This is a genomic window from Fictibacillus sp. NPDC058756 (genome assembly GCF_042746035.1).
In the GTDB taxonomy this organism is placed as follows: domain Bacteria; phylum Bacillota; class Bacilli; order Bacillales; family Fictibacillaceae; genus Fictibacillus.
Genome location: NZ_JBHYPU010000006.1, coordinates 1 through 57,561, shown reverse-complemented (window position 1 = coordinate 57,561; position 57,561 = coordinate 1). Strand labels below are relative to the sequence as shown.

At 40.5% G+C, this 57,561-nt stretch carries 58 protein-coding genes, 1 tRNA gene and 1 rRNA gene; 1 reads left to right on the top strand and 59 read right to left on the bottom strand.

Going from position 1 to position 57,561, the window contains the following annotated elements:
- From ACFW35_RS19680 to metG, 48 genes are all read right to left on the bottom strand, one after another.
- Positions 1–77 (bottom strand): 16S ribosomal RNA (locus ACFW35_RS19680); the annotation flags it as partial.
- A 465-nt stretch (positions 78–542) separates the two neighbouring features.
- Positions 543–2,036 carry a lysine--tRNA ligase gene (gene lysS / locus ACFW35_RS19675; RefSeq protein WP_379848288.1) on the bottom strand — a complete coding sequence of 498 codons (1,494 nt, stop codon included), beginning with the start codon at positions 2,034–2,036 and terminating at the stop codon, positions 543–545.
- Positions 2,037–2,052: 16 nt separating this feature from the next.
- Positions 2,053–2,466, bottom strand: a complete 414-nt coding sequence (locus tag ACFW35_RS19670; protein WP_379848286.1) for a GreA/GreB family elongation factor — start codon at positions 2,464–2,466, stop codon at positions 2,053–2,055.
- Between the two features lie 109 nt (positions 2,467–2,575).
- The gene (gene dusB / locus ACFW35_RS19665) at positions 2,576–3,565 is read right to left on the bottom strand and encodes a tRNA dihydrouridine synthase DusB (RefSeq protein WP_379848284.1); all 990 of its coding nucleotides are present in this window, start codon (positions 3,563–3,565) and stop codon (positions 2,576–2,578) included.
- 44 nt (positions 3,566–3,609) lie between these two features.
- A complete protein-coding gene (locus tag ACFW35_RS19660) occupies positions 3,610–3,807 on the bottom strand; it encodes a helix-turn-helix domain-containing protein (RefSeq protein WP_066238222.1) in 198 nt (65 codons plus the stop codon).
- A complete protein-coding gene (gene folK / locus ACFW35_RS19655; RefSeq protein ID WP_379848282.1) occupies positions 3,759–4,292 on the bottom strand; it encodes a 2-amino-4-hydroxy-6-hydroxymethyldihydropteridine diphosphokinase in 534 nt (177 codons plus the stop codon). Before folK ends, ACFW35_RS19660 begins: the two co-directional genes overlap by 49 nt.
- Positions 4,293–4,655 carry a dihydroneopterin aldolase gene (gene folB / locus ACFW35_RS19650; protein WP_379848280.1) on the bottom strand — a complete coding sequence of 121 codons (363 nt, stop codon included), beginning with the start codon at positions 4,653–4,655 and terminating at the stop codon, positions 4,293–4,295. It lies immediately after the preceding gene.
- The gene (folP, locus tag ACFW35_RS19645; RefSeq protein WP_379848278.1) at positions 4,648–5,502 is read right to left on the bottom strand and encodes a dihydropteroate synthase; all 855 of its coding nucleotides are present in this window, start codon (positions 5,500–5,502) and stop codon (positions 4,648–4,650) included. Before folP ends, folB begins: the two co-directional genes overlap by 8 nt.
- A gap of 25 nt (positions 5,503–5,527) precedes the next feature.
- Positions 5,528–6,373, bottom strand: coding sequence for an aminodeoxychorismate lyase (gene pabC / locus ACFW35_RS19640; RefSeq protein WP_379848276.1), 846 nt, complete (start codon positions 6,371–6,373; stop codon positions 5,528–5,530).
- Positions 6,358–6,951, bottom strand: coding sequence for an aminodeoxychorismate/anthranilate synthase component II (gene pabA / locus ACFW35_RS19635; protein ID WP_379848274.1), 594 nt, complete (start codon positions 6,949–6,951; stop codon positions 6,358–6,360). The genes pabC and pabA overlap by 16 nt, the downstream gene beginning before the upstream one ends.
- Before the next feature lie 29 nt (positions 6,952–6,980).
- Positions 6,981–8,405, bottom strand: a complete 1,425-nt coding sequence (locus ACFW35_RS19630; RefSeq protein WP_379848292.1) for an anthranilate synthase component I family protein — start codon at positions 8,403–8,405, stop codon at positions 6,981–6,983.
- 434 nt (positions 8,406–8,839) lie between these two features.
- Positions 8,840–9,766: a cysteine synthase A gene (gene cysK, locus ACFW35_RS19625; protein ID WP_379848272.1), complete on the bottom strand. Its 927-nt coding sequence runs from the start codon at positions 9,764–9,766 to the stop codon at positions 8,840–8,842.
- Positions 9,767–9,922: 156 nt separating this feature from the next.
- A complete protein-coding gene (gene hslO / locus ACFW35_RS19620; RefSeq protein ID WP_379848270.1) occupies positions 9,923–10,807 on the bottom strand; it encodes an Hsp33 family molecular chaperone HslO in 885 nt (294 codons plus the stop codon).
- Between the two features lie 14 nt (positions 10,808–10,821).
- Positions 10,822–11,592, bottom strand: a complete 771-nt coding sequence (locus tag ACFW35_RS19615; RefSeq protein ID WP_379848268.1) for a type III pantothenate kinase — start codon at positions 11,590–11,592, stop codon at positions 10,822–10,824.
- A gap of 620 nt (positions 11,593–12,212) precedes the next feature.
- Positions 12,213–14,120 (bottom strand): ATP-dependent zinc metalloprotease FtsH, encoded by a 1,908-nt coding sequence (ftsH, locus tag ACFW35_RS19610; RefSeq protein WP_379848266.1) that lies wholly within the window; start codon positions 14,118–14,120, stop codon positions 12,213–12,215.
- Between the two features lie 49 nt (positions 14,121–14,169).
- On the bottom strand, positions 14,170–14,709 hold the full coding sequence (gene hpt, locus ACFW35_RS19605; protein WP_066285441.1) for a hypoxanthine phosphoribosyltransferase: 540 nt from the start codon (positions 14,707–14,709) through the stop codon (positions 14,170–14,172).
- Positions 14,710–14,724: 15 nt separating this feature from the next.
- Positions 14,725–16,137, bottom strand: coding sequence for a tRNA lysidine(34) synthetase TilS (tilS, locus tag ACFW35_RS19600; protein ID WP_379848264.1), 1,413 nt, complete (start codon positions 16,135–16,137; stop codon positions 14,725–14,727).
- Between the two features lie 49 nt (positions 16,138–16,186).
- Entirely contained in the window at positions 16,187–17,170 is a 984-nt protein-coding gene (locus tag ACFW35_RS19595) for a serine/threonine protein kinase (protein WP_379848262.1), read from the bottom strand.
- Positions 17,133–17,885, bottom strand: a complete 753-nt coding sequence (locus tag ACFW35_RS19590) for a vWA domain-containing protein (protein WP_379848260.1) — start codon at positions 17,883–17,885, stop codon at positions 17,133–17,135. The genes ACFW35_RS19595 and ACFW35_RS19590 overlap by 38 nt, the downstream gene beginning before the upstream one ends.
- Before the next feature lie 474 nt (positions 17,886–18,359).
- On the bottom strand, positions 18,360–20,855 hold the full coding sequence (gene spoIIE / locus ACFW35_RS19585; protein ID WP_379848258.1) for a stage II sporulation protein E: 2,496 nt from the start codon (positions 20,853–20,855) through the stop codon (positions 18,360–18,362).
- Positions 20,856–21,191: 336 nt separating this feature from the next.
- Positions 21,192–21,268: transfer RNA gene (locus tag ACFW35_RS19580), tRNA-Met, on the bottom strand.
- Between the two features lie 376 nt (positions 21,269–21,644).
- Positions 21,645–22,085, bottom strand: coding sequence for a S1 domain-containing RNA-binding protein (locus tag ACFW35_RS19575; protein WP_066285431.1), 441 nt, complete (start codon positions 22,083–22,085; stop codon positions 21,645–21,647).
- 91 nt (positions 22,086–22,176) lie between these two features.
- The gene (locus ACFW35_RS19570; protein ID WP_066285430.1) at positions 22,177–22,536 is read right to left on the bottom strand and encodes an FtsB family cell division protein; all 360 of its coding nucleotides are present in this window, start codon (positions 22,534–22,536) and stop codon (positions 22,177–22,179) included.
- A gap of 20 nt (positions 22,537–22,556) precedes the next feature.
- Complete coding sequence (gene yabQ / locus ACFW35_RS19565) at positions 22,557–23,156, bottom strand: spore cortex biosynthesis protein YabQ (RefSeq protein ID WP_379838035.1); 600 nt, start codon at positions 23,154–23,156, stop codon at positions 22,557–22,559.
- Positions 23,153–23,464: a sporulation protein YabP gene (gene yabP / locus ACFW35_RS19560; protein ID WP_066285426.1), complete on the bottom strand. Its 312-nt coding sequence runs from the start codon at positions 23,462–23,464 to the stop codon at positions 23,153–23,155. Before yabP ends, yabQ begins: the two co-directional genes overlap by 4 nt.
- Positions 23,465–23,849: 385 nt before the next feature.
- Positions 23,850–24,116 (bottom strand): RNA-binding S4 domain-containing protein, encoded by a 267-nt coding sequence (locus ACFW35_RS19555; RefSeq protein WP_077365610.1) that lies wholly within the window; start codon positions 24,114–24,116, stop codon positions 23,850–23,852.
- 2 nt (positions 24,117–24,118) lie between these two features.
- On the bottom strand, positions 24,119–24,391 hold the full coding sequence (locus ACFW35_RS19550; protein ID WP_066285421.1) for an HU family DNA-binding protein: 273 nt from the start codon (positions 24,389–24,391) through the stop codon (positions 24,119–24,121).
- Between the two features lie 126 nt (positions 24,392–24,517).
- Positions 24,518–25,960 (bottom strand): nucleoside triphosphate pyrophosphohydrolase, encoded by a 1,443-nt coding sequence (gene mazG / locus ACFW35_RS19545; RefSeq protein ID WP_379848256.1) that lies wholly within the window; start codon positions 25,958–25,960, stop codon positions 24,518–24,520.
- Entirely contained in the window at positions 25,957–27,543 is a 1,587-nt protein-coding gene (locus tag ACFW35_RS19540; protein ID WP_379848254.1) for a putative polysaccharide biosynthesis protein, read from the bottom strand. Before ACFW35_RS19540 ends, mazG begins: the two co-directional genes overlap by 4 nt.
- Before the next feature lie 525 nt (positions 27,544–28,068).
- Entirely contained in the window at positions 28,069–28,605 is a 537-nt protein-coding gene (spoVT, locus tag ACFW35_RS19535) for a stage V sporulation protein T (protein WP_379838042.1), read from the bottom strand.
- A gap of 145 nt (positions 28,606–28,750) precedes the next feature.
- Positions 28,751–32,290, bottom strand: coding sequence for a transcription-repair coupling factor (gene mfd / locus ACFW35_RS19530; RefSeq protein ID WP_379848252.1), 3,540 nt, complete (start codon positions 32,288–32,290; stop codon positions 28,751–28,753).
- 101 nt (positions 32,291–32,391) lie between these two features.
- A complete protein-coding gene (locus ACFW35_RS19525; protein WP_066285412.1) occupies positions 32,392–32,622 on the bottom strand; it encodes an anti-sigma-F factor Fin family protein in 231 nt (76 codons plus the stop codon).
- 64 nt (positions 32,623–32,686) lie between these two features.
- Complete coding sequence (pth, locus tag ACFW35_RS19520; protein ID WP_379848250.1) at positions 32,687–33,247, bottom strand: aminoacyl-tRNA hydrolase; 561 nt, start codon at positions 33,245–33,247, stop codon at positions 32,687–32,689.
- 105 nt (positions 33,248–33,352) lie between these two features.
- Positions 33,353–34,015, bottom strand: a complete 663-nt coding sequence (locus tag ACFW35_RS19515) for a 50S ribosomal protein L25/general stress protein Ctc (RefSeq protein WP_379848248.1) — start codon at positions 34,013–34,015, stop codon at positions 33,353–33,355.
- Between the two features lie 378 nt (positions 34,016–34,393).
- Positions 34,394–35,344 (bottom strand): ribose-phosphate diphosphokinase, encoded by a 951-nt coding sequence (locus ACFW35_RS19510; RefSeq protein WP_379838050.1) that lies wholly within the window; start codon positions 35,342–35,344, stop codon positions 34,394–34,396.
- Positions 35,345–35,375: 31 nt separating this feature from the next.
- Positions 35,376–36,755, bottom strand: a complete 1,380-nt coding sequence (gene glmU, locus ACFW35_RS19505; protein WP_379848246.1) for a bifunctional UDP-N-acetylglucosamine diphosphorylase/glucosamine-1-phosphate N-acetyltransferase GlmU — start codon at positions 36,753–36,755, stop codon at positions 35,376–35,378.
- 228 nt (positions 36,756–36,983) lie between these two features.
- Positions 36,984–37,274 carry a septation regulator SpoVG gene (spoVG, locus tag ACFW35_RS19500; RefSeq protein ID WP_066238133.1) on the bottom strand — a complete coding sequence of 97 codons (291 nt, stop codon included), beginning with the start codon at positions 37,272–37,274 and terminating at the stop codon, positions 36,984–36,986.
- Between the two features lie 376 nt (positions 37,275–37,650).
- Positions 37,651–38,028: a RidA family protein gene (locus tag ACFW35_RS19495; RefSeq protein ID WP_379848290.1), complete on the bottom strand. Its 378-nt coding sequence runs from the start codon at positions 38,026–38,028 to the stop codon at positions 37,651–37,653.
- Entirely contained in the window at positions 38,025–38,855 is an 831-nt protein-coding gene (purR, locus tag ACFW35_RS19490; RefSeq protein ID WP_379848244.1) for a pur operon repressor, read from the bottom strand. Before purR ends, ACFW35_RS19495 begins: the two co-directional genes overlap by 4 nt.
- Positions 38,856–38,915: 60 nt before the next feature.
- Positions 38,916–39,779, bottom strand: a complete 864-nt coding sequence (gene ispE, locus ACFW35_RS19485) for a 4-(cytidine 5'-diphospho)-2-C-methyl-D-erythritol kinase (protein ID WP_379848242.1) — start codon at positions 39,777–39,779, stop codon at positions 38,916–38,918.
- A gap of 145 nt (positions 39,780–39,924) precedes the next feature.
- Positions 39,925–40,098, bottom strand: coding sequence for a small, acid-soluble spore protein, alpha/beta type (locus ACFW35_RS19480; RefSeq protein ID WP_077365586.1), 174 nt, complete (start codon positions 40,096–40,098; stop codon positions 39,925–39,927).
- Positions 40,099–40,226: 128 nt separating this feature from the next.
- Complete coding sequence (gene veg / locus ACFW35_RS19475) at positions 40,227–40,487, bottom strand: biofilm formation stimulator Veg (protein WP_066238125.1); 261 nt, start codon at positions 40,485–40,487, stop codon at positions 40,227–40,229.
- A gap of 459 nt (positions 40,488–40,946) precedes the next feature.
- Positions 40,947–41,813: a sporulation peptidase YabG gene (yabG, locus tag ACFW35_RS19470; RefSeq protein ID WP_379848239.1), complete on the bottom strand. Its 867-nt coding sequence runs from the start codon at positions 41,811–41,813 to the stop codon at positions 40,947–40,949.
- Positions 41,814–41,900: 87 nt separating this feature from the next.
- Positions 41,901–42,776 (bottom strand): 16S rRNA (adenine(1518)-N(6)/adenine(1519)-N(6))-dimethyltransferase RsmA, encoded by an 876-nt coding sequence (rsmA, locus tag ACFW35_RS19465; RefSeq protein WP_379848237.1) that lies wholly within the window; start codon positions 42,774–42,776, stop codon positions 41,901–41,903.
- A 6-nt stretch (positions 42,777–42,782) separates the two neighbouring features.
- Complete coding sequence (gene rnmV / locus ACFW35_RS19460) at positions 42,783–43,349, bottom strand: ribonuclease M5 (RefSeq protein ID WP_379848235.1); 567 nt, start codon at positions 43,347–43,349, stop codon at positions 42,783–42,785.
- A 189-nt stretch (positions 43,350–43,538) separates the two neighbouring features.
- Positions 43,539–44,741 (bottom strand): ubiquitin-like domain-containing protein, encoded by a 1,203-nt coding sequence (locus tag ACFW35_RS19455; protein WP_379848233.1) that lies wholly within the window; start codon positions 44,739–44,741, stop codon positions 43,539–43,541.
- A 215-nt stretch (positions 44,742–44,956) separates the two neighbouring features.
- Complete coding sequence (locus ACFW35_RS19450) at positions 44,957–45,724, bottom strand: TatD family hydrolase (RefSeq protein ID WP_379848231.1); 768 nt, start codon at positions 45,722–45,724, stop codon at positions 44,957–44,959.
- A gap of 177 nt (positions 45,725–45,901) precedes the next feature.
- Complete coding sequence (gene metG / locus ACFW35_RS19445) at positions 45,902–47,872, bottom strand: methionine--tRNA ligase (RefSeq protein ID WP_379848229.1); 1,971 nt, start codon at positions 47,870–47,872, stop codon at positions 45,902–45,904.
- An 895-nt stretch (positions 47,873–48,767) separates the two neighbouring features.
- Here metG and ACFW35_RS19440 point away from each other — a divergent pair.
- Positions 48,768–49,052 carry an AbrB/MazE/SpoVT family DNA-binding domain-containing protein gene (locus ACFW35_RS19440; protein ID WP_066285380.1) on the top strand — a complete coding sequence of 95 codons (285 nt, stop codon included), beginning with the start codon at positions 48,768–48,770 and terminating at the stop codon, positions 49,050–49,052.
- Positions 49,053–49,108: 56 nt separating this feature from the next.
- Here the strand turns inward: ACFW35_RS19440 and rsmI are convergent, their stop codons facing one another.
- The 11 genes from rsmI to ACFW35_RS19385 form a co-directional block, all read right to left on the bottom strand.
- Positions 49,109–49,993: a 16S rRNA (cytidine(1402)-2'-O)-methyltransferase gene (rsmI, locus tag ACFW35_RS19435; RefSeq protein ID WP_379848227.1), complete on the bottom strand. Its 885-nt coding sequence runs from the start codon at positions 49,991–49,993 to the stop codon at positions 49,109–49,111.
- Complete coding sequence (locus ACFW35_RS19430) at positions 49,968–50,258, bottom strand: GIY-YIG nuclease family protein (protein WP_379848225.1); 291 nt, start codon at positions 50,256–50,258, stop codon at positions 49,968–49,970. Before ACFW35_RS19430 ends, rsmI begins: the two co-directional genes overlap by 26 nt.
- A complete protein-coding gene (locus ACFW35_RS19425; RefSeq protein ID WP_379848223.1) occupies positions 50,242–50,991 on the bottom strand; it encodes a tRNA1(Val) (adenine(37)-N6)-methyltransferase in 750 nt (249 codons plus the stop codon). Before ACFW35_RS19425 ends, ACFW35_RS19430 begins: the two co-directional genes overlap by 17 nt.
- A 345-nt stretch (positions 50,992–51,336) precedes the next feature.
- On the bottom strand, positions 51,337–51,690 hold the full coding sequence (gene yabA / locus ACFW35_RS19420) for a DNA replication initiation control protein YabA (RefSeq protein WP_379848221.1): 354 nt from the start codon (positions 51,688–51,690) through the stop codon (positions 51,337–51,339).
- A 14-nt stretch (positions 51,691–51,704) separates the two neighbouring features.
- A complete protein-coding gene (locus ACFW35_RS19415) occupies positions 51,705–52,538 on the bottom strand; it encodes a PSP1 domain-containing protein (protein ID WP_066285372.1) in 834 nt (277 codons plus the stop codon).
- A gap of 4 nt (positions 52,539–52,542) precedes the next feature.
- Positions 52,543–53,529: a DNA polymerase III subunit delta' gene (gene holB / locus ACFW35_RS19410; protein ID WP_379848219.1), complete on the bottom strand. Its 987-nt coding sequence runs from the start codon at positions 53,527–53,529 to the stop codon at positions 52,543–52,545.
- A 15-nt stretch (positions 53,530–53,544) separates the two neighbouring features.
- Positions 53,545–53,985, bottom strand: a complete 441-nt coding sequence (locus tag ACFW35_RS19405) for a YaaR family protein (RefSeq protein ID WP_066285370.1) — start codon at positions 53,983–53,985, stop codon at positions 53,545–53,547.
- A 31-nt stretch (positions 53,986–54,016) separates the two neighbouring features.
- On the bottom strand, positions 54,017–54,346 hold the full coding sequence (locus ACFW35_RS19400; protein WP_077365562.1) for a cyclic-di-AMP receptor: 330 nt from the start codon (positions 54,344–54,346) through the stop codon (positions 54,017–54,019).
- Between the two features lie 15 nt (positions 54,347–54,361).
- Positions 54,362–55,006, bottom strand: coding sequence for a dTMP kinase (tmk, locus tag ACFW35_RS19395; RefSeq protein WP_379848217.1), 645 nt, complete (start codon positions 55,004–55,006; stop codon positions 54,362–54,364).
- Positions 55,003–56,442 carry an aminotransferase class I/II-fold pyridoxal phosphate-dependent enzyme gene (locus ACFW35_RS19390; RefSeq protein ID WP_379848215.1) on the bottom strand — a complete coding sequence of 480 codons (1,440 nt, stop codon included), beginning with the start codon at positions 56,440–56,442 and terminating at the stop codon, positions 55,003–55,005. Before ACFW35_RS19390 ends, tmk begins: the two co-directional genes overlap by 4 nt.
- Positions 56,443–56,562: 120 nt before the next feature.
- Positions 56,563–56,757, bottom strand: a complete 195-nt coding sequence (locus tag ACFW35_RS19385; protein WP_066285362.1) for a sigma factor G inhibitor Gin — start codon at positions 56,755–56,757, stop codon at positions 56,563–56,565.
- Positions 56,758–57,561: the final 804 nt, after the last annotated feature.

Genomic DNA, 57,561 nt, shown 5'->3' with positions numbered 1-57,561 from the left:
CTCTTCATTCGCTCGACTTGCATGTATTAGGCACGCCGCCAGCGTTCATCCTGAGCCAGGATCAAACTCTCCATAAAAGTGTTTGACTTGCTCTCATTTTAAAACTGACGGAATTAATTCTTAATTCCTTACCTTTGCTTTTGTTCAGTTTTCAAAGAACTTTTTTAAACCTTTTTTAACGCCGCTCGTTTTGGCGACTTTATTAGGTTATCATGCCGCAACCCTTGTTGTCAACAGCTTTTTCGAAAAACTTTAAATCGTTTTTGATAAGCAATCAACACGTTAGTATTCCTTGCGACGAAGAATAATATACCACCATTTTCGCTCTTGTACAATAGTTTTTCTTAAAATAGTTAAACATTTTTTCTTCAAACAATACCGTCTTAAAGCTAATTACAATATGAGCTAAACGATTAACCTTCAAACACAAGATATTGTGAAATGGCAATTTTTCTGCCAGCACCTCAATTATCTTTCTCAAAACAAAAACAATTCATTCCTGTATAAATAAAAAAACCAGCACAGGGCTGGTTTTAAAATAACTATTTCTCTGAATGGCGCATTTGCGGGAATAACAATACGTCACGGATAGATGGTGAGTTAGTTAATAACATAACCAGGCGGTCAATACCAATTCCCAGTCCGCCAGTTGGAGGCATACCATATTCAAGTGCCTCTACAAAATCTTCATCCATCATGTGTGCTTCATCGTTGCCTTCAGCACGTTCTTTTAATTGTTCTTCAAAACGTTCGCGCTGATCAATCGGATCGTTAAGCTCCGAGAACGCATTCGCATGTTCGCGCCCTACGATAAATAGTTCGAAACGGTCAGTAAAGCGCTGATCCTCTGGATTCTTTTTAGCGAGCGGAGAAATCGCAACTGGATGTCCGTATACAAATGTTGGCTGAATAAGCTTTTCTTCGACAAAATGCTCAAAGAATTCATTTACAACATGTCCATAAGACATATTATCTTTTACTGGCACGTTATGCTTTTTAGCTAGTTCGCGAGCTTCTTCATCTGACATTTCCGGCCAGAAATCCACACCCGCTGCTTCTTTAATAGCATCGACCATATGAACTCTCTTCCAGCGAGGCTTAAGGTCTACTTCATAATCACCATACTTTACAGTGGTTGATCCGAGCACATCTTCCGCAATATGTGCGATCAGGTTTTCAGTAAGTTCCATAATATCAAGGTAATCAGCATAAGCTTCATACAGTTCAATCATCGTAAATTCCGGGTTGTGGCGAGTAGATACACCTTCATTACGGAATACACGGCCGATTTCATAAACTTTTTCAAGACCGCCTACGATCAGACGCTTTAAGTGAAGCTCGATCGCAATACGCATGTAAAGCTCCATATCCAATGCATTGTGATGTGTAATAAACGGGCGGGCAGATGCTCCCCCAGGAATAGAATGCATCGTTGGTGTTTCAACTTCCAAATAGCCATGGTCATCTAAGTAACGGCGCATAGAACGAATAATCTTTGAACGGGAGATAAAAGTATCTTTTACTTCTGGGTTCATGATTAGATCGACATAACGCTGACGGTAGCGCTGTTCAACATCTTTTAATCCATGGAACTTGTCTGGAAGAGGACGCAAGGATTTAGTTAAAAGCTGAAAGTCTTTTGCTTTAATAGAAAGTTCCCCGACTTTTGTTTTGAATACTAATCCGGTAACTCCTACCCAGTCACCGATATCTATAGTATTGAACAAATCATATTGATCTTCGCCGACTGCATCCTGTCTTACGTAAATCTGAATTTTACCTGTTAAGTCCTGAATATGAGCAAAACCAGCTTTACCTTTTCCGCGCTTGGTCATGATACGTCCAGCAAGAGTAACTTCAATCTCCTGGCTGTCCAGTTCTTCTTTTTCAACTTCTCCATATTCAGTTACAAGATCAGCAGCTGTGTGGGTACGGCTAAACTTTGTACCAAACGGATCTAATCCTTTTTCTGTTAGAGAAGCTAACTTTTCGCGCCGCACACGCAGCAAATCATTTAATTCTACTTCTTGACTCATGGGAACACTCCTACCTTTAGCAGTTTTGGATATCTATTATGTTATAAGTTAAATTTTCTCCCGCCGGCACTTGAATACAAATTAATGTATTTACCGTTTTACCGATGGCGGCTTTTGCAATTGGGGAATAAATAGAAATCATATTATCACGGGGATCCGCTTCATAAGGATGAACAATCGTATAAGTGTATCTCTCTTTATAGACGGTTTCCTCTATTGTAATGGTAGAACCGGCTTCTACAAAATCTCCCGCTTCTCTTACAACTGGCCAAGTAACAGAAGATGATAATACACTCTCTATCTCTTCCATCCGGCTCATTATGAAATCTTTCTCAGGTGAATTCCGGAATTCCTTTTTGCGTTTTTTCAAGTATTGAAGTTCTTTCTCAAGCTTCCTGGTGCCTTCTTGTGTGAGTTTTAGCATATTCATATGCTATTCCCCCTCGGTTTTTATTAAAAAGAAAACACCGGCTGCTGTTTTGACCTTTTAAGCAAACAACAGCCAGTCATCTGATGATCTGGCTGTATGTCACTATGAATCAGCTGATTTTTTGCTGTATCTCTTCCACCTGTTCTACGTAATTAAACAATAATTTGCCCATGTCATCACGTGTCGTCATTTGGTTAACTTCATTTCGAACAGATCCTGTCTTCGGTAATCCTTTAAGGTACCAAGCTGCATGTTTTCTCATTTCTCGAACAGCAACATCTTCGCCTTTAAGCTCGATCAAACGATCCATGTGGAGCATGCAGATATTCATTTTTTCACGAGCATTCGGTTCAGGAAGAATCTCTCCTGTTTCCAGGTACTGAACGGTACGGTACAGCATCCAAGGATTTCCGAGAGCCGCTCTGCCGATCATTACACCGTCAACGCAATATTTCTCAAGACATTCTTTTGCTTCTTGAGGAGTTGAGATATCACCATTTCCGATTACAGGAATTGAAACATTTTGTTTTACTTCTTTGATGATGTCCCAGTTTGCTGTTCCTTCATACATTTGAACACGTGTACGGCCGTGTACCGCTACTGCTGCACCGCCAGCACGTTCAACTGCCTGTGCGTTTTTCACGGCATAAATGTGATCTTCATCCCATCCGACACGCATCTTTACTGTTACCGGCTTCTGAACAGCATCTACTGTTGCTGCTACCATCTCATAGATCTTGTCTGGATCAAGCAGCCACTTTGCTCCTGCATCACATTTTGTAATTTTAGGGACCGGGCAACCCATATTGATATCAATTATATCTGCGTTGGTATGTTTATCAACATATTTAGCTGCAGCTACTAATGATTCACGTTCTCCCCCAAAAATCTGAAGGCTTAGAGGCTTTTCACGTTCATCTACATATAGCATCTTCAGCGACCTTTCATTTTCATAAAGAATTCCTTTGTCACTCACCATCTCTGCACACACAAGCCCTGCTCCAAATTCTTTTGCGATCAAACGGAATGCAGGGTTGCACACACCAGCCATAGGGGCAAGGACAACAGGATTTTTCAGCGTTATGTCACCGATTTTCAACGTACATATCACCTCGTTTCAATCAATTAATAAAATCTATCTGCTTACTGTAACTCTTCAACGTTAATGCTGAATTGATTCGCTATTTTATGGAGCAAATCTACTTTGGGCTTTCGGCTGCCCCTTTCCACCTCGCCAAGAACCGATACTGAAATACCGATATCTTTAGCAAGCTGCTCTTGCGTATAACCCTTTAACTTTCTGAACGCACGGATGCGTCTTCCCAGTCGATCTTCTTCCATATGCGTACACCTTCTTTATCTCTTTGTTCGCAAAGGACTTGATGTAAAGAAATTGTTTTATCCGGATAAACGTTATCAGGAGCAATTTCGCTAAGAGGTATCAGAACAAATGCCCTTTCAAGCATACGTGGATGCGGAATTTCTAAGTCTTCCGTCTGTATACTTACACTATTATACAATAAAATGTCAAGGTCTATTGTTCGAGGTCCCCATTTTTGAACTCTTTTTCTATCCAGATTGTTCTCCACCTCTTGCATTTTACTCAATAATGCCAGTGGAGAAAGGCTGGTTTTGAGTTTTATGGCTAAATTCAAAAATAGAGGCTGATCAGTAAAACCTACAGGATCTGTTTCATAAATAGAAGATACACTCTCTATTATTATTTCTGGATATCCGTTAAGAAGCTCTATCGATTTTGTAAGCAGCCCTTCTCTGTCACCCATGTTTGATCCGACAGATAAGTAAGCGGTATTCAATTGCTTCATTTAACTGCGGCCTCTTGTGATCTCGACCGCAACTGAGTCATAATGTCCGGGAATAGGAGGGTCTGGTTTTATAACTTTTACTGTTGTTTCATCAACTGAAGTAAACTTTCCGAGCAAAGAGGCAGCAATACTTTCAGCTAAAGACTCTAAAAGTTTTACCGGATCGCCCTCAATAATTTCTTTTACAGCATCATAAACTTCTTTATAGTTGACTGTTTGATCTAGTTCATCAGTAAGTCCCGCTTTTGAAAGATCAAGCGACAGCGTTACATCTACGTTAAACCTCTGGCCGAGCTTTTGTTCCTCAGCAAAAACGCCGTGATAGCCATAAAATTTCATGCCGGTCACATACATTTTATCCACGGCTCTCAGCACCTTTCCCAAGCATTATATCCATCATTTTAGCCATTCTGCTTATTTCTTTAACATCATGCACACGTACGATTGAACAGCCTCGTTCAATTCCTAGGCAGACTGTAGCCCCTGTCCCTTCCATACGTTCATCAACTGGAAGATCCAGTGCTTTTCCGATCATCGATTTTCGGGAAGTACCTAGTAATACTGGATAGCCAATGTTTGTTATTTCATTTAGTCTTCTCATTGTTTCAAGATTTTGCTGAAAGGATTTAACGAACCCGATTCCAGGATCCAGGATAATGTTTTCCGGTTTAACTCCTGCCTTAACAGCTATTGCTATACTGAGTTCCAAGTCAGCAATCACATCGGCCATGAACTCCTGGTAATTGGTGTCGAACCGGTTATGCATTAAGATTACAGGTACATTTGTTTCGGCCATAACACGCGGCATATCAGGATCCAGTTTAGCCCCCCATACATCATTAATGATATGAGCACCAGCTTGAACAGCTTGTCTTGCCGTTTCTGCTTTATACGTATCGATTGAAATCGGCACATTAACTTCCTTTTTCAATGCTTCAATGACAGGGATCACCCGTTCCAGTTCTTCTTCGAGCGTTACTTTTGCAGCACCAGGTCTAGTGGATTCACCGCCAACATCGATAATGTCAGCTCCGTCCCTCACCATCTCTTTTGCGTGGAGGATGGCTTGCTCAATCCGGTTATGACGTCCGCCATCTGAGAAAGAATCTGGAGTTATGTTCAAAATCCCCATCACATATGTTTTTTTCGAAAAATCGAGTACGTATTCTCCGCACATCAGCTTAGGCTGGTTCATGATCATTTCATGCATAGACTATCTACCCTTTCTTAAAACCTTAAATCGTTCGGCGTCTATTATTCGTATCTTCCGTGTACTTCGTTTTTAGTTTTTGAAAAAGTTGCCCTTCCGCACCAGGAAAGTTTTGTTCGAATCGGTTAACCGGGACAAGTTCCTGAATCGAATTTGTTAGAAAGACTTCATCTGCATCATGAAGTTCATTTATTTTATAATTCCCCGTTTCAAAAGGAATGTTCATTTTCTCTGAAGCATTTAAAACCCATTTTCTTGTAATTCCGTTTAGAATACCCGTTGACAATCCCGGAGTGAACAATGTTCCATCTTTAAACCAAAAAAGGTTGGAGACTGTGCCTTCGCTGATAAACCCTTCTTTTGTTAGAAACACACCTTCTTGTCCTGCTGGATCCTTAAGCTCTCTTTTGCCAAGTATACTGTTTAAGTAGTGATGTGATTTTAACCTTTGTTTGCCCTCTGGAGTGTTGCGGACGGTCTTGAGTATGACCAGTTCTTTCGCTGAAGCTATAGATTGCGGAAGCGGCTTCGTAAAAAGAATAACCGCAGGATTTTCATACGGATCGGTTTGCAAACCTATATCTCCAATACCAGCTGAGACGTTTAAACGAAAATACGCATCTTCCAGTTTGTTTTTTTGCAGAAGGGTTTGAACCATTTCTATTAAATGATCTGTATTTATTACTGCATCAATATTTAACTCTTTTAGTGCTTCTTGAAGCCGTTCCATATGATCGTCAATCAAATAAGGGAAGCCGTTATACGTTCTGAACGTTTCAAACGCTCCAAGACCATACATGAATCCGTGGTCATAAGGTGAAATTACAGCCTCTTCATTTGTTAGAACTTTTCCATTTATATAGATGTACATACGTTTTTGCCTTTATAAAAATCAATGAAGTTTCTTAAAAGTTTCTTTCCATCCTCCGTTAAAATGGATTCAGGATGATATTGCACCCCTTCGATCGGGAGTTCTTTATGGCGGATTCCCATAATTTCGCCTTCTTCTGTCCAAGAGGAAATCTCAAAGCAATCGGGCAGCGTTTCTCTTTTTACAATTAGCGAGTGATAGCGCGTTGCAGGAAATTCCTGTTCTAAGCCTTCATATACTGTTTTTCCATCATGGAGAACAGGAGAAACTTTGCCATGCATCAATCTGTCGGAACGAACTACATCTCCGCCAAAAACCTGCGCAATCGCCTGGTGTCCTAGACACACGCCGAATACAGGAATCTTCCCAGCAAAATGTCGTATCGCTTCCAGACTGATACCCGCTTCATTTGGAGAGCATGGTCCAGGTGATATCATCAGAAATTCTGGATTTAACTGTTCGATCTCTTTAATTGTGATTTCATCATTTCGTTTTACGACTAGCTCCTCACCCATCTCACCTAAGTATTGAACGAGGTTATACGTAAAAGAATCATAGTTATCAATCATTAAAATCATCTCGTCTCTTCTCCTCTCATGTGCTGTTTTTATACCAATATTGACCCGAGCTCACTTTGCTCTTTGGCACGCCACAGCGCCTCTGCTTTTTTCAAACTCTCTTTATATTCACTTTCTGGTATCGAGTCAATAACAATACCTGCACCTGCTTGAACATGCGCAGTTCCATTTTGACATACCATCGTGCGTATTGCGATATTCATTTCTGTATCGCCGTTAAACCCGATCCATCCGATGCTTCCTGTATAAACACCTCTTCTAACGGGTTCAAGCTCCTCGATGATCTCCATCGTCCTTACCTTCGGAGCTCCTGTTATCGTCCCGCCTGGAAACGTAGCTTTTATACAATCAAAAGCATCACATTCTGGTCTTAATTTCCCAACTACATTTGAAACGATATGCATGACATGTGAATACCTTTCAATAACCATAAACTCGTCCACTTTAACTGTTCCGTATGCTGAAACCTTGCCAAGATCGTTTCTTTCCAGATCAACGAGCATCACATGTTCTGCACGTTCTTTTTCATTTTCGATGAGCGTATTTGCTAGCTCCAAGTCTTCCTCTTCCGTTCTTCCGCGTGGGCGTGTACCCGCGATAGGCCGAGTGCTTACACAGTCGCCTTTTTTCTTTACTAACAACTCAGGGGAAGCACTGACAAGCTGAAAGTCAGGAGTTTCTAAATATCCCATATAAGGTGAAGGGTTAATCCTTCTTAATTCTTCGTATATATGAAAAGGCTCGGTCTGCAGTGCTTTTGACTGGCGAACAGACAGATTTACTTGAAATACATCTCCGTCCGAGATATAGGACTGAACCTTTTGGACAGCTTCAACAAAAACATCTTCTGTCATAGATACGTGCTTAAAATCCTCATCGTTTGAAAAGCTCTGATCATAAACTTTTGTAGGCTGCGGGGAAATAGGTGTATGCCACATTTCCTTAAACGCACGCAGCTTGTCCAAACTATATGAATCGTCTTTTTCTTCACTTAACACGAGAATCCAAAGCTTGTTCTTCTCATGATCATAGACGTATACATCTTTAAATAATAAGAAATATAAATCAGGCAATTCTAGGTCATCATCTGAACGTGCAGGAAGTTTCTCGAATTCACGAGTCAGGTCATAACTTAAATATCCGATTGCCCCTCCTGTAAAGTCCGGCAGACCTTCAACTGGTTCGATCTCAAAATGCTTAAACCATTGCTGAAACTCTTTGTAAACAGGTCCTTTTTTTACAGTGATCCCGTCGTCTGTTTTTACCGTTAAAACATTTTCTTTTCCAGAAACCTCAGCGAATGGAGAAAGTCCGATAATGCTGTACCTTCCTGTTCTTCCGCTCTCCAATAAAACATGACGTGGTTCGGTTGCTGACAAAGTTTTATATTTAAAAAACCACTCTTCTTTAGAAAGCGGAATATTAGTATGCAGCACATGCCATTTCTTGTTCATCCCCATAAGGTCACTCTCCCAAAAATCTTCTGCTTACATTGTACATGAGGCGTTTCACTTTGGCACACCTTTCTGTCAATTTCCTGCATTTTCAAATGAGTTTATGAATGATTTTTTGCTTTGGCAGTGTTGATTTCCGCTTCCGGATGCTCGCTTTCCGCGGGGCGTGCGGTGAGCCTCTTTGCGCTTCGCGCCTTTAAGAGTCTCACCTGTCCGCTTCAGGGAAGTATCCTTGCTCCTGCGTCTACAAGTCAATGCTACAGATGTGACCTTCCTCGTCGCATGCCTGCGAGAAGCTTCTCAAGTGGTAGGCACGCACCTTGCGCTCCAATCAACTTCAACGAAGTATCTTCGCAAAAAAAATAAGCAACAATCATTTAGTAAAGAAACAACGACCTTTACATAAAAAAAGCCCCCATAAGGGAGCGGTAATTTTAGTCTTCGAATTGGTAAAGCGGTGTACTTAAGTACCTTTCACCGTTGCTTGGTATAACAGCGAGTACCTTTTTTCCTTTTCCGAGCTTTTTGGCTACTTTTAATGCAGCTGCAATTGCTGCACCTGAAGAGATGCCTCCTAATAGACCTTCTTCACGTGCTGCTCTTCTTGCCCACTCAAATGCTTCATCATTTGAGATCGTCAAGACTTCATCATAAATATCTGTTTTTAAAATATCGGGAACAAAACCTGCACCTATTCCCTGTATCTTATGGGGTCCTGGTTTGCCGCCTGAGAGAACTGGAGAGTCAGTCGGCTCTACAGCATAAATTTTAGCTTCAGGATATTTTTCTTTAATAACCTCGCCTGCACCCGTAATTGTTCCGCCCGTACCAATGCCTGACACGAAAGCGTCTAAACCCTCAGGAAATTGTGCAATAATTTCTTTTCCGGTCGTATTTCTGTGAACTTTTGGGTTTGCTTCATTTTTAAACTGCTGCGGCATGAAATAGCCTTTTTCTTTTGATAGTTCCTCTGCCTTCCGGATTGCTCCGCCCATTCCTTCAGGTCCAGGAGTCAATATAAGTTCTGCTCCGTATGCTCTTAACAAATTCCGTCTTTCCATACTCATTGTTTCAGGCATAACAAGAACTGTTTTGTATCCTTTTGCAGCTGCAACCATCGCTAATCCAATCCCGGTATTTCCGCTTGTAGGCTCAACGATCGTGTCGCCTGCTTTTAACTTGCCGCTCTCTTCAGCATCTTCGATCATTGCTAATGCAATACGATCTTTTACACTGCTTCCTGGGTTCATAAATTCTAATTTCAAATATACATCTGCCATATCTTCTGTTGCTAATCGATTCAATTTCACAACAGGGGTTTGACCGATCAAATCTGTAATCGACTGCGCCACACGTGCCATTCACCATCACTCCTAAAACCGAGTATTTTTATTGGATTAATTGTATCAACTATGGAAATCAAGTGTCAATTTAAAAGCCTGTGAAATCCGTCCTATTACAATGTACGCAAAAAAATAATTTTCATGTGTAAATCAAAACCCGGAAAGATTCCGGGTTTAGGATTTTGCTTGTTCAAGCAAAGTTTGAAGTTCTTCTTTTGTGAATACATAGGTAGCATTGCAAAACTGGCAATTTGTCTCCGCTTGCCCGTCTTCTTCAATAATATCTTTAATTTCTTGTTCTCCAAGACTTACAATTGCTTGGCCGAAACGTTCGTGTGAACACGTACATCGGAAACGAACCGGTGACTTTTCTAAGATTTGAACCTGATCCTCTCCTAAAAGCTCAAATAAAATCTCTTCAGGAGTTAATCCTTTTTCAATTAGGCGCGAGATTGGAGGAATGGCTTTAATGCGTTCTTCGAGCAAATCAACTATAGTGTCTGCAGCATTTGGCATCACCTGAATGATAAAACCACCCGCAGCTTTAATAGAATTATCCGGATTTACAAGCACGCCTACACCTACTGCAGAAGGCACTTGTTCAGAAGAAGCAAAATAATACGTAAAGTCTTCACCTAGTTCACCTGAAACCATTGGAACTTGTCCTGTGAATTTTTCACGCATTCCGATATCTTTTAATACAGACAGATATCCGTTCTTTCCAACTGCGCGTGCTACATCAAGTTTCCCTTTGCTGTTCAGATCAAAATGAGTTTGAGGATTCGTAACATAACCGCGTGTTTCACCCTTGGTGTTGCTGTCAACGATGATTACGCCAATCGGACCTCCGCCTTCAATTTTAACTGTAATTTTATTGTCTTCGCCTTTTAGCATCATACCCATCATGGTAGAAGCAGTCATTGCTCTTCCAAGTGCAGCTGATGCGGTCGGCCACGTATTATGTCTTTGCTGCGCTTCGCTTACCATCTCTGTTGTTGAAATAGCATATGCACGAATTTGCCCGTCGAATGCAAGGGCTTTAATTAAATAGTCATTCATTATAACTCATCCTTTTAGCCGTTCTTGTTTTTATCGTAAATAAGCAATAGACCTTTTAATGTTAAGAAAGGATCTACATGGTCAATAACACTGCTTTCGGCTGCGATTAGATTCGCAAGACCGCCTGTTGCGATTACAGTTGGCTCAATCGGTGATTGTTCCTTCATTCTTTTTACAATACCCTCTACTTGTCCTACATATCCATAAAGTATGCCGGCTTGCATAGCATTAACTGTATTTTTCCCAATCACACCTTCAGGCTTTGCGATTTCGATACGCGGAAGCTTAGCTGCTTTCGTGTAAAGCGCTTCTGTAGAAATATTGATACCCGGGGCAATTGCACCGCCCATATATTGTTTATTTTCATTAATGTAACAATAGGTTGTAGCCGTTCCAAAGTCGACAATGATCAATGGTGAATCGTATTCATGAATCGCAGCAACTGCATTCACGATACGGTCAGCTCCAACTTCTCTTGGATTTTCATACTTTATATTCAGCCCGGTTTTAATACCAGGACCAACAATCAGAGGACGCTGAGTGAAATATTTTAAGCACATGCGCTCTAATGCAAACATGATCGGCGGAACAACAGACGATATGATGATTCCCTCGATTTGTTCTTTATTGATGTTCACGTGCCTGAACAGATCGAGTATAAGCATGCCGTATTCGTCTTCTGTTTTTTCACGTGATGTATGAATTCTCCAATGGTGCTTCAGTTCATCGTTCTCATATAGTCCTAAAACAATATTCGTATTTCCGACATCAAACACAAAAATCATGAATTTGTCCCCGCTTCTTATCTTAAGTTTCTATAATAGTTATAACATAAAACGTATAGGTGTAAAGTAACGTGGTTTATTGGAGTATTTGTAGAGTATTCATTGGTGCTCTTGAAAGTCGTTGATTTCCACTCCAGGTTGCGCGCTTTCCACGGGGCGAACGGTGAGCCTCCTGCCGCTTTACGCCAATAGGAGTCTCCACCTGACCGCTCGTCCCGTAGGAGTCGGCAACCTTCCGTTACAATCAACTTTTCAATGAAGAAAAAGAGAAACATCAACAGCAATAACCCCTTAAAACATCCTTCTAAGCGAAGTTACTAAGCTAAATAGCTTCAGTGATAACGAAAAATCTTTGATAAATAGACTCTCCTCTTAATGGTTGGTGTTTCAATTCTTTCCCTCCACTGACAAGTTGATTGGAGTGAAAGGTGCGAGACTCCTGCGGGACAAGCGGTCAGGTGAGACACTTTAAGGCGCGTAGCGGCAAAGGGGCTCACCGCCTGCCCCGCGGAAAGCGAGTACCTGTAACGGAAATCAACTGCTTTCAAGACCCACCACTATGAAATCAAACAGACTTACAAAAAAAGGATACCTCAAGATCTGAGGCATCCTTTTTGTAATTAATCTTGTTTTGGTTCTTCTTCATCCTTCTTGTTAAGCGTAACCTTAACATCATCGGATGGTTTAGAAATTGTCTTTTTGTCAGGAAGCTGACCTGTTTTAACAAGTTCTTTGATTTGTTCTTCATCAAGCGTTTCAACAGTAAGCAATGTCTGAGCAATGATTTCTAGCTTAGAATTGTGCTCTGTAAGAATCTGACGGCAGCGCTCATAAGATTCTTTAATGATGCGCTGTACTTCTAAATCAATCTCATGCGCAATTGCATCACTGTAGTTTTGCTCATTATTGAAGTCTCTGCCTAAGAATACTTGGCCTCCCTGAGAAGAACCAAACTGCATTGGTCCAAGACGTTCACTCATACCAAACTCCGTTACCATGCGGCGAGCGATGCCCGTTGCACGCTGGAAGTCATTGTGAGCACCTGTACTTACTTCATTGAATGTGATTTCTTCGGCAACACGGCCTCCAAGCAATCCAACGATCTTATCTTCTAATTCTGGTTTTGTCATGAAATAACGGTCTTCTTTAGGAAGCATAACCGTATATCCTCCGGCTTGGCCACGAGGAACAACTGTTACTTTATGAACGGTATCTGCACCTTCAAGAACAAGACCAATTACTGTATGACCAGCTTCATGGTAAGCCACGATGTTCTTTTCTTTTTCAGAAATTACACGGCTCTTCTTGGCAGGACCTGCGATTACACGGTCAATCGCTTCATCTACATCGTCCATATCGATCTTTTTCTTGTCAGAACGAGCAGCAACTAATGCCGCTTCATTTAATAAGTTTTCAAGATCCGCACCAGAGAAACCTGGAGTACGCATCGCGATCGTTTTTAAATTAACATCTTCTGCAAGCGGCTTATTGCGCGCATGCACTTGAAGAACTTCTTCACGGCCTTTTACATCAGGGCGGTTAACCGGAATCTGGCGGTCAAAACGTCCCGGACGAAGAAGTGCCGGGTCAAGAATATCAGCACGGTTTGTAGCTGCGATGATAATGATTCCTTCATTCGCACCGAAACCATCCATCTCAACAAGCAATTGGTTCAGGGTCTGTTCACGTTCATCGTGACCTCCGCCAAGACCAGCACCACGCTGGCGCCCTACAGCATCAATCTCATCAATGAAAATGATACAAGGAGCGTTTTTCTTTGCGTTCTCAAACAAATCACGGACACGTGAAGCACCGACACCGACGAACATTTCAACGAAATCAGAACCTGAGATCGAGAAGAACGGAACGCCTGCTTCACCCGCTACAGCACGTGCAAGAAGTGTTTTACCAGTACCCGGAGGTCCGACTAAAAGAACACCCTTAGGAATACGCGCACCAAGTGCCGAGTATTTGCGAGGATCTTTCAAGAATTCAACAACTTCTACAAGTTCTTGCTTCTCTTCATCCGCTCCAGCTACATCTTTAAACGTAACTTTTTTCTTTTCTTCGTTATAAAGTTTTGCCTTGCTCTTCCCAAAGTTCATTACACGGCTTCCGCCACCCTGGGCTTGATTAAGCAAGAAGAAGAATAAAATAAAGATAATGACAAACGGGATAATTGATGTAAAGAACGTTACCCAGCCGCTCGTCTGTTCCTGCTGTTTGAATTCAACATTTGCACTGTCTGCAAGCTGTTCAATTTCAGCAAGTGTATTGCCGGTTAACGGAGCATTCGTCTGGAATACTTCTCCTTCTTTCGCTCCCTCCAGCTTTCCTCGGACAACATATACGCCACCCTCTGGCTGGTAAACAATGCTTTCTACTTTACCGTCTTCAATGTACTTTGTCAGTTGGTCATAACGGATTTCTTTTACTTCATTGTTGTTGCCGTTGAAAAAGCTGACAACTCCAACTACAACTAAAAAGATTAATAAATAAAATATAGTATTACGGAAGATGCGATTCATTCCTTACCTCCTTAGGCGAACAATCAAATCTTATGCGGTTCTGTTATTCTTACTTTTCGTAGATCTCTGGCTTTAATACGCCAATGTAAGGCAAGTTGCGGTACTTCTCGATATAATCCAAGCCGTAGCCGACAACAAAAGCATCAGGAACGATAAAGCCAGCTAAATCTGGTGTAATATCTACTTTTCGTCCTGTTGGCTTATCTAACAATGTTACAATCTTAACCGTTTTGGCCTTGCGTGCTTTGAACAAGTTAACCAAATAGCTAAGAGTCAATCCGCTGTCAATAATATCTTCTACAATGATTACGTCTCGACCTTCTAAGGAAGTATCTAAATCTTTAACGATTTTCACTTGACCGGAAGAAACGGTAGAAGCTCCATAGCTGGAAACAGCCATTAAATCGATCTCAAGGTGGATATCCATTCGTTTAATCAGGTCTGCCATAAAAGGTAATGCACCCTTTAAAACTCCAATTACTAATGGAAAACTGTCCTTATATTCCTCTGAAAGCTCTTTTCCAAGTTCTTTAATTTTCCCTTGAATGGCTTCTTCAGATATAAGTGTTTCTAAAATTTCATCATGCATAGTTCAACAAGCCTCCTAGACGTCATGGCGATTTTTTTGAAAGCGTAAGATAACCCATTGTTCAGAATGATTTAAAGATTTGCGTCCTGTGTGTTTCAGTCCGGGAAGCCAAATTATATCGCCGTTTGCATTAACAACGACAGGCCAAACTTTCCGTTCTTCCGGTGCCACTTTAGCATCAATAAATATATCTTTTAATTTCCGCGTACCGACGCCGGCAATCGCCATCCGGTCACCTGGTCTGCGGTTTCGAACTCGTAAAGGGAGACTTACATCATTCGGTGAAAACACAAAAACATCTTTTCCTCTAATTGAAGCTGGTTCACAATCCGTTATTTCAGCAGTTAATATTCCAATCGGCACTTCTGCTATGCCAGGCAGATCCATTGAAAACTCATATGATGGTTCTTCATTTTTTACCGGCTCAAAACTTAACGTACATCTGTCATAAGTTCGGCTGACAAAAAGGCCTGACGGAAAATGCAAAAATCCGGATGGATGCTCACTTCCGAGCAAACTAAGAAAGTTTTCCTTATGTACAGAGGAAAGAGATGAAGGATTTAATTTATACAGATAGTTCAATATTAGTGTAATCCCTCTTTTTTGTAAAGGAATAGGCATCTTGTTAAATGCGGATACAGATAACTCTATTTTCCCCTCTGTTTTGACTATTAAAACCTTTTCTAACTCTATTTCAGCCTGATGTAATATATACGCTTCATCATCTGTAATGGTTTCACTTAAATACTGAAACCTTTCATGAACATTTGGATTTTCCTCTTTTAAAAAAGGCAGTACTTTTTTTCTGAACCTATTTCGCATATATTTTTCGCTTTCGTTCGACGGATCATAAACAGGATAAAGATCTTCTACTTTACAATAATGCTCGATTTCGGCTTTCGTTATTCCTAAAAACGGCCGAATAATTTCACCATTTGCAAAAGGACGTTTAACAGGTATTCCTGCAAGACTGTATCCTTCGCTTCCTCTTGTCATCCTCATCAGCATCGTTTCTACTTGATCATCACCATGGTGAGCGAGTGCAAGAACATTTGCTCCGTGCTTCTTCATCACCCGCTCAAAAAAATTGTACCTGCATGTTCTGGCTGCTGTCTGTAATGAGAGATGGTTCTCTTTTTGATAGTCTGCCACATCTGCTTCTCCGCCTTCAAACGGGATATTTCTTTCTGCACAAAACTTTTCGGTAATCGCCAGTTCACGAGCAGACTCTTCTCCCCTAAGCTTATGATTAAAGGATGCCGCAACTACTTCAATGCTGTACATGGCTGACCGTTTCCATAAAAAATGAAGCAATGCCAATGAATCAGGTCCTCCGGAAACGCCGACAACAACTGTTTTCGCAGATGAAAGAAGCTGGTGCTTTTTTATGAAATTTTCAACATGCTGCAACCTAACCCGCTCCTTCATACTGATTTCTCCATAAAATCATATCAAAGAATGATGCTGACTTACACTCTTACATCGTCTGGCCGAGCATATAAAATAAATAAACGACAAATACAAAAGTAAATACTAAAAAAGTTTCGACAAAAAAACTTTTTTGTTTCTTCTTTTGTGACTGCCTTGTCTGCTTTTGTACAGCTGACTTATGAACAGCAGGCTTTTTATTTTGCTGAACCGTGCGTTTATCTTTTTCATTTAATAAAAGCACAAGTTCATTTCTCATTTCTTCAGCATATCTATATTTTCCGTTCCATGCCTTCTCAAGAATATCTTCATATGGTCTAAGGATGGGACTGTTTTTTCTTATATCCTGCATCTGTCTGTCAGGATCACTTTTTTTCGTAAAACGTGATGGATAAGCCAGATTGACCATAACCATTCCAGCTGAAAATAGATCATAAGAAGGTTCCGCTTTTCGTGATCCCTTTCCCCAATACCCCCGGTCAAAGAACTCTGTGTACTCTTTTATTGACCGGTCCATGACGGTTGTGCCGCCCACATCAATCCACCTGATCCTGTATGGGGGACCTGTAACAAGCAGGTTGTCTGGCTTTAAATCACCAAAAGCCCAGCCCGCCTGATGAAGAGTGTGCAAATCCGTTAAGAGCTGAACGAGCAGAATTCCCGCCCATTCGGAAGATTTCGGCCTCATAAAATCAAAAAGCGTCTCACCTTTTAAATATTCCATCACATAAAACGGGTATGTTCCGCTTCTAGTCTGCCAATCATCCACATCGATTAAAGAAGGTCCAAGGACTTTCCCCTGGACCTTAGAAAAACGCTTCAGCACATTAACTTCTGATGTAATCGACATCTGGTCATGTCCGATCTTTAAAGCAACCGTGCCTTTAATAGAATCTGCAAGATACACTGCGCCTGTCGCACCATAACCTAAACGACGGCGTATACGATAAATGAAATCATTCCATTTTCCGCGAATTTCTTCTCCTGCAGCTAAGTTACATATCGGACTCTTCGATATATCCTGAGGCATCATCGGACAAGAAGCTCCTTTTCGAGGATCGTTTACGAGTAAACGCAGCAATCCCTTCTTTTATTGCCGGTCCTGTCGGCGTAATTCCACCAAGTGAAATCTTTGAAAAAATTTTGCCGATTGAATCTAACTTAGAAGACCAGCTTAACAATTCTTCCACTTCTTTCTTTTTGCCAGGAAAAGCAAAGATCGAAAACTCATTTTCACCGATTCTCGAATTTAACGAGATAGATAGATCGAGCAATGATTCCTGAACTGTCAGCATCTTATCTTCCATTGAGCCGGATGCATCTATTAATACCAATACTTCGAGGTTCATAGTTTCTCCCATTTCGTCAACAACTTCCATTACCTCTCCGCGTTTATCCGGAGGAAGGTCATCCATCGTAGACTTGCTTCCTAGGATTTGCTGCAGCTCTGCGTTAACGACACCTTTAATCGTTTGGGCCATCGCTTTTTGCGTTACCATCTTCACGGTTTGTGCAAGCTGCTTCGTATAAACGACCTGACTGATTCCGCCTCCAGCCATCGCTATGTCTTCTACCTCTTTTAATCCCTGTCTGTGATACTCAGGAGCATTTTCATTCAATACGCCGATTACATTTACTGCAATGCCTTGTTCATGAGCAAGTGCCGCCATCGCTACTGGATCTTCACCTTGATTTGAACACCCGTCTGTAATCAGCAGAATCTGTCTTAACGTTCCTTTTTTACGCATATCTCTAACACCTCTCAAGTACGATTTTTAACGTATTACCATCATCGTCAAAAAGGTCTTGGAATATACGTTTAGAAGGACTTTATGCACATAAAAAAGAGGAATGACTCAAAACGATAAACGTTTAAAGCCAAGCCTCTTTTGATTAGCTATTAAGTAAATATTGTTGCTTAAGAAGATGTTGATTTCCGTTCCAGGATGCTCGCTTTCCGCGGGGCGGGCAGTGAGCCTCCTGCCGCTCTGCGCCATTAGGAGTCACCTGTCCCGCTTCATGGAAGTATCCTTGCTCCTGCGTCTACAAGTAAATGCTACCGATGTGAGCTTCCTCGTCGCATGCCTAGCGAGAAGCTTCTCATGTGGAAGGCACGCACCTTGCACTCCAATCAACCTGCGCGGAGGGTAATTTATGAAAATCTGCCGGTTCTTCTGAAAGTAAGTATACTTATTTTTGGGACAGCCTCTCATTCTTTTAAACTATTGAGCTTTCTTTCTGTTTAAGTTTACTTTCGGGTAATGAGGGACCGTTGCCCATTTTGGAATATTTTTTTCGATCTTCGTTACCGCTACTGTCATATCGTCCTCGATACCGTTATTTCCTGAACGGATAACCTCCTCCATAATAAGATCTGCGATTTCCTGAGGATCGTCTGTATCGATTTCTCTTATTTTGCGCTTTAACCATGCATCAATATTTTCAATGTGGCGAGGTGCTTCATAGATCCCGTCACTCATCATAATCAGAATATCTCCTGCTTTTAATTGCTCGTCCACGACATCCACGTCAAAATCCTGAATGATACCCATCGGCAGGTTGCTTGCTTCCACTGTTTTTACTTGGTCACCGCGTTTAATAAAACTTGGAGTCGAACCAATTTTCAAGAACTTAGCAGATGCGTCCTGAAGATCGATCATGGCCAGATCAAGCGTTGAGAAGATCTCGTCTGTTGTTCTTAGTGATAAAACGGAATTTACTGATTTTATCGCTACTTCTTCTTCAATGCCTGACTGCAGAATTTTCTGCAGCAGCTGAAGGGTTTCGTTGCTTTCTATGAATGCACGTTCTCCGTTGCCCATTCCGTCAGCTATAGCTACAGCAAATTTGCCGGCACCAATTTCAATCGTCGAGTGGCTGTCTCCAGAAAGCCACGCTCCCCCTTTTGCCGCTGAAGCAATCCCTGTTTCAACCACATATTCTCTTGCTGAATGGAACGATAGATGACAGAAGCCTGTTGCATAATTGGCACATTCCTCATGCGTGACAAGAATCGTCTCTTCTAAAATATCCGATAATATAGGGGCAATAAGTTTCTCTGCAATTCCGGAATTGTTGCAATAAGGGATCGTCATCTCGATATCAACGTTTGACGCTTCCAAGCTATAAATATCAACATGCCCGACATCAATCCCTGCCTGGAACAATGAATCCTTAATCTGCTCTTCCTGCATCTGGTGGTTCTCTTGTTCCCGCTGAATTTCCTTTGCGAAGTTACCCATGACTTGAGAAACACCCATTAGCTGATCAGCCACCAATCTGCGGCTTTCCTGAACTTGAATTTTTAATTTTTGGCTTGCTTTATATTGAGATAGTTCTTGTTTCATTAAATCTGTTACCTTTTGCGGTTTAATACAATGTTTTTCCCAATCACGTTTTAGTTTCCGGTCTTTTATTTCTCCGTAATCTTCTTGTTCAACCATGATTTTTGACATTAAATCATAGGTGGAAGTGAAATTTTGAGCCCAGCATTGTTCCTTCTTAAAACATGTTTGACATGTTTTTTCCGTAATATTGCTTAAAAATAAATCAACTTCCCGCGAGCTCTCTTCTTCATTCAAAGACAAGCCAACCGAACCGAACGAATGGGACAGCGCCTGGAAAAGAGAAGAAAATCTTTCAACACGGCTCGCCGTAACATCACGAATCTTTTTTAAGTATTGCTGCTGCTGCATCGAATGCTCTCTTGTTCCCGGAACATATTTTGATATATTGCTGATCGCTGTTTTTGGTGTTAACAGAAACAGAAGGATCGCAAAGCCTGATTCCATCAAGGTAGATGTAATTTCTGCCCTGCCCTCACCATACAAACCGATCAATACAGTACCAATAATAAGCCCTAAACTTACCCCGAATCTCTTTCCTTCTTTTAAAAGTCCGCCTAGCAATCCAGAAAACGCGAGCAAGCTCATTTGAGACAGACTTGCCACTTGAGCCAGACTGAGTATTAAACCAGTGACTACACCAACCGTAGAACCGATAGCAGCTCCACCAACAAAAGCAAACAAAAGCACTAGATAACGGGATACGACATGTTCAACGGAGACATCATTGATTTGCCAGCCGATTGTTCCTGTCATTACCGAGGCGAGAAGGATCATCAAACAAACAATTTCTTCATTCTTCAGTGACTGAGGAATCTTCTTATACGTTAACAAAGGAATGGATTGAAGGAAGATTAATGTGAGTACTAAGCTCAGTCCACCCTCTACAAGAGCAAGCATCGTATCGACCCGCTCAAGTCCGCCTTCTCCAAATAAAGAAAATAACGTTCGAGTTATCAAGCTTGATCCAAATACCAATAGAGGCAAGCTTTGAATTCTATTTTTTATAAAAAGATCTGTTCCTCTTTGCAGACACGCATATACAAGCAAGGCACCTATGAAGAACAAGGCATTGATCGGCTGATGTGTCATCGCGCCAGCTAGTACTGCAAATACGGCAATGCCTGTCCGTTCTTTTCTTAAGACAAATACACTCGCTGCAAAAGGTAATGCAAATGGAGACATTTCAGCTAAAATCATAGCTCGTCCTAACAAAAAGCCAATTCCAAACAACAGCATTCTCCAATTAAAAATGCTCTGGTTCAAAAGCTGAAGCCATCTCTTACTCGTCTTAAAAACTGCCTGCTGTCCTTTTTCTACCCACACCATGCCTCTAATCGGTTCGAGTACTTCTTGTTCTACCTTTTGCCACATCCCATACACCACCCGTTTCCAATTTGTGTAACCATTATAAACAGGTTTAGAACAAAGATTTTGTCAAAAGAGCAATGTAAACTAGAATAACTTCTCGACGGTCTTCCCCAACATTTCACGAAAGAAAAGCAAAAGAGGACAGCATTCGTATAAAAATAAATTCTTAAGCACTGAATTAAAAGAGATTAAGAAGAATTATGATGAAAAATAAATGGTTAAACCTTGAAAACTTCGGGGATTAAATCCGGATAACGATGAAGGAAATTATAAAGATCAAAAAAAGAGCACCCTAAGCGGGTACTCTTGAAAATTTAAATATGTAAGTGTCAAAAAAAATGGTAGCGGCGGAGGGAGTCGAACCCACGACCTCACGGGTATGAACCGTACGCTCTAGCCAGCTGAGCTACACCGCCATTTGTAAAAGACACAAGTAGTATATTACAAGAATCCTATATAACTGTCAACGGTTCTTTTCAATTTTTGTCGAAAAAGTTTTTATAAGAGCGTTTTCGTAATTTCTGTTGGTATTTGTAGTAGTTAATTTCCGTTCCAGGTGCTCGCTTTCCGCGGGGCGTGCGGTGAGCCTCCTCACGCTTTGCGCCTTTAGGAGTCTCACCTGTCCCGCTGATCCCGCAGGAGTCTCACACCTTGCACTCCAATTAACTTGTCAATGATGATGAAAAAAACAACTCTATTACAGTAACCTTTAGAAAAATATAAAAACAAAAAGCACCCTAATGAATAGGATGCTAGCCATATATAGATGAATGAGCATTAAAAATGCATCAATTATCCTCTTCGGCCGCCGCGGCCACCTCTTTTTGATTCAGTACTACGCTTTAAAGTTGTGAGTCGGTCTTCACTATCTTTAAGGAACTTACTCATCTTATCCTCAAAAGATAATGCAGTAGGATGATTATTTCCGCCGCGATTTGGACCTTTGCGGGATTTGTTGAATCCGCCTCTTGATGGTGCAGGTCTAGTGGAAGCAACATTTTCCTTTGCTTTCTTAATAGACAGACCGATCTTTCCGTCCTTCTCGATACTCATAACCTTTACTTCGACTTGATCACCAACTTTAAGAAATTCGTTGATGTCCTTTACGTAATTATCCGCAACTTCGCTAATATGCACGAGTCCTGTAGTACCCCCTGGCAGCTCAACAAACGCTCCAAAATGAGTAATCCCAGTAACTTTCCCTTGCAACTTGCTGCCTACTTCAATTGACATGCAAAAAATGCTCCTCCTTAAAAAATCTCAAAAGATATCAATACTTATTATACATTCGAAAAAATCTGCGTGTCAATGAACGCTTCTTGCTTTATTCTGGAAGTTTAAAGATTGTTTCACCAGGCTTTGACATAAAAAAGTCGCGTCTGGCGATTTCTCCAATGTATTCTTCGTCTTTTAGTTTATTCACTTCATCTTTAAGTTGTGCCTTTTCTTCTAAAAGAGCTTTATATTCTTCGGTCAGCTCTTTCTGTTCCGTCTGTTTTTCATTTAAAAGGGAGAGTTGCTCTGCAATACCCGTAATAATTAAAAAAGCAAAAAAGGAAAATACGATAAAAGCCCCCGTTAAACGCCGGTATAGCCCGCGTTTACGTTTAGCGATCACCTTCTCATGGCGTTCTTTATTCTGGATGTATTGTGAGTGAATCTCTGTTATCTTCTTTTGGCGCATTTGTTCGCTCTTCCCCTCCTTTACTTCTTTTTTCCCTTCCAATTGCTGACTTTATTCTTCACTGAATTAAAAAACCCTGCAACTTTTAAATATTTCTCTTTTAAATTATACCATTTTTGTTTTGGAATGAAACGCCATACAAGCGTTCCGATCCACTTAAAAGGGGAAAAAAGAATTTTTAATAAAACAACGACTATTCTTTGTAAAAGCTTTAATACATATAAAAGAATACCCGAAATAATCATAATCAACCATTTTATCGGCATCACAAGTAAACTGTTGAACAGATTGTATAAGAAGCGGAAAATTGCTGCAGCAGCTGAAACAAACCATTCCAGCAGCTTTTTATATATGTTTTCTAAAAGTGCACGATAAGCAGCATAACCGCAAATTAAAGCTATAAAAATATAAAAACGAATTTCCGCGTGATTTACATGAAGAAGAACATAAAAAACCAGCAAAGCCTGTACCAGCCAAAAGAGCAAATCATTTAAGAAATGAAGCCAGTGCCACTTTCGCTTTTCATGGATGAACCGGCTGTAGGTATCAACAGCCATACCGATCCATATCCCCATGAAAACCATAGCCAGCATGGTTTGAAACTGTACGGTTAATGTCATTTGAACAATTTGCCGAAGAAACCTTTATTCTTTTCACCGGTTTGCTGGTCTAGGTAGACAAGATCGAATACTTTCCCTTCGATATTCACTACACCAGATTCTACATCCAAGTTCTTCATCTTCAAGTTTGTCCCGCGTATCGCCAGAAAACCCATCGTTGTTTCAAGCAGAAATTCCTCATTATCAAAGCTTTCAACCTGTTTAACGCCTGTGATCTCCAGATTCTTACGGCCTATCATTCTTACATCATGATTTGGAGTGCTTACTTTTTGATTATAGTTGTTATTAAAATCATATCGTTGGTCCATACATTCCCCTCCTCTATTCCATACAAATGTATGAAACAAGCTGGGGGAATAGAACAAGCTATGATAAACCTGTTAACGAGATCAGTGATGTTTTTGAAAGTAGTTGCTCTCCGTTACAGGATGCTCGCTTTCCGCGGGGTGTGCAAAGAGCCACCTCAGCGCTTTGCGCCATCAGGTGTCTCACCTGTCCCACTAATCCCGCAGGACAAGGAAGGCTTCCGCAGCGTTAACTTCGCACGAAGAAAATGTGCTTTTTCATTTTCGAGGAGTCTCGCACCTTACACTCCAATCAACCTATCAATGTAGGCAATTCACTAAATTCTCTAGGCGCAATAATCTTTAGAAAAAATCAAAAATGAAAAAGAACCTGAAGAATTCAGGTTCTTTACTCAGTCGTTTCGATGCGGTTTTCTTCGAGGACGGTATACATGTTGTCAGCGTCCTCTTTTTTGGTCGTATCCTTAAGCTCGTTGATTTTCACCTTTACAAGCTTTTGGCCAAAGCGGATCGTAAGCTCGTCCCCGACTTTTACATCAGAAGAAGCTTTCGCCTGCAATCCGTTTATCGTGATACGGCCTTGATCTGAAATCTCCTTCGCCACGGTTCTCCGTTTAATAAGACGGGAGACTTTCAGAAATTTGTCTAGGCGCATGCTTACTTAACAGCTTCTTTCAGCTTGTTGCCTGCTTTAAATGCTGGAACAGTAGCAGCCGGGATTTGAATTTCTTTACCTGTTTGAGGGTTGCGGCCAGTACGGCTAGAACGCTCGCGAGTTTCAAAAGTTCCAAATCCAACAAACTGTACTTTTTCTCCGCCTTTAAGAGCAGAAGTGATTTCATCGATTACGCCATTAACGACTGTTTCTACATCTTTCTTAGTAAGACCTGACTTTTCTGAGATATTTGTTACCAATTCATTTTTGTTCATTTTTATTACCTCCTAAAGTTTCTTTCAAAGAATTCGCTAGAAACCCTTTATAATTAAGGGTTCATGATATTTCTCGAGAAAATATTCTCTATTTCTCACTATAATCCTTCTTTGTTGAAAAAAAAATTATTTTGCTTCGTCCCAAAGACGGTCCATTTCTTCCAATGTTACATCTTCAAAAGAAAGGTTCTTCTCCTTAAGTGCTGACTCTATATAACGAAATCGCTTATAAAACTTTCTGTTCGTTGCGTTAAGAGCTTCTTCAGGGTCTATTTTATAGAAACGGGCTAAATTCACAACTGAAAACAGCAGATCACCAAGCTCTTTCAGCTGTTCTTCACCTTCAGCTTCCTGGAATTCTTTCAATTCTTCTAAAATCTTATCATAAACCGGCCCTGTTTCTTTCCAGTCGAATCCAACCTTAGCGGCTTTTTTCTGAAATTGAAAGGCTTTTTGAATAGCCGGCATACCTTTAGGCACACCATCTAATAAAGACTCTCTTTTTTCCTTGCCCGCTTCTTGTGCTTTTATAGCTTCCCAGTTAGCTACGACTTTATCGGCATCTTCTGCAATTACATTACTAAACACGTGAGGGTGACGGCGGATCATTTTCTCGGTTAAGACAGAGATCACATCATCCATTGCAAAAAATCCTTCTTCCTCGCTAATTTGAGCGTGCAGGAGCACTTGCAGCAAAACATCACCAAGCTCTTCAGCTAAAGTCTCATCATCTTCCTCATCGATCGCTTCCAGCACTTCGTATGCTTCTTCAATTAAATATTTCTTCAAACTGACATGTGTTTGCTTCTGATCCCACGGACAGCCTCCAGGACCTCTCAATCTTTCAATAACACTTTTTAAAAATGAAAAGTCTCTGTACATCAACGTTTCTTCTTTGACAGGAGGTACGTATACAGCGGTTAGATTGTTTAATGTTACAGACTGATCTAACTCGAATACCGGAACTCTTTTGATCGTCTCACTAGAGCTTCCGGCTGCTGTTACAACAGCCACTTCATAATCATCTGGATACTTCTCCATAAGTGTCAATTTTACTTCTGATGCGATAAATGCATCGTACACTTGAACAATAACAAGATGATGCCGAATTTGGATTTCTTCTTTTTTTAGTAATGTCCCATCAAGAATTTGGCACCCTTCAATCGGGTCAATCCTTAAGGCCGTGTACATTTCATCGAGAAAACTTTTACCGCCAGCCACTGTAACCTCTGTTTTATTTTGATCAGCATTATGCAGCAAAAGCTGAACCGCCTGCTCAGCAACTAAAGGATGACCTGGTACGGCATAAATGACATGTCCGTTTTCTTCCACAGCCTTAAATAGTAGTTCTGCAATTTCCTCATATACAGGCTCAAACTGATCATGCTTTTCATAGATATCATCAAATGTTATAAATGTTTTACCTTGTGCGATAAGCTCTTCTACAGCAGGGTGATGAATCGTTCTCGCATATACTGTTTCTGCTGATTCAAGCAGCCGGTAAATACCGAGCGTCATTTGATCTAGGTTCCCTGCTCCTAGGCCTATTATTGTAATTTTCTTATTCATTTTGGCCTCCTTTTTTTCAGCCGTTCTACTAACTTCTTAACCGTGTCGACCGAATGGAATACTGATTCCCACTCTCCTTGAGAAAATATTTTAAATTTTATAATGACTGTAAGATAGATTACACCGCCAAGCACCGAAGAAGTTATGCTGATAAACATAGCATCTAATCGCGAAACACCTTCAAAAATATTTTCAGCAATAAATATCCACAACAAAACACCGGCAGCCATAACACCTAATGAAAAAAGATAAGAGAATAGGTTTAAAGCTCGAACATTGCTCAAAAACTTTGTTGCCATTTGAAGCTTTATTAATTGGAACACTGCAGCAATACTTGTAGCAATGACAGTTGAAAGTGCTGCTCCTTCCATTCCGAATTGTGGTATCAGTATCAGGTTCCCCGCAACTTTTACGAACATTGCAGCCAGGATGGATAGCGCTGCATACCTTCCATGACCGATCCCCTGCAAAAGACCTGTAGAAGTATAAATAATAGATACTGAGACAATGGACAGACACAATACTGCAAGTGCAGTTGATCCCTCTGCATTCTTAAAAAGCATAGTATTTAGAGGTTCCATGATACAGATGAGCCCAACTGCTGCAGCACCGCCAAAAACAACAGAAATTTTCACTGACAGTTTTGTGAGTGACTGAATATCAGCATTTCTTTTTTGCTGTACTAAATGAGCCATTTCTGGTACGACAGCAAGTGCTAAAGATGCTGCGGCTACGGTTCCCAGCTGGAGAAGAGGTTGCCCCCGGTCAAATACCCCTTTTAACAGTTTGGCGTCATATACCTGCATACCGCTTTCGACCCACACATTTACAAAAAGGAATGCATCAACCAGCTGCATCAACGCTAAAACAAGTGCGCTTAAAGAAAGATAAATACTCGATTTCAGCAGTTCAGCTCCATATGTAACCCTTATTTTTGCTTGAGGTTGATAAGCGGGAGTAATTCCTTTTCTCCAGAAAAACAAAAGGAATAATCCTGAAGCTACAGCACCTAAAACAGATCCCGATAAAGCACCTGCTCCTGTTTCATAGCTGGAATAGCCTTCTTTAACAAAATAAAATGAAATTAATAATATACCTGAAACTCGAACGGTTTGTTCGAGCAACTGCGAAAAAGCTGTAAGCTGCATATCACCATACCCTTGATATGCACCTCTGAGAAAAGCAGATAGCGGTATAAATAAGAACAGTACGGATATAACACGAATAGGCAATGTAAGGTGGCTGTCACCCATTAAATTTGCTATGTAAGGTGCAGATAAAAACAAAGACACAAAAGAAATAATCCCTAACAAAAAGGATGTCCAAATTGACGTTTTTATAAGATGATCATTATTACTTTTTTCTGATGCGATCATTTTAGACAGAGCCATCGGAAATCCTGTAAAAGCAATAGCAGCGGCTATCGCATAAAAGGGATAGGCTTGCTGAAATACATAAAAACCGAAATCACCTGTCATGTTTTGATAGGGAATCCGGTAGACGGCACTCAATACTTTAACAACAAGGGCTGCTGCAGTAAGCAGCAAAGCACCTTCCCAAACAGAAGACTTTTTTGTGTTCATTCTAGTACCTCAAAAATCCTTAACGTTTTACTTCCAATTTTAAAGGCGAAAACTTTGTTGCTCTAGAAAGTGGTTGATTTCCGCTCCAGAATGCCCGCTTTCCGTGGGGCGGGCGGTGAGTAGTCTCCTCGCGCTTTGCGCCATTAGGAGTCTCACCTTACTGCTTCATGGAAATATCCTTGCTCCTGCGTCTACTAGTAAACGCTATCGATGTAAGCTCCTCGTCGCATGCCTAGCTAGAAGCTTCTCAGGCAGTAGGCACGCACCTTGCTCTCCAATCAACTTGCAATGAAGAGAATGGAAAAGAGACCAAAGGCAACATTTTTTAGAGATGAGCCATTTTAAAAGAACCTATTCAGATAAATATTTCCCGGGACGACACATGTCGACATATCTCATTACAATTCTTTTTAATTCAACGTATTATACCATAGTTACCTGTGCTTTTTGTTGTTGGATATTACGTATCACCTGGCGATACACAAGAGCACAAACAAAAAAAGAAAGGGCGAAAAAAGCCCTTCCTTATTGCTCCATCTGTCTGGCTAAAAATCCTGCAGCTGTTTCAGCAAGTTTCTGCTCCAGTTCATTAAGCTTCTTTCCTTCTTTTCCGATCATTACGACCGCTCCGATTGGATCGCCACCCGCTATGATTGGAGCGATAACATGAGATGTATTTTCTTTAATTCCATCTATAAGCTCGGCTTCTGTTCCGTTTGATTCAACCAGTGTCTTCCGGTCACTCATAGAAGATTCCACTACTTTGCCGATCGCTTTATTATGATAGTCTTTTTTGGATCCGCCAGCTACCGCAATATATGTATCGCGGTCAGCAATTAAAACAACATGACCTGTACTGTCAGCAAGACTTTCCGCATATTCTTTCGCAAAGTCGCCAAGCTCATTGATTGGAGAATATTTTTTCAAGATGACTTCTCCATCTCTGTCTACAAAAATCTCAAGCGGGTCTCCCTCGCGAATTCGCAGTGTTCTGCGGATTTCTTTAGGAATAACAACGCGCCCAAGGTCATCAATACGTCGAACGATACCAGTCGCTTTCATATAAATAATGCCCTCTCTTTCGGATGATGATAGTGCACTGATGTAACAACAAAATGGTTCCTTCTCTGAAAGAATGTTCCATTTTCTAGGTTTATTATTTGTTACATCTCCTGTTCTATTCACGAATGAGAGGGCTTATTAAATTTTAGAGTGTATTTGTTGTCTTTTCTTTCCTCGCATGCTTTATTTCTCTTAGGAAAAGATCAATTTGTTTTAACAGCTCTAAATCTTTTAGGCGTTTTCGGTTAATAACCACTTTCATAAAGTTATTTTGCATCCCAAGGTTCACATGTCTTCCGATCTTGTTTGCGATCTCAAACATTTTTCCTCCATCAACTGAAGCCGTCGAACTTTCGGTAAGAAGCATATTGATCGTGTCTTGCTTTTGTTCGATCGATTGAACGCCTTCACGCTTAGCACGCAGCTTTATTCCTGCTGCCAGTAGCAAGCATTCGACTTCCACAGGATAATCGCCAAAACGATCGATGAATTCTTCCTGCAAGTCAGAAATATCTTTTAGCGACTTAGCAGCCCGTACATGCTTATACATTTCGATTTTTTGCTTCTCATCTCCAATGTAACTTGAAGGAATATAAGCATCCACTTCTATATTGAGGTCCACTTCTTCTTCCACTTCTTTTGGTTTTGTTCCTTTGCGTTCCTCGATAGCTTCTTCAAGCATTTGCGAGTAAAGGTCAAAACCTACAGAATCAATAAACCCGTGCTGCTGAGCACCAAGAAGGTTTCCTGCACCGCGGATAGACAGGTCGCGCATCGCAATCTTAAAGCCTGAACCTAACTCTGTAAATTCTTTAATTGCCTGAAGACGTTTCTCAGCGACTTCTGTTAAAACTTTGTCACGCTGATACGTAAAATACGCGTAAGCAACACGATTCGATCGTCCTACACGGCCGCGGAGCTGATAAAGCTGGGATAAGCCCATCTTATCCGCATCATAGACGATTAGCGTATTCACATTCGGAATATCGACACCCGTTTCAATAATCGTTGTTGATACTAATACATCATAGTTTCCTTCTAAAAACTCAAGCATGACCGTTTCAAGCTCGTTCTCTGACATTTGACCGTGTGCATATGCCACCCTGCAATCAGGAACAAGCATGGAAATCTGTTCAGCCATTCGTTCTATGGAATCAACCCGGTTATATAGGAAATATACTTGACCACCGCGTCCCATCTCTCTTTCAATCGCTTCACGGACCAGTGAACCGTTATACTCCATTACATAGGTCTGAATTGGGAAGCGGTTTTCAGGAGGTGTTTCTATGACCGACAGATCACGTACTCCAAGCATTGACATATGGAGTGTGCGCGGAATTGGCGTTGCTGTTAAAGTAAGTACATCTACATTCGATTTCAGCGTTTTAATCTTTTCTTTATGCGTTACTCCAAAACGCTGTTCCTCATCGATAATTAATAATCCCAGGTCTTTATATTGCACGTCCTTTGAAAGAAGACGGTGTGTACCGATCGCAATATCTACAGTGCCTGCTTTTAATCCTTTTATTACTTCATTCTGTTCTTTTTTTGAACGGAACCGGCTTAAGCTGCCAATCGTAATCGGAAACTCTGAAAACCGCTCACGGAATGTTTCGAAGTGCTGCTGAGCAAGAATGGTTGTCGGCACGAGGAAAGCTACTTGCTTGCCATCCATAATAGCTTTAAAAGCTGCACGGATAGCTACTTCTGTTTTGCCGTAGCCTACATCTCCGCAGAGCAGCCGGTCCATAGGACGAATGCTTTCCATGTCCTTTTTAATCTCTTCAATTGTACGAAGCTGGTCTTCTGTCTCCTGATACGCAAAGCTGCCTTCGAATTCACTCTGTTCTGCACCATCCTCTGAGAAAGCGTATCCTTTGCTTGCTTCACGTTCAGCATAAAGCTTAATTAAATCATCTGCTATATCCTGTACAGAAGATTTAACTCTGCTTTTTACTTTTTTCCAGTCGCTTCCGCCTAATGAATAGATCTTCGGCTCTTTACCTTCAGAGCCTACATACTTTTGCACTTGATCGATCTGATCAACAGGTACGTAAAGCGTATCATTGCCAGAGTACTTAATGTGCAGATAATCCTTATGCACACCTTTGATCTCGAGTGTTTCAATACCTAAATATTTTCCGATCCCGTGATTAACGTGAACAACATAGTCCCCAACTTTTAACTCCGAGTAGCTTTTTATGCGTTCAGCATTTGTCATCCGCTGCTTGCGGACAGGGCGCTTCGCTTTTTTCGTGAAAACTTCCTCTTCTGTTATGACAACAAGCTTTTGTTTGGTTGATTCAAAGCCACTAGCAAGGTCTCCAAGCAATATCTGGCTTGTTTTCGGGCGAATATCTTTATCGTCATCTATTATCCCAGCATCCATCTCATAGTCAGCCAGGACTCTTTCCAGACGGTTTGCACGCTCTTTGTTCAGCGCAACAAAAACGATCGCAAAGCCAAGCTTTTTCCAGCGATCCATTTCTCCTTTTAACACATTCATCTGTCCATGGAAGTTCTGCATACTTTTGCATTCTACATTTAATATGTTTTGCGGTTGAGTATGAGGAACATGCCTTAAGAAAAGGGATAGATAAATAATCGGGAAACTCTTTTTGTCACCGAGGAGTGCATTCGTGTCTGGTGATATCGTGAGACCCCGGACAAGCTCACCATGTTCCAATAGAGCTGTCTGCCACTCTGCTTCTTCCTTATCGAGCTGCTGGCTCGTTTCCTGAATCCGTCCAATCTCATCCATAATGATTAAGCAGTCAGGAGAAACATAATCCAAAAGGCTTGCCGGATTATCATAAAACAAAGAAGCGTACTTATACATGCTTTGGAACTGTTGATGCTCTCTTAAACGTCCTGTTTCATAGCTGATATTTTCAACAAGCATCTCTTTTAGTGAATCATCTTTAATATTTTTTAGCGTATCTGCCAGCCTAGCATCAATCCGTTCAGCTGCTTGTTCGTAATGCTCGTCAAACAAAATGAGTTCTTCTGCAGGAGCAATTGAGATTTCTTGTACTTTATCTTTTGAACGCTGCGTTTCTGCTTCAAAGAACCTGATAGAATCAATCTCTGTATCAAACAGTTCAATACGAACAGGGTTTTTAACAGTTAAAGGGAAAATATCAATAATTCCCCCGCGCACACTAAATTCACCAGGGGTTTGAACCATAGAAGTTCTTTCATAACCCATTGCAACAAGTTTATTCAAAATTTGATCTGGATCGATCTCCTCTCCCATTCGAAAAGACAGACCTGCTTGTTTCCAAATTTCAATTGGCGGCAAGTATCTTCTTAATCCTGCAATCGGTGTAATGATGACACCTGAAGCAGACTTACTTAAATAGTTCAAAGCTTCGATACGCTGGCTTTTTAATTCTGGACTGGATATCGCCATTTCTGAAGAGATCAAGTCATTAACCGGATATAAATAAACCTCATCTTCAGGTAAAAGAGAAGTTAAATCTTCATATAACTTTTGTGCCTGAAATAAGTTATGTGTGACAACCAGTTGAGGCTTACCGGTTTTTTCATGCAGGCTGCTGATCAGCATTGTCCGTGCAGAACCTGATAGACCCGCTACTAATTGTTCTTTCAGGCCAGCATTTATACCATTTAAAATAGAATCAAAATCTTCTCCCTGACTAAAATATCTCTTTAATCCGAGCAATTCTTTCTCCCCCTCTCAAACGCCGTTCATAGCTGTAAACTATGACATGTAAACAGAAAAAGGCTTTGGTCCGCATCATAGCCTGCGGCCAAAGCAATACCTTATTGAATAAAAGATTTCAGTGTGTGAAATTCAGGATACCGTTCTAATGTATCCTGACAATCTTCACAAGTAGTCGTTACTTCTATATCTCCATTCTCTTTGTAGGAGAGTAATTCCTGCCGTTCTTCTGCAGTTAGTGTTTCAAATCCAAGATTCGCTGCGTTCACAGTATGGTGATCAATGGTGCCAACATGTGTTTTACAATGCCTGCACCGGTAATGAATAGCCATATAAGTTCCCCTTTCGGTTAGCATTCTACTAACCATTATGAGCGGAACATGTGTAATCTATTCTTTACCCGTTAAACTTATTCATCACCCTATCAAATGATGTATCAATAAAAGCTTCACTTGCTTTAATTGCACGTTCAATTCCATTCTCCACATCAGGCTGCTCTTCTTTTGAAAAACGATTAAGTACAAAATCAGGAACAGGCTGCTGATTTGCTGGACGTCCGATACCGAAACGGATTCGCTTAAATTCCTGTGTTCCAAGATGGGCAATCATAGACTTAATGCCATTATGACCGCCAGCACTTCCTTTTGTTCGAAGTCTTAGTTTACCTGGCTGAGTATCGAGGTCGTCATAAATCACAAGAATGTCCTCAACAGGTATTTGAAAATAATCCATAAAAGGACCAATACATTCACCAGACAAATTCATGTATGTGAGCGGTTTAAGTAAAAAGATTTTTTCGCCGCCAACGTTTGCTGTTCCGTATATTCCCTTAAATTTTGTTTGCTGCATTTGAATGTTCAGAGAATCGGAAAGTCTGTTGATTACTTCAAACCCAATGTTATGTCGGGTTCCATCAAATCTTGATCCAGGATTCCCGAGTCCTATAAACAATTTCACTTTTGGTTCACCTAACCTTTTAATGTCTTACGAACATTGTACATCAATTCTGGTAAACAGAATAAAAACGCAGCGACCGCTGCGTTTTATATATATCTATTCGTCTTACTTTTCCTCTTCCTGACCTTCCTGACTATCGTCAGCTACAGATTCAGAAGACTCTGGAGCATCTCCAGCTTGGTCCGCTTCTTCTGTTTCTGGATCAGTTTCTTCATCCTGAATCTTAGGAGGTGTTACACTCGCTATCACTTCATCTTCTCCATGAAGAATTTCGTATTTGCTGCCAGTTGGCAAGTCCTTAACGTATAAGGAATCACCAATGTTTAATTCTTCAACGGAAGCTTCCAATTGCTCGGGAAAGTCAGACGGGAGTGCTTTCACGTTTACAGTTGCGTGTACACGCTGCAGAATTCCGCCTTCTTTAACACCAGCAGATTCACCTGTCAGTACAACAGGCACCTCAGCTTCTGTTTCTTTATTTAGATCAATAGCAATAAAATCAATATGAGTAACTGCATTCTTTAAAGGATGTACTTGCATTTCCTGTACCATTACAGAATAATCTTTTCCATCCACTTTAAGTTTGAGTACGCCGTTTTTACCTACTTCTCTATAAGCTTTAATAAATTCAGGTTCATCAACGGACAGTGCAACAGACTCTGTTCCGTAACCATAAAGGTTTGCAGGAACATGTCCTTTATTTCTTAACTCCGTCAAAAATGAACGTTTTTCAGTTTTTCGTTTTTCGACTGTTAGATTCGTTGCCATATTGAGATCCACCTTTCCTATTTCGAGTCTCTTAAAAGGATTACCCGAAGTGAAAGATTTTAAAACGTGGAGTTAGAAATCTGTTTAGCAAGTTCTTCTTAAGCGAAATTTGATTTGTTTTTTAGGATATTACTTTTAGCATCTTCTTAAAAGCTGTCTTAGCAAAACTTGTTGCATGAAAGCCGTTGATTTTCGTTTCAGGTTGCTCGCTTTCCGGGGGGTGGGCGGTGAGCCTCTTGGCACATTTGTGCCTTTAAGAGTCTCACCTGTCCCACTGATCCCCCAGGAGGCTCGCACCTTACACTACAATCAACTCATCAATGAAGAGAAATGAATAAACACAAATGCAACAATCTTTAGAGAAGAGCTTCAAAACTTTTAATCAAACAATTTAGAAACAGATAACTGCTCGTGAACACGGATGATCGCTTCACCTAATAGCGGCGCTACTGAAAGCTGTGTAACTTTGTCGATTTTCTTTTCTTCAGGAAGAACGATTGTGTTTGTCACAACTAGTTCTTTAATTGAAGAATTTTGGATTCGGTCCATAGCTGGTCCTGAAAGTACTGGATGCGTACAGCATGCATACACTTCTTTCGCTCCGTTTTCCATTAGTGCATTAGCAGCCAAAGTTATCGTACCCGCTGTATCAATAATGTCATCGATTAAGATAGCTGTTTTGCCTTCAATGTTACCTACGATGTTCATTACTTCTGAAACATTCGGACGAGGACGGCGCTTATCAATAATGGCGATCGGTGCTTTAAGACGGTCAGCCATTTTACGTGCTCTTGTTACACCGCCATGATCTGGTGATACGATAACGATGTCATCTAAGTTTTTATTTGAGAAATAGTTAGCAAGAATCGGCACACCAAGCAGCTGGTCTACAGGAATGTCGAAAAAGCCTTGAATTTGAGTTGCATGAAGATCGATTGCAATGACACGGGTAGCTCCTGCAGTTTCAAGCAAGTTTGCAACAAGCTTTGCAGTAATCGGCTCACGTGCACGCGCTTTTCGGTCTTGGCGTGCATAGCCATAGTAAGGAATAACGACATTAATCGTTTTAGCAGATGCACGTTTTAAAGCATCAATCATAATTAAAAGTTCCATTAAATGCTGGTTAACAGGGTCGCTAGTGGATTGAATAACATATACTTCACATCCGCGGATACTTTCTTCAATGTTGATTTGAATTTCCCCGTCACTGAATTTTGTTACTGAACTTTCTCCAAGTTCAATTCCAATATGCTCGGCAATCTCTTTTGAAAGTTCCTTATTGGAATTTAAAGTGAAAACTTTTAATGTAGGATCTACATACGTACTCATTGATGGTTTCATCCTTCCCCACTCTTAATAATTATTGATTTTGTTTTTCGTTAAGCTTTTGAACATAGTTTTCTTTAACGGTCTGACGCGATCTTGCGATGGACAGCGACTCAGCCGGAACATCATTAGTAATGGTAGAACCTGCTGCAACATAAGCGTTTTTCCCAACTGTAACAGGTGCTACTAAGTTAGAATTACAGCCGATGAATGCACCATCTTCAACTTTTGTCAGGAACTTGTTCTTACCATCATAATTCACAGTAATAGATCCACAGCCCAAGTTAACATCTTTGCCAATTTCAGCATCCCCAATGTAGCTTAAATGTGAAGCTTTGCTTCCTGTGCTCATAACAGATTTCTTTATTTCGACAAAGTTTCCGATCTTCACTTTATTCTCAAGAACAGACTTAGGGCGAATGTGTGCAAAAGGTCCGATTGCTGTTTCATTGCCCACTTCACTGTCATGGATGACAGACTGGCGGATTGTGTTTCCGCTTCCTACCACACTGTCTTTTATTTCAGATTGAGGACCAATGATGTTCTCTTCACCAATCTTCGTGTTCCCTAAAATAACAGTCCCGGGGTAAATAACTGTATCACTTCCGATTTCTGCATCATCAGAAATATACGTTTGTTCTGGATCGATTAATGTAACGCCATTTCTCATATGGCGCTCATTAATTCTCTTTTTCATAAAGCTTTCCGCTTTGGAAAGGGCAACTCGGTCATTTACACCCAGCGTTTCATTAAAATCAGGAGTTTGATATGCCGCTACAACCTCACCGGCTTTTTTCAAGATTTCGATCACGTCAGGCAAATAATATTCACCCTGTACATTGTCATTGCTTACTTTCTTTAAAGCTTCAAACAACGCTTTATTATCAAAACAGTATGTTCCTGTATTAATCTCCGTAACTTTGCGCTCTTCCTCAGATGCGTCCTTATGCTCAACATTTCTCTCAACCGTACCTTCACTGTTGCGAATGATACGGCCATAGCCAGTTGGATCATCTGCCTGCGCTGTAAGGATAGTAGCTTTTGCTCCAAGTGATTCATGTTCAGCAATAAGCTTTTCCATAGTTTCAGATGTAATAAGCGGAGTGTCACCACACACCACAAGAGTAACTCCTTCCTCTTCAGCTAGAACCTCTTCTGCCTGCATAACAGCATGCGCAGTTCCGAGCTGCTCTTCTTGAAGGACATACTGAATGTGATCGCCCAGTTGTTCCTGAACCTTTTCTGCTCCGTGGCCAACTACAGCCACCATTTGCTTCATTTGAAGTGAGCTGATCTGGTCAACAACATGCTGAACCATCGGCTTACCACAAACAGGATGTAATACTTTATATAATTTGGATTTCATCCTTGTTCCTTGACCCGCAGCAAGAATGACCGCATAGCGATTTGTCATAGTGAACCTCCATCCATTTTCCTAATTCTTAATATACCATTACGAATATATCTTAAACGCGGGGGCTTTTCAAGAAGTGACGCGGGATTGTCAATGGTTTGATATAAATAGAGAAGAATTTGGAGGAAATGAGCTTATATATTTGGAGAAGATTCAGATTATTATAAAAATGGGCAAATAAAAAGAACCTAATCATTTGCGACCAGGCTCTTGATTCTTATTAGGATATTAAGAAGCTCCTGCTTCTTCCAAAGCAGACTCCATTTCTCCCATACGGTGATATTCTGTTAATACCGCATTTTGAATTTTTTCCCGAGTACTTGAAGTAATCGGATGTGCGATATCACGGAATTCCCCATCTGGTGTTCGTTTGCTTGGCATAGCTACGAACATTCCATTATTGCCATCAATTACTCTGATATCATGAATAACAAATTCATGATCGATTGTAATGGAGGCAATCGCTTTCATACGGCCTTCTGTATTTACACGGCGTAATCTTACGTCAGTCACTTCCATTCACAAACACCACCTTTTTCCAATAATAAGAACGTAATACTACAATTCTTCAACATTTTACAAAATCCTTCTTTGAAAAATAAAAATTTTTAAAAAATTTATAAAGATACCATCATAGCAGTGTTTTTAGGTGTTTGTACGGTATAAGTTTGCATAAGCTTAAGTAAGATGGCTGTCGATTTCTTTATCCGGTCCGTTTTGTCGAAAAGTCTATAAATGAAGATTTATGGTCTGAAAATTAAGATTTACAGCCTATAGATTTTATTTACGGCTTATAAATTTGAATTACGGCCTATAAAATAAAATTACAGCCTGTAAACGATTATTTCTCTCTTGCCGCTCTTTTCTCCCAAAAAAATAAGCCCCATCAAGGAGCTTATTTCGTAAGTGCGATCACTTCAATTTCAACTTTAGCATCTTTAGGAAGTCGTGCTACTTCCACACAAGAACGTGCTGGCTTATGTTCTGAAAAATATTGGCCATAGACTTCATTAATGTCAGCAAATTCATTCATATCTTTAATAAAAACCGTAGCTTTGATTACCTGCTCAAGAGATGAGCCCGCTTCATTTAGAACCGCTTTTAAGTTGCTGAATACTTGATGTGTCTGTTCTTTAACATCTCCATCGACCATTTCGCCTTCTTTTGTCAGTGGAATCTGGCCTGAACTGAAAAACAAATTGTTGTAGACGATTCCTTGGGAGTACGGCCCGATTGCTGCTGGAGCTTCTGTAGTATGAACCTTTTTCATTATGAATGACCTCCGTTTAGAGAATAATTGCCTTTTTCAACTTCAATACGGTTTTCTTTTTCGTTTACTTGAGAAAGACGTGCGATCGAAACATAATCATCTACAAGGCGTTCGGATACTTCCTGCGCTTCCACTAGTACGCCAATTCCTTCGATTTGTGCCTGAAACTCTTCTATTAAACTGATCATGCCTTTAATCGTACCGCCAGCTTTCATAAAATCATCGATAATCAAAACACGGGATCCTTGTTTGATGCTTCGTCTTGCAAGAGCCATCGTTTGAATGCGTTTTGTGGAGCCGGAAACATAATTGATACTAACGGTGGATCCTTCAGTTACCCTGCTGTTGCTCCTAACAACCACTACAGGAACGTTCAAATGTGTAGCTACCGCATAAGCAAGGGGTATACCTTTCGTTGCAATCGTCATAACAACATCTATTTTTCGTTTAGAGAAGATAGAAGCAAACAAACGCCCGATCTGATTAACCAGCCTTGGATTACCGATCACATCAGTAACGTACAGATAGCCTCCGGGCAATATTCGGCTTGGATCTTCCAGAAGCTGAACAAGCTCTTCAACTGTTGCTTCCGCTTCTGCATGATCGATGCCTGGAATGTATTTTACACCGCCCGCTGCCCCTGGAACGGTTTGAACTTGTCCTAATCCGTGCTGTTCAAAATGTTCCTTAATGATAGCAAGATCTTCACTAATAGATGATTTAGCCGATTCATAGCGTTCTACAAAATAAGATAAAGGAATAAGCTGATGGGGATGATGAAGTAGGTAGGCTGTCAAATCCACCATTCTTCCGCTTCTTTTTAATTTCATATTTTCCTCCAAAACCGAATGTTTGAAGTTAATATAACATTTTTATACGGATTTTATCAATCATTCCCCTAATAGTCTTACTGCATATACTTCATTGCAAAAACCTCTTAAACCGTTATAAACCCGCTGAAGCCTTGATTCATGCTGAAATAGTCCAAACACTGTCGGCCCGCTTCCACTCATCAAAACGGCATCTGCCCCAAGTTTCATCATCTGTTCCTTAATATGTTTTACTTCAGGATACATTTTAAGGGTCACGGTTTCTAACACGTTGCCGAGAAGGCTGCAGATCTGGTCGTAGTCTTTATCTTCAATAGCTTTAACCATTCCTTCTACATCAGGATGTTCGATTCCTGAAAGCTTTAAGTTCCGGTATACTTCACCTGTCGAAACTCCGATTGGAGGCTTGGCTAAAAGCACCCAGCATGGAGGCGGAGAAGAAATGTGATGGATTTTTTCACCGCGGCCTGTTGCCAGTGCAGTTCCGCCGTATACACAAAACGAGACATCGGACCCGATCTTTGCTCCGAGTTCTGCGAGTTCGTCCAGTGACAAGCCTAAGTTCCAAAGCTGATTCAGCCCTTTTAATGCTGCTGCAGCGTCACTGCTTCCTCCAGCAAGTCCTGCAGCGACAGGAATATGTTTTGAAATATGTATAAAAACACCTTGTTTAATTCCGTACGTCTTCTTAAGAAGCAATGCAGCCTGATATGCCAAGTTCCGTTCATCCAAAGGCACGAAGCCGCCTGAGCTTTCTATTCTAATTTCATCTTTTTCTAATAAAGTCAGTTCGATGCGGTCAGCTAAATCAACCGTGGTCATGACCATGGCTACTTCATGAAAGCCGTCTTCTCTTTTCCTCAGTGCATCAAGAGACAGATTGATTTTAGCCGGTGCTTTAATGGATACTTTATTATTAATCATCTTTATCCCTGCCTAAAAATCTTACACAATTTTGATATTTTTAATAGTAACACAGTATGAACACTTAAATATAGTTAAAATCGTTCATCTCAGGGTAGGAGAAAACCGGAGACTTAACACCTCCGGCTTTATTTCTATCGCATATTTATTTGTTTAATCTTTGCTCGGCTAATTCAAGTGCGCGCTTAACCATATTCCCTGCGTCTTTTGAAGAAATACCGCCCCAACCATCACGCTGAACTTTATCGTAAAAACCCAGCTCTTTGGCAATTTCAGTCTTTAATCCTTCAGACATCATTCCATGCTTGCTTCTTCCCATAATGATGAAAACCCCTTTCATATGCGATACGTTATAGTATCTCCAAAAGGGGTCAATTCTTGCTGTATTTCGTATATGTATGTTTAAATCCAGCTGCAGAGGGTAAAAAAAATAGCAGTAAAAAGTTCTTACTGCCCGATTGCTGCTTGTGTATCTTCTAAGAATGTAAGTTCTACTGTTTCTGTGAGTACATCCGCGTAACTATAAGAAACACGTTCGAAAGCGTTGGTGTCCTGATCTAATTTGATAATAAAAACTGCTGGGTATGTTTCTTCCAGTGTTCCTAAACGTTCGATCGTTTTGCGTCGACCGCCATTTGCACGTAAAGAAAGTCTTCTACCCACGTTGGACTCTAAAGAGCGTCTAATGTCCACTATTGTTTTACCCATTTTAGGCTCCACCTCACTTAGACAAATTGTAACACAAATCGTGCTTTTTTGTCAAATTAAAATTTTCATTATAGCAAGCAAAGCATTTTCATGTCAATGACCAAATATCCTTTTTTTGCTTTTTTTAGTATGTCTTTTTTTCGGGAAGATATGTATAAAGTAAGTAAATGATACAAATAATCTTTTGTTTTGGCTGTTTTCGTAAATTTTGCGCTCTTGAAAGTGGTTGATTTCCGCTACAGGGCTCGCTTTCCGCAGGGCGTGCGGTGAGCCCCCTCTGTACTGCGTCCATTGAGTGGTCTCACCTGCCCCGCTCGTCCTGCAGGAGTCTCACCCTTCCGCTCCAATTAACTATTCAATGAAGAACTTTTGACAGTCTCTCAATAGCAACAATCTTATAGAGAATACCACCTTAAATCAGCTGAAAACAAAAAAACTCCGGCAGTCCGGAGTTCTATTTTAAGGCTTGGTTTTGATGGGCATTCCTGTCCGGAGAAACCCTCTCGTCTCTACACCGCCTAATCCTTCTTTTCCAGTCAGAGTGTTTCTTAAAACATCCATAACATTCACACGGTCCATAAATGACGTTAAACTGATTTTTGACACGATATAGACAGGATCGAGAGCATGAATGTTTATCCGCGCAGGAGAACTTGCAAAGTTTGAACCAACCTTAATAAGCGATTCAAAATGAGACTGGCAAGCACCGGCAAAGATCATCAGATGATCAAGATTCGTATACTTCCTTCTCACTTCACGGACCGTCCTGATGAAATATTTCGTATGGCGATAAGCATTAACATCTGTTACATCGCCTTTTGATTTCATATAAGCATCATGACCTGTGATAACAAGAATGTCTGGTCTAACTTCATCTACAAGTGCTGGAACTTTTTCAGGCATCTCGGTTTCTTTCATATGAATGCCATAAACAGGTACACCCAGCTTTTTATAAAGCTCCAGGCATTTATTTAAATATAAGGGATCTCCGTCAATATGAAGCACTCTTCCAGGCAGTTCAAAATAAGATTGATCGTATTGATAGCCGTTTGTTGAGAGGTATTCCCTTTTTTGTCTTAGCAGATAGTAATCCTGTCTGAATAATTTTAGTGAGGAATCTTCCTTTTCCTTTACTACTTGCCTGTGTTCAGACATTTGCTTGTCGTCCACGACAAATAAATCGTCCACCGGAGCATCAGCCCAGAGTCTGAGCTCTTCTCCTGCAAGTTCTGCAATGGTACGATCTTCACTAAATCCTACAATACGAAAAAGTAAATCCCGTTTGTAAGAGTTCCTGGTTACAATTGATCCAATCTCTAGTTTCATTTTACTCCCCCTATTTGGAGTAACAAGCTCCACTGCTCCCAATGTTCCTTTTATAAGAGTATGAGAGGATAAGGGGAAAAATGAGGTTTATTTTACAAGCGGCAAAAGAGAATCTGCCAATCTGCCGAATTCTTCAATTGTCAGCGTTTCTCCTCGGCGTTTAGGATCAATATCCAACTTCTCTAAAATAGATAGCAGTTCATCTTTCTTTTCTTTTGAAACAAGCTGGCTTGTCAGGTTGTTCCATAGCGTTTTTCTTCTTTGTGCAAAAGAGGATCTGACTACCTCAAAAAAGAACGCTTCATCTTTTACTTTTACAGCTGGTTCTTTGCGAATCGTAAGTTTAATAACGGACGAATCCACATTAGGTGCTGGAACAAAAACGGTTTTAGGCACTTTAATCATCATCTCAGCTGTCGCATAATATTGAATGGCTATAGAAAGGGAATTATAATCTTTTGTACCCGGAGATGCAGCCAGGCGGTCGGCTACCTCTTTCTGGATCATACAAACGATGCCGCGAATAGGAAGTTTGTCTTGAAGAAGCTTCATAATGATTGGTGTTGTCACATAATAAGGCAGGTTTGCAACTACCATTAAGTCTTGTCCTTCTTCAAAATGCTCTCTGATCACTTGGTGAATATCGGCTTTTAGCACATCAGAATGGATAACTTCTACATGCGGGTATGGAGCCAGCGTTTCTTTTAAAATCGGCAGCAGCCTCTGATCGATCTCAAAAGCAACGGCTTTCTTTGAAGCTCTTGCGATAAACTCTGTCAATGCACCGATTCCAGGACCGATCTCAATAACTCCTGAATCCTCCGTTAAATCAGCAGCATTAACAATATTATTAAGTATGTTGCGATCGATTAAAAAATTTTGCCCCAGACTTTTCTTAAATGTAAAACCATGTTTTTCAAGTATGGTCTTTGTGGATTGCGGGGTTGAGATATCTTTTCTCATTACTATCTAGTCCTCCTCAATTCTGTAGAGCGCCTGCAGAGCTTTCTGAAATTCTTCCTGAGTGACGCGAAACATATTTAAACGTTTGTATAATTGTTTTGCATTCATATATCCTAAACGGAGCTCTGCACCAATTATTTCTCGTCTTTTTTTCGAATCCGCTTTTCCTGTTAAACCAGCTGCTATTAAATCTTCCCATGCAATTAATTCATTTTCTTCTGATTGCAGCATTTCTTCTCTCACATGTGAAAGAGCTTCAATAATAGCTTCTTTAGATGCATGCTCTACACCTACACCTTTATCACCTTTAGCAATGGCATCTTGTTTTGCTAAGTACGCGTGCTTACAACCCGGAACAAACTCGGAAATGATCTGCCGAATTCTCTTTCCAGGAAAATCAGGATCCGTAAATACGATAATTCCCCTGATGTCATGCGCTCTCTTGATCCGATTCAAAGTATCTATACTTATTTCTGAACCATTTGTCTCAATCGTATCCGCTTCAACTGAACGTTTTATAGCGAGTGTATCGCTCTTTCCTTCAACGATAATAATTTCTTTTATTTTTTTCATGATTTCCTCCAAAACGGTGAAACCTTTTTAGGCATTGCAGCGTCTAATAATTTGAACGAAAAAACATCTTTTACTAGTATACCCCAGGCGTCAAGAAAGTCTAGGATTGACTAGCCTTAACTTCTAAGTGATTCGGTTCTAGGCGCAAAAAAAGCACAGGGAATAATCCCCATGCTTTGTTAGATCAAATTAGTTTATGATGCGAATCTTAATTGTTTTTCTTCCCCAAGCCTCTGCCTGTGATTGAGAAGCAAAGAATACATCAATCTTGTTACCCTTTATAGCTCCTCCAGTATCTGATGCAATGGCATATCCATACCCTTCAACATATACTTTTGTGCCAAGAGGAATAACATTTGGATCGACTGCGATTACTTTCGCATTCGGATTAGCTTTTAAATTGTAGCCTGAAGCCGTGATCCCGGAACATCCTGAGCAGTTAGCAGTATAAGCCGTACTTGTTACAGTCAGCTCTCTTCCGCCAGAATTACTCGGCGCTTTGCTACGCGATACTACAGGCTGCGGTTTTGCTTTTGTACCGATGGCAACAATTTTATCTGTGCTGTCGCTTAATGTTTTTTCGCCTACAAGTTTTCTGGAAACTTCTTTTCCGTTTTCCATTACAACTTCATAGCGTTTTTCAAGCTTGCCTTTCTTGCCATCTTGCACGACACGCTCTTTGCCTTTTGTTAATCCGCTGTCTTTACGGTTAACAACAGCAAATGGTGTTTCTTCTTCCACTACATCGGTGACCTTTTCTACTCTGATGACTTCAACCTGCGTTTTGCCAGTAATTTTTTCTGTTTTGGCAGGTGATACTCGGTCTATTTCACCTAATGATACCTTTTGTTGCTTCAAAAGGTCAGCGACGGTAGTGGAAGTGGTCCAAACTTGCTGTGCTTTTCCGCCTACAACAAGCTTTACCGGAAATGCTGATTCGATCTTAATCTTGCCTTGATCTTGAATATCAGCAGTCAGATTTGGCTTAATGACATCATGCTCTTTCAGCGATAACTGCTGTTCTTTAACGAATTGCTCAACAGTCTTTGCTGTCGTCCATACCTTTTTGTCTTTGCCATTTACGGTAAGGACAATTTCCTTAGCCTTTAAATAATCAACCTTCATGTTATCTTCGACCTTTGCTGAAAGCCCAGGCTTTACAACATCATGCTGGTTAGGTTTTATATTTTGTTCGCGTAGAAGTTCTCTTACTGTGCTAGCATGTGTTTTAACTTGGCTTTTCTTTCCGTCAAGCATTAGTGTGACTTCTGCTTTCGTAGTTTCATAACCTACGAATCCAGTAGTTACCGCTAAAACGAGAAGAGCGGCTAAAGAAAGATAAAGTTTCTTTCTCGTAAAACTCGAGAACAAAGCTGTAATATTCTTATACATCCAATTTCCTCCCCTACAAGGACTGCATTATAAATACCTTTTTTCTCTCTGTCAAATCCCTCCTTTTTCGTCATTAATTGACCCAAGGCTAATTATGAACGGATAAGAAGGAAAAAGGGAAGAAAAAACGTTTGACAATTTTCCTGTCCCTTTTGTCATTTCTTGAAAGATAAACGCGATATTTTTCATGCTTCGTTTGTTTCCGACAACATATCCTATCGGAATATGTTAAAAATTCGAAAAGCATTGTCGGAAGTTTTCTTTATGATGTCTTCAAGTGGAAGATCTTTTATATCTGACAAAGATTCTGCTACATACTTTACATAAGATGGTTCGTTTCTTTTGCCTCTTAATGGATGAGGACTAAGATAAGGACAATCAGTTTCAATTAAAAGCCGGTCCATCGGAATGTCTTTCGCAACTTCCTTAACCTTTTTTGCATTCTTAAATGTTACTGGTCCACCAAAACTTATGTAGAAATTCATTTCCATACATTGGCGGGCAACTTCTATACTTCCGCTGTAGCAATGCATGATGCCGCCAACTTCATGGGCTTCTTCTTCCCTAAGTATGTCAACAACGTCTTGTGTCGCTTCCCGGTTATGAATAACGATGGGAAGCTTCACTTTTTTCGCAAGGCGTATTTGGCGTCTGAAAACTTCTTTCTGAACATCTGCAGGCGACTTATCCCAATGATAATCCAATCCCATTTCGCCAAGAGCGACAACTTTTGGATGCGCTGCAAGTTCTTCAATCCAGGCCAAATCTTCTTCCCTCATGTCGATTGCATCGACTGGATGCCAGCCTACGCAAGCATAAATGAAGTCATATTCTTCAGCAAGTTCCATAGCACCGTTGATCGTTTCCCGGTCAAAGCCGACAACCACGATGTGGTGAACTCCTTCATCTAAAGCCCGCTGGATAACTTCCTGACGGTCTTCTTCGAATTGTGCTGCATTCAGATGTGCGTGTGTATCAAACATAGTGTACAATCCTTTCAACTTTACAAATCTTATCACATTTTCCATTCATTCGGGTAACAGCAGCATTACAATATAATTACATTGTGGGTATTAAGACCTATTTTTATTATAGATTTACAAGTATTTCCTCTATCTTAGGCACTAAAAAAGCAGGGATATCCTCCCCGCTTTTTCTCATTATTTAACTTTTGAACCATTTGGAAGTGATTGATCAACTGTCGCCAATGTTAATTGACCATCAGAAGAACCTGCTAAAATCATTCCCTCTGAAAGCTCTCCGCGCAATTTCACAGGTTTTAGGTTCGTTACGCAAATAACTTTTTGTCCAACAAGATCGTCCGGCTTATAGTACTGGGCAATGCCAGAAACGACTTGGCGTTTTTCGTACCCCAGATCCAGTTGAAGCTTTAACAGTTTATCAGCTTTTTTTACTGGTTCAGCTGCTATTACCGTTGCAACCCTTAAGTCTACCTTCATGAAGTCATCGATGGAGATCTCAGGTTTTTGGTCGGCTGCAGATTGAACTTCTTGCTTCTCTTCTTCTTTTGGCGCTTCTGCCGGTGCAGAAGTGCTTCCCATAGAATCTTTAATGAACTGTACTTCAACTTCTGTTTCAAGTCGAGGGAAGATCGGATCCCCTTTTACAACTGAAGTATCTCCCGGAATGGTACCGAACTCTTTTAAAGAATACCAGTCTGTCAGTTTAGAGTCATTCAATCCAAGCTGTCTCCAGATTTTTGCTGGAGTTTCTGTCATGAACGGCTGAATCAGAACAGATACGATGCGGATTGACTCTGCAAGGTGATACATAACGCTTGCAAGTTCACCTTGTTTTGCTTCATCTTTTGCAAGCACCCATGGCTGCGTTTCATCAATGTATTTATTTGTGCGGCTGACAAGCTGCCAAATGGTTGAAAGCGCGATTGAAAACTCAAGGTTCTCCATCGCTTCTTCTGTTTTTCTTACCGTTTCCATCGCAAAATCTTCAAGGGTTCCATCAAAATCTGTAATACGGCCTTCATAAGCTGGAATCTTGCCGTCAAAGTATTTACCGATCATGGCAATCGTACGGTTTAAAAGATTTCCTAAGTCATTTGCGAGATCTGCATTTACTCTGTCTACAAAGCTTTCAGGTGTAAACACGCCATCAGAGCCAAATGGCACTTCACGAAGCAAGTAATAACGCAGTGGATCTAGACCATAGCGGTCGATCAGTACATTTGGATCCACTACATTTCCTTTGGATTTGGACATCTTTCCGTCTTTCATCAAAAGCCAGCCATGCGCAATAACTTGTTTCGGTAAGGGAAGCCCTAAAGCCATAAGCATGATCGGCCAATAAATCGTATGGAAACGTACAATTTCTTTACTCATTAAATGAACATCTGCTGGCCAGTATTTTTGATACTTCTCATCGTTATCACTGCCATAGCCAAGGGCCGTTATATAGTTAGATAGAGCATCGATCCATACGTAGATAACATGCTTTGGATTTCCTGGAACTTTTACGCCCCAGTCAAAGGATGTACGGGAAACCGCAAGATTCTCTAAGCCTGGTTTAATAAAGTTATTAATCATTTCACGCTTTCGTGATTCAGGATAGATAAAGGAAGGATTCTCTTCATAATAAGCCAGCAATCGGTCAGCATATTTGCTCATGCGGAAGAAGTAACTTTCTTCTTTTACCTTTTTCACTTCACGTCCGCAATCAGGACACTTGCCGTCTTCAAGCTGGCGTTCTGTAAAGAATGATTCACAGTCCGTGCAATACCAGCCTTCATATTCACTTAAGTAAATATCATCCTGGTCGAGAAGCTGCTGAAAGATTTTTTCGACAGAATTTTTATGACGGTCATCAGTTGTACGGATGTAATCATCATATGAAATGTCCATCTTCTTCCAAAGAGCTTTAATATCATCAACGATTCCGTCTACATACTTTTGCGGATGTAGACCTTGTTCATTTGCTTTCTTTTGAATCTTTTCCCCATGCTCATCAGATCCAGTAAGGTACATAACATCGAACCCTTTTAAACGCTTGTATCTTGCCATCGCATCTCCCGCTGTCGTTGTATACGCATGGCCGATGTGAAGCTTTCCGCTTGGATAATAAATTGGTGTTGTAATATAAAATGTTGGTTTTGCCACTAATACCGCCTCCTCAAAGTATTCTGTAATAAGGAAAAAAGCCCCTCCATTTAGGGACTGTTCGTCTTTTGAAATGGCTCTTTTCTAAAATATTGTTTCCACAGGGAGCTTTGAAGTTCTTCATTGATTAGTTGATTGCAGTGGAACGTGCGAGACTCCTCGAAAATGAAAAATCACATTTTCTTCGTGCGATATAACGCTGTCGAAGCCTTCCTTGTCCTGCGGGACTAGCGGTCAGGTGAGACAATTGAAAGTGAAACGTACGAATGTGGCTCACCGCCTGCCCCGCGGAAAGCGAGCAACCTGTAACGGAAATCAACTTCTTCCAAAGACAACAAAGTTTTACACAAAAACAGCCTTTAAATTATAGGGAACATTTAACTGTTCCGGAAAATGTATCTTTTTTACAAAAACTATAAAAAACTGTTTACTCTAGGACATAAAAGTAAAAATGCAAGCGAAAGATTTCTATGTAAATACTTTCATTATTCTCTTTTCTTCCTTCAAAATATACCTAATGCATTGAAAGTGTGTCAAGGTGTAGGAGCTAAAGGTTTAAAAGGAGAACATGGATAGTATTTTTTCATTGTTAGTTTTGTCGAAATTTGACGATTAATCTAAACCTTATTTCCAGTTAAAATTTTTCATCTTTTACACTTATTTGAATTTTTTATGACAATATATGAATATATCTTCCATTTACCGGTTTCAAAAGTATTATTAAACGGGTATATACTAGAGAATTCACTTGGTAAAAGAAATAAAAATGTTTAAGTCAAAACTATTGACGACAATTGGAAATCTTGGTAAGATGTTCTCGTAGGATTTTGTCGAATTCTGACGATTAAAATAGATAGGGAAATTTTTTTATATATTCGGGAGGAGAGATTTTATTATGAAATCTACAGGAATTGTACGTAAGGTTGATGAACTAGGACGTGTGGTTATTCCGATCGAACTGCGCCGTACTTTAGGAATTGCAGAGAAGGATGCTTTAGAAATCTACGTTGATGACGACCGCATCATCCTTAAGAAATACAAGCCAAACATGACTTGTGCAGTAACTGGGGAAGTTTCAGATGATAACTACACTGTAGCAGGCGGAAAAATCATTCTTAGCCGTGAAGGTGCTAAAGAAGTTATGGATGAGCTTCAAAAGCAGCTTCAAACATCAAAATAAGAACATAAACAATAAGAGCCTTCATTTAGAAGGCTCTTTCACTTTTTGTTGAAAAATTATAGGCCATGATATTCCTGATAAACGGAACGCTTTGGAACATTCCGGTCAACAGCTGCTAACTTAATCGCTTCTTTTGGCTTCTCACCTTGATTAACATAATGATCGACATGTTCAGTCATCGAAAGAGACTCCCACCATTGCACAGCGGTTTCACTCTCGAACTCTGCATTCCCGCTTCCCTCGACTACTAAGCAAAATTCTCCCCTGATTTCAGCATCTCCCTGACATATATAATCAGTAACTTCAGCAAGTGTACCTCGGATAATTTCTTCATATTTCTTTGTTAACTCCCGGACCACTGCAATTTTCCGGTTTTCAAATATTCCATTCATAGCCTGAAGTGTTTCTTTTAGACGATGAGGGGCTTCATAAAATAAAAGCGTCGATGGAAAGGGCTTTAATCTTTCTAATTCAGCTTTCCTTTCTTTTTTACCCCGAGGAAGAAAACCATAAAATGTGAAAAGTTCAGTATTTAATCCGGAAGCGACCAGTGCAGGCAAGGCAGCATTTGCTCCAGGCAGTGGTATGACAGGTATTTTTTCTTCTACACATTGGACCACTAGCTCATACCCAGGATCTGAAATCCCTGGCATCCCGGCATCAGTAACTAATGCAATTTGCTTTCCTTCTTTTAATGCTTCTATAAGCTTTTGTCCGCTCTGCATTTTATTATGATCATGATAACTCGTCAATGGTGCACTAATTTCAAAATGGTTACATAACTTCTTTGTTTGCCGCGTATCCTCTGCTGCTATCATATCAGCCTCTTTTAATGTGCGAACAGCACGAAACGTCATATCTTCTAAGTTTCCAATCGGTGTGGGAACAAGATATAATGCACCAGTCCCGCGCTCGTCATGGTAGCTCTTTTGCTGCCACATATGAAACACTTCCCTCTTTAATTATTCTCTCTTTTGCGGCTCTGTTCAGTTTCTTTATGGCAAATTCCAAGCGCATTGCTTCTTGTTTCGTACAAAAAGACTGTTGAAATACAAGCTTAAGAGGTCCTCTTCCTCTTGTATACTTAGCACCTTTTCCTTCTTCATGTTTACGCAGCCGCTGACTGATCTCATTTGTATAGCCTGTATAGTAAGTTCCGTCACCGCACTCCAAAATATACACAAAATGATTATTGCTCTCGTTCACCGTAGAACATCCTTTTAAGCTCAGCCGTATATTCCCCATTATCTCCGTATACCGTAAGCGGTGAAAGAATATGCAGGTCAGGCTTTCCGTTTTTCATTCCTTCTATTAAAAGCATGTTAGCTTCACTTCCGGCTTTTGGATAAATCAGCTGCAGTTTTTTAGGTTCAAGCTTATACTGGCGCATAAATGCTAAGATCTCCATAAGACGGTTCGGACGATGTACCATCGCCACCTTTCCGCCTTGCTTTACAAGCTGGCTGCTTACACGAATCACATCTTCTAAGGAACAATGAATTTCATGGCGTGCAATTGCGAGATGTTCATTCTGATTGAAATCTTCTTCATGGACTGAAGCAAAATACGGGGGATTGCACGTTAACGCATCAAATGTGCCATGACCATATTTAGCAGGCGCCTCTTTTATATCCGCGAGATCCATATTTATCTGATCATCTAGATTGTTGAGCAGAACACTTCTATTTGCCATACTGTATAGTCTTTCTTGAATTTCAACCCCGGTTATGTGGGCTTTGGACCTTTTGCTCAGTAAAAGAGCTACTGCACCGTTGCCGCTGCACAAATCTATGATTTTACCTTTTTGAATCGGAACCCAAGCAAAACGGCTTAATAAAACCGCATCAAGCGAAAACGAAAAGACAGAGGGACTTTGTATTATTTTTAAGTCTTCATGTACTAAGTAATCAATTCGTTCATCTGGCAGAAGCTCAGTCATAATGATTCCCTCTCTTTCTTTTATAAAATAGTTGATAGAGGTTGATTTCCACTTCAATCAACTTGCCAACGAAAGCTAAAAAATTGTGCTTATGGTGTTTTTTTCTTCTCATCATTGATTAGTTGATTGGAGTGCAAGGTGCGAGACTCCTGCGGGACCAGTGGGACAGGTGAGACTCCTAATGGTGCATAGCGCCAAGGAGGCTCACCGCCCGCCCCGCGGAAAGCGAGCATCCTGGAACGGAAATCAACTACTTCCAAAAGCTACAATTGTTGCGAAAACAGTCTTTAAAATAGTTTTTAAAATTACCCATATAAAAAGAAGCCTTCCCCTCAGGAAAGGCGTTTATTTCTTATTTAAAAATGAAAGACAAAACAAACAATCTCCCTCTGAACGTACGCTGCCATAATGAAGGTTGCAAATGTGGAATCCTTCTTGGTAGAGACGTGCCAGGTTATCATAGCCCTCACCGATATCGGTAGGCTCTTTTTTTCCCTTAGAAGCTAGAGATTTTTTAGCAGAAACTCGTGTTCCCTCAGAGTTCAGCTTGTTTCGAAGATTTTCATTTTCCATCACGAGATGGTGGTTTTCTTCAATTAATGCAGCCAAATGGGTCTTAAAATCTTCTAGTTGCTGTGACAACTCCGTGATTTGTTCTTCCATTTGCACCACGCGGGAAAATATAGTCTTCTTTTCCACGAATTCCACCTCTTTTACTCTGTGGCCTGACTGAATAATTCCTCTTTCTTGCCTTCTGCCAGCTCGTCCAATGTAAACTCTGTCGTTCTTTCCATTGATGGAATGTTTACTTGAATGAGCTTTTCAAGCAAGTTCAAGCCGACAACGCGACCAACACCATGAGGGGTCATAATTTCTTCACCAACATCAGGCATTTCTTCTTTAGCTTCTTCGTAATAGTCATTTTCGTACTTCAGACAGCACATTAAACGTCCGCATAAACCTGAAATCTTAGCTGGGTTTAATGAAAGGTTCTGATCTTTTGCCATTTTGATTGAAACGGGCTCAAAATCTCCTAAGAAAGTGGAACAGCAAAGCATACGGCCGCATGGTCCAATTCCCCCGAGCATTTTCGCTTCATCTCTGACACCAATCTGTCTTAGTTCTATTCTTGTCCTAAAAATAGAAGCAAGATCTTTAACAAGCTCACGGAAATCTATTCTTCCGTCTGCTGTAAAATAAAAAATGATTTTATTTCTGTCAAACGTATATTCAACATCGACCAGCTTCATATCCAGCTGGTGTTCAATGATTTTTTCCTCACAACTTTGAAACGCTTCCTTAGCGGCTGCTTTATTTTCATCCACAGATAAAATATCTTTCTGTGTCGCGAGCCGAACGACTTTTTTTAAAGGAAGAACTACATCGTTCTCCCCGACTAGTTTCTTATCGATAACTACCTTGCCATATTCTATTCCACGCGCTGTTTCCACAATGACGAACGCGTCTTTCTTCACTTCAAGGTCGCCGGGGTCGAAATAATATACTTTACCCGCTTTCTTAAAGCGGATGCCCACTACCTCATACAAGGTTTTATCCCTCCCGTAATCGTAAAACCAACTGCTCCATCACCATAAGGGGGCTGACGTTGCTCCTCAGTCTGGCTTGAGCAGTCAGTATAGCTTGCAGAGCTTCTCCTGTTTTCTTTTGAGACGTTTGAAGCGCCTGCTGCTCTAATGCTTGAAGCTGGTCGAAAAAAACGACTTTTTCCGACTGTGATAAATGTATAGATAAAAGATCCCGATACCAGATCAAAAGTAAGTTTAAAGCTAAACGCAGCTGTTCTTTCTCTTTAAAAAAGCTTAAATACTGGTCTTGCAGAACAACAAGACAATAATCAGGCCGCAGCCGCAGTTCCTCCGTCAATTGTATCACTTTGGCTCTTGCTTGTGCAAACCACTCTTCCCTACAAATTTCGAGTGCTTCTGCATAATCTGACGTAAGTGAAGAGGCCAAAGCAGCAATTGGCTTTGGTATTTCCTCCTCTAACAGCTTCTGTAAGATCCCTTCAGGAGCAAGGGGCGAGAAAGAAAGAGTCTGTGCACGCGAACGGATGGTATCAAGCAAACTATGAACCTGTTCCGTTAATAAAATAGCAATCGTATCTGAACCCGGCTCTTCTAAAAACTTCAGCAGACTATTTGCTGCTTGAACGGTCATCTTATCAGCGTGCTCTACAATATAAACCTTTTTAGAAGACTCCATTCCGCTGTATGCAAATTCCTTCTGCAGTCCTCTGATCTGGTCAATCTTTATCGACTGTCCGTCGGGTGAGATGATATGTACATCCGGATGGTTGCCTGATGTGATTCTTTTGCAGTTGGTGCAGTTCTCGCACGGATTTCCATCTTCAGCATTTCTGCATAGAAAGGTTTTAGCTAATGCAGTCGCGACTGCCATCTTGCCTGTTCCGTGTGCCCCTTCAAAAATATATGCATGAGCAAGGCGCTGCTTTTTTATACTGTTTTTTATTAGTTTCACAACACGGGGCTGTGTCTTGCTGCTTATTTCCCAGCTCATCATACATTTCACCTGCTACGTATATAAATTAACTAATAATCCTTTGATTTCACCTATCTTATCTAATAAGGATATTGAGTCTTTTTCCTGGCTTAATACTGCTTCTGTAATTTGGATCAGCTGTTCATCAATTTCTTTAACAAGTTTGAGTGTTCGTGACCGCCCTTGTTCATTCCAGCTTTTGTTTTGTTTTAACTGCATACCGAAGTTAACTGCTTCTTTTACGAAGCGCTGAACCAAATTTTTATAAAGCTGCAGATCCCGTACAGTTTGGGACTGCAGCAACCTTTTGCCTTGTGTCTCGATATCGCCTAACAGCCTTGTCAGCTGTTCAGAGTGGAGTTTCTCACTCTGCTTGGATACCGTCTCTCCAAAGGAAAGGGATGTTTTCTTTCCCATTTTCCCCTCATTTTGCTTTGTATCAAGAACTGGTCTTATGTCCTGTCCGATTTTCATAATAACCCCTCAATTTTGAAGCTTAAATTTATTAAAATTGCTGGAAGCTTTCAACAGGCAGTACGAATACCGTTGCACCGCCAACTTCTACTTCAACAGGATACGGCACATAAGCATCCGCGTTTCCGCCCATCGGAGAAACCGGAGCAACCATCTGATTACGGCTTTTGCAGTTCTCCCGGATAATATCCATGACTTCATCAATCTGAGCATCTTCCACACCAATCATAAACGTTGTATTTCCGGCTTTGAGAAAACCGCCTGTTGTTGCGAGTTTTGTGGCACGGTAATTCTTTTCAACAAGCGCATCCTGCAGTCGGCTGCTGTCTTTATCTTGAACAACGGCTATAATCATTTTCATGGCAAATGCCTCCTTTTACTTTTCCTTATGATTCGCTAAAAGCTTATCCAAATCCTTTACGATCTCTGCAAACACCGTCTCAGGATCCTGTTCACCGTTAACGCGATGAATACGCTTCTCCTGATTAGCAAAAATATGCTGAAATCCTTCTCTTACCCTTTCATGATAAGAAAGATCTTTTTGCTCGATCCGGTCGAGGCTGCCTGTTCCGTATCTCGCCTTCATTCGCTCTCGTCCAACTTCTGGAGAGACATCGACAAAATAACTGCGGTCAGGTACCAGTCCGCTCGTTGCAATGCTGTTCACCTGTAGTACCGGTTCTTCACCGACACCGAGCCCAAATCCTTGATAAGCGAGTGAAGCATCAACAAAACGGTCACATAAAACAACCTTGCCTTCTTCAAGGGCAGGAAGGATTTTTTCATGAACATGCTGTGCCCTTGATGCAGCATAAAGAAGAACTTCCGTTAGGTCATGCATTTCTTTATGCTCTGGATCTAAAATAAGTGAGCGAATCTTATCACTGATTCTAGTACCGCCTGGTTCGCGTGTTTGTATAAAATCAATTTTATTTTGTGTTAAGTATCCGGCAATCTTTGCAACCTGAGTTGTTTTGCCTGACCCGTCTGGACCCTCTAGCGTAATAAATAAGCCTTTCACAATTGCTGCTCCTTACTTATATCAAATACATGCATCTTATTCTGCTCACTGATTCCCTGGAATCGAGCACCCTTTTCCTTAAAGAATAAATAATGACGTATGGATTCTGATGTAATTTTTTCTCCTTTTGCAATCAAAGGAATACCTGGAGGATAAGGAATTACAGCTTCAGCTGCCGCATATCCTTCAGCATCCTCTATTTGAACATGTTTGACGCGCATTCTCTTCATGTCACTATAGCAAAGTCCTAACGTACTAATCGGAGGAAATAAAGATACCGTTTGAATCTTTTCTGTTCTATTTTTATATAAAGAAAGTTTTTCCGAGATTTTATAAAAAACTTTCTTTAGCTCAGTAAGCCCATTGATTGTTCCGAGCGGCAAAATAAGTAATACATTCCGGTCATCGGCAAGCTCTGTAAACAAACCTGCTTCTTCAAAAAGGTGCTGCAGTTCAAACCCTGATATATCTTTATCTGACTGAACTGTTATCTTGAGAGGATCTAAAATGTAACCTGCAGGAGTTTTAACAGTATGAAGATGATCCAGCGAATTAATAAATACTCTAAAATCATCAGCTTGAAGAATAATATTATCTAAATCCGCATCTGACAAGTTCTCCATATATAGACGGCTCAAATCCAGTGAAGCCATAATCAGATAAGAAGGGGAAGAAGATTGAACGATCTGAAGAGCTTGTAATAAACGATATTCATCAACTTGATCACTGTTCACATGTAAAAAAGCACCCATCGTTAAAGCCGGAAGTGTTTTATGTGCAGATTGCACAACAATGTCTGCTCCTCTATGTATCGCACTATGCGGCATATTCTTAAGCCCGAAATGTGCTCCATGTGCTTCATCGACCAAAACGATGCCGTTATGAGCGTGGATTACTTCCGCTATATCTTCTATACCCTGCTGCAAGCCGTAATAAGTAGGATTTGTTAAAATAATTCCTTTAAACTCGGGATAGCTTTTTATAGCTTTCCTTACTGTATCTAGGCTGACTCCTAAAGGAAATCCTCCGTCTTCATCCATTTCTGGTGATAATAATACTGGTTTCACACCAGCAAGTTCAAGTCCGTTCAGAACTGATTTATGGCAGTTCCTCTGAACAAGAACGATATCGCCCTGAATAAATGAAGAAAGAATCATAGCGAGATTCCCAGAAGTACTTCCTCCAATAAGGAAATAACTTCTCTTCACTTTATAAAATGAAGACAGCAACTCCTGCGCTTCGAGGATTGCTCCTTCTGGATGATGCAGATCATCAAGCCCTGTCAGTTCTGTAGCATCTAAGGACAAGACAGGCTGAAAAAAAGGTTTAGCAGTCTTTTCAAAGATATGACCATTTTTGTGTCCAGGAACATGAAAAGACCACTTATTATTCTTTGTATGTTTAATTAACGCTTCATATAGCGGTGCATGTTTCATAGTTACAAACCCTTTTATTTTCAAATATTTCTCGTCTTTTGGTATATCTCCATTCTATCACATGTTTCATCCCCAAAGAATTTATCACATAAAAAAACAGACTGTTTAACCAGCCTGTTTTTATGAAGACGCATTTACTAATTTTAATTTTCTTAATTGTGATAAGTAATGTTTATAATAGTCATCATTTGTTTTGGCAGTAAGGATTTTCTGCTCACATTCCCGGCAAATAAATTGATGAAGAATGTGTAATCCCCGATCCTTTTGCTCCTCACAAACCATACACGTTTCCCCGTACTGTCGTGTGTTTTTCATTCTTCCACCTCCATAATGCCATTGTTGCCAGAATTGTTTATTCATATACGTTTTTTCAGATTATTTTAAGGTTCTTTTAAAATGTATGAGACTCTGGCTCTCGTTGTGTCTGTCTTTATTCTTTTCGGTAAAATAAACCGAGTATGCGTCCTCATGTTTCCATAAATCCCCGCTGCACCACGATTTAAAACCGTTCGATGTGCTGCTTTTAAGAGTTAAAGCAATTTAATGCAGATTGGGGGCAGTGATTAGATTTTAGTTGATGTGGATTTTTGATTGGTGTACGGCATAGGTGATTTTATGGGGTTGTTGCTAGTGGGATTTTTGGGGTGAGAAGTGTTTTTAGGCCGTAATTTTATTTTCTAGACTGTAATTTGGATTTTTAAGCTGTAATTTTTCATTTATAGACTTTTCGACAAAAGTGAGATTTATCGTTCACAGTACGTGTTTTTTTATTTGTTACACGTTCGCGCAGAAATAGGATGTTTTCACGCAGGATGCTCGGAGTTTCACGCGTTATACACTCTGTTTCACGCAAAATCTCTCTCGTTTCACGCAGAATTTCCTTCGTTTCACGCGAAGCTCTTCCTTTATAAGAAAAACAGCTATATGAATAGTCTTCAATAACATTGGCTGCGTGTCATTTCACTGACTGCAGCTAATCTTTATTGTTTTGATCTTAAAAAAGGCACTTTTCTTTCTTTTTTATACAAAAAAAGAAGATGGATCTTCATCCATCTTCCTCATTGCCTAGCGACGTCCTACTCTAACAGGGGGAGACCCCCAACTACCATCGGCGCTGAA

Bases quoted from the DNA above. Each gene is read 5' to 3' on its own strand.
- folK (WP_379848282.1), bottom strand. From the start codon at position 4,292: ATGAAGCAATTGAATACCGCTTACTTATCTGTCGGATCAAACATGGGT.
- ACFW35_RS19450 (WP_379848231.1), bottom strand. From the start codon at position 45,724: ATGTTTGATACACACGCACATCTGAATGCAGCACAATTCGAAGAAGAC.
- ACFW35_RS19630 (WP_379848292.1), bottom strand. From the start codon at position 8,405: ATGAACAAGAAATGGCATGTGCTGCATACTAATATTCCGCTTTCTAAA.
- ACFW35_RS19615 (WP_379848268.1), bottom strand. From the start codon at position 11,592: ATGATTTTTGTGTTTGATGTCGGAAATACGAATATTGTTTTAGGACTA.
- rsmA (WP_379848237.1), bottom strand. From the start codon at position 42,776: ATGAGAAAAGATATCTCAACCCCGCAATCCACAAAGACCATACTTGAA.
- ACFW35_RS19455 (WP_379848233.1), bottom strand. From the start codon at position 44,741: ATGTATAAGAATATTACAGCTTTGTTCTCGAGTTTTACGAGAAAGAAA.
- rnmV (WP_379848235.1), bottom strand. From the start codon at position 43,349: ATGAAAAAAATAAAAGAAATTATTATCGTTGAAGGAAAGAGCGATACA.
- folP (WP_379848278.1), bottom strand. From the start codon at position 5,502: ATGCATGAAATGATCATGAACCAGCCTAAGCTGATGTGCGGAGAATAC.
- ACFW35_RS19400 (WP_077365562.1), bottom strand. From the start codon at position 54,346: ATGAAAATGATTATAGCCGTTGTTCAAGATAAAGACAGCAGCCGACTG.
- hpt (WP_066285441.1), bottom strand. From the start codon at position 14,709: ATGCATGATGAAATTTTAGAAACACTTATATCTGAAGAAGCCATTCAA.
- ACFW35_RS19550 (WP_066285421.1), bottom strand. From the start codon at position 24,391: ATGAACAAAAATGAATTGGTAACAAATATCTCAGAAAAGTCAGGTCTT.
- ACFW35_RS19595 (WP_379848262.1), bottom strand. From the start codon at position 17,170: ATGATGCCTCAGGATATATCGAAGAGTCCGATATGTAACTTAGCTGCA.
- ACFW35_RS19660 (WP_066238222.1), bottom strand. From the start codon at position 3,807: ATGGAAGAAGATCGACTGGGAAGACGCATCCGTGCGTTCAGAAAGTTA.
- pabA (WP_379848274.1), bottom strand. From the start codon at position 6,951: ATGATTTTAATGATTGATAACTATGATTCTTTTACGTATAACCTCGTT.
- mazG (WP_379848256.1), bottom strand. From the start codon at position 25,960: ATGAATAAGAAAATTACAATAATAGGCCTAGGAGCAGGGAACCTAGAT.
- ACFW35_RS19525 (WP_066285412.1), bottom strand. From the start codon at position 32,622: ATGGCTATTCATTACCGGTGCAGGCATTGTAAAACACATGTTGGCACC.
- veg (WP_066238125.1), bottom strand. From the start codon at position 40,487: ATGGGTAAAACAATAGTGGACATTAGACGCTCTTTAGAGTCCAACGTG.
- ACFW35_RS19390 (WP_379848215.1), bottom strand. From the start codon at position 56,442: ATGAAACATGCACCGCTATATGAAGCGTTAATTAAACATACAAAGAAT.
- spoVT (WP_379838042.1), bottom strand. From the start codon at position 28,605: ATGAAAGCGACTGGTATCGTTCGACGTATTGATGACCTTGGGCGCGTT.
- ACFW35_RS19385 (WP_066285362.1), bottom strand. From the start codon at position 56,757: ATGAAAAACACACGACAGTACGGGGAAACGTGTATGGTTTGTGAGGAG.
- ACFW35_RS19555 (WP_077365610.1), bottom strand. From the start codon at position 24,116: ATGCGCCTAGACAAATTTCTGAAAGTCTCCCGTCTTATTAAACGGAGA.
- lysS (WP_379848288.1), bottom strand. From the start codon at position 2,036: ATGAGTCAAGAAGTAGAATTAAATGATTTGCTGCGTGTGCGGCGCGAA.
- yabQ (WP_379838035.1), bottom strand. From the start codon at position 23,156: ATGACATTAACCGTACAGTTTCAAACCATGCTGGCTATGGTTTTCATG.
- ACFW35_RS19480 (WP_077365586.1), bottom strand. From the start codon at position 40,098: ATGGGAAGAAGCAAGCATGGAATGATGTCTGAAGGATTAAAGACTGAA.
- ACFW35_RS19540 (WP_379848254.1), bottom strand. From the start codon at position 27,543: ATGAACACAAAAAAGTCTTCTGTTTGGGAAGGTGCTTTGCTGCTTACT.
- tilS (WP_379848264.1), bottom strand. From the start codon at position 16,137: ATGAAGGAGCGGGTTAGGTTGCAGCATGTTGAAAATTTCATAAAAAAG.
- cysK (WP_379848272.1), bottom strand. From the start codon at position 9,766: ATGGCACGTGTGGCGCAGTCGATTACAGATTTGATCGGTCAAACCCCT.
- glmU (WP_379848246.1), bottom strand. From the start codon at position 36,755: ATGACAAATCGCTATGCGGTCATTCTTGCTGCGGGTCAAGGAACAAGG.
- holB (WP_379848219.1), bottom strand. From the start codon at position 53,529: ATGAGCTGGGAAATAAGCAGCAAGACACAGCCCCGTGTTGTGAAACTA.
- ACFW35_RS19670 (WP_379848286.1), bottom strand. From the start codon at position 2,466: ATGAATATGCTAAAACTCACACAAGAAGGCACCAGGAAGCTTGAGAAA.
- purR (WP_379848244.1), bottom strand. From the start codon at position 38,855: ATGAAATTAAAAAGAAGCGGAAGAATGGTGGATTTGACAGCCTACCTA.
- ACFW35_RS19590 (WP_379848260.1), bottom strand. From the start codon at position 17,885: ATGCGTAAAAAAGGAACGTTAAGACAGATTCTGCTGATTACAGACGGG.
- ACFW35_RS19440 (WP_066285380.1), top strand. From the start codon at position 48,768: ATGAAATCTACAGGAATTGTACGTAAGGTTGATGAACTAGGACGTGTG.
- yabP (WP_066285426.1), bottom strand. From the start codon at position 23,464: ATGGACCAACGATATGATTTTAATAACAACTATAATCAAAAAGTAAGC.
- spoIIE (WP_379848258.1), bottom strand. From the start codon at position 20,855: ATGTGGCAAAAGGTAGAACAAGAAGTACTCGAACCGATTAGAGGCATG.
- ACFW35_RS19425 (WP_379848223.1), bottom strand. From the start codon at position 50,991: ATGACTGAGCTTCTGCCAGATGAACGAATTGATTACTTAGTACATGAA.
- ACFW35_RS19405 (WP_066285370.1), bottom strand. From the start codon at position 53,985: ATGAAAATCGGACAGGACATAAGACCAGTTCTTGATACAAAGCAAAAT.
- hslO (WP_379848270.1), bottom strand. From the start codon at position 10,807: ATGAATGACTATTTAATTAAAGCCCTTGCATTCGACGGGCAAATTCGT.
- spoVG (WP_066238133.1), bottom strand. From the start codon at position 37,274: ATGGAAGTGACTGACGTAAGATTACGCCGTGTAAATACAGAAGGCCGT.
- yabG (WP_379848239.1), bottom strand. From the start codon at position 41,813: ATGAAACTAGAGATTGGATCAATTGTAACCAGGAACTCTTACAAACGG.
- pabC (WP_379848276.1), bottom strand. From the start codon at position 6,373: ATGTACATCTATATAAATGGAAAAGTTCTAACAAATGAAGAGGCTGTA.
- rsmI (WP_379848227.1), bottom strand. From the start codon at position 49,993: ATGTGGCAGCAAAAGAGCTACCATGACGAGCGCGGGACTGGTGCATTA.
- ftsH (WP_379848266.1), bottom strand. From the start codon at position 14,120: ATGAATCGCATCTTCCGTAATACTATATTTTATTTATTAATCTTTTTA.
- ACFW35_RS19570 (WP_066285430.1), bottom strand. From the start codon at position 22,536: ATGCGCCAAAAGAAGATAACAGAGATTCACTCACAATACATCCAGAAT.
- ACFW35_RS19510 (WP_379838050.1), bottom strand. From the start codon at position 35,344: ATGAGTACGTATGTAGATCCTACATTAAAAGTTTTCACTTTAAATTCC.
- ACFW35_RS19575 (WP_066285431.1), bottom strand. From the start codon at position 22,085: ATGTCAATTGAAGTAGGCAGCAAGTTGCAAGGGAAAGTTACTGGGATT.
- ACFW35_RS19515 (WP_379848248.1), bottom strand. From the start codon at position 34,015: ATGGCAACGAATCTAACAGTCGAAAAACGAAAAACTGAAAAACGTTCA.
- ispE (WP_379848242.1), bottom strand. From the start codon at position 39,779: ATGATTAATAATAAAGTATCCATTAAAGCACCGGCTAAAATCAATCTG.